We start from the raw sequence: 54,549 nt of genomic DNA on the forward strand, positions 1-54,549 counted from the left end.
ATCGGCATGCGGTTGAAGGCGTCGAGCCCGGCGATGCGGTAGGCCTCGGCGAGCGTCGGGTAGTTGAACGTGTTCTCGACGAAATAATCGACCGTCCCTTTCAGGTTCAGCACCGCCTGCGCGATATGGATCAGTTCCGTCGCGCCCTCACCCACGATCTGCACACCCAGAAGCCGCCGCGTCTTGAGGCTGACCAGCATCTTCAGCATACCGTGTTCCAGCCCCATGATATGGCCGCGCGAGGTTTCGCGGAACCGGGCGATGCCGACCTCGTAGGGGATGCCGCGGCCTTGCGCTTCTTCCTCGGACATGCCGCAGGTGGAGATCTCGGGGACCGAATAGATGCCGTAGGGAAACCACGGGCTTTCCTTCAGCGTCGGCGTGTCGAGCGCGTGGCAGGCGGCGACGCGGCCCTGCTGCAGCGAGGTAGAGGCCAGCGAGGGATGGCCGATCACATCGCCCGCGGCATAGATATGCGGCACAGTGGTTTGGTACGTCTTTCGGTCGACCTCCAGCCGTCCGCGATGGTCGGTTTCCAACCCGACCGCCTTCAGGTTCAGCGCCTCCGTCGCCCCCATTCGCCCGGCGGCGTAAAGCAGCATCTCGGTCCGCACATGTCGGCCGTTTTCCAGCGTCACCTCGACATGGTTTTTGGCGTCCTCGATCTTTTCAATTTTCGATCCCAGCCTGAGGTCGAGCCCGTTTTCCCGCACCTGATGGGTAAACTCGCTGATCGTATATCGGTCGATGAAATCGAGGAAACTGTCGCGTGGCTCAATCAGTGTCACGCGCACGTCGAGCGCGGTGAACATGGTCGCATATTCGACCCCGATGACACCCGCGCCGACAACGCAGAGCGAGCGCGGCAATTGCCCGAGTTCAAGGAATTCGTCGCTGTCCACGACCGTCTTGCCGTTGAAGGGCACGTCCTTGGGCCGGTAGGTCTTGGTCCCCGTGGCGATCAGGAACTTGTCGGCGGACAGCGTCACCGTCTCGCCCGCCTGTGTTGCCACCTCCACCTCGTTCGGGCCGGTGAACCTGGCCGAACCCAGCAGCGTTTCGACATGGTTGCGGTTGAACTGGTGTTCCAGCACGTCGACCTCGTAGTCGAGGGTCTTGTGCAGGCGGTTCTTCAGGTCGTCGGAACTGATATCGTCCTTCACCCGGTAGGACCGGCCATAGAACGACCGTTCGCGCCAGCCGGACAGGTTCAGCACCGTCTCGCGCAGGGTTTTTGACGGGATCGTGCCGGTATGGACAGACACGCCGCCCAGCCGGTCCTTGCGGTCGATGACCAGCACCTTGCGCTTCAGCTTGCCCGCCTGAATGGCGGCTGCCTTGCCCGAGGGGCCGGAGCCGATGATGATCAGGTCATACTGGCTCATGTCTCACCCTGCATAGAGCGCTTCGGCGTGGAAGGCGATGTGGTCGCGCATGAAGCTGGAGACGAAGAAATAGCTGTGGTCATAGCCCGGCTGCATGCGGAACTGGCCGTTCTGGCGACGTTCCATCATTGCCTGTGCCAGCGCCTCGGGCTTCAGGAGATCAAGGAACTGGTCCTTCGACCCCTGATCAATCAGGACCGGCCCGTCGAAGCCGAGCCGCCGCATCAGCAGCGTAGAATCGTGTGGCGCCCAAAGATTTTCATCGGCCCCGAGATAGGCGCCAAGCTGCTTCCGGCCCCAGTCCGACTGTGTCGGATGGGCGATGGGTGCGAAAGCGGACACAGACCGGAACCGCCCCGGCAGTCGCATCGCCATGGTCAAGGCGCCATGCCCGCCCATGGAATGGCCGGTGATCGCCTGCCGGTCCTCGGCGACGGCGAAATTGGCGGTGACGATCGCGGGCAGTTCCTCGGCCACGTAGTCCCACATGCGGAAATGCGGAGCCCAAGGTGCTTCTATCGCGTTGACGTAGAACCCCGCGCCCTGTCCCAGATCGTAGGCCTCGTCATTGGCCACACCCTCACCGCGCGGCGAGGTGTCCGGGAAGACCAGCGCAATGCCTGCCTCGGCCGCCCAGGCCTGCGCCCCGGCCTTCACCATGGCGTTTTCATGGGTGCAGGTCAGGCCCGACAGGTACCACAGTACCGGAACCGGCCCCTCGGCGGCCTCTTCCGGCAGGAAAAGCCCGAAGGTCATATCGCAGCCGCAGGCATCCGAGGCGTGAGAATAGACCCCCTGAATCCCGCCAAAGCATTTGTTTTCTGAAAGCGTCTGCATGGGTCTTCCTTTCTTCAGGCTCCGGTGATCCAGGCGACCACCAGCGATACGGTCACGATGCTGACCATCGTGGAAATCAGGATCGAGGCCGACACCCGCTGTGGTGCCACCCCGTAATTGCGGGCGAGGATATAGACATTCCCCGCCACCGGTAAGGCCGCCGCCGCGATCATCACGCCCGCCGCGTAGGGTTCGACCTTGAAAATCACCAGCGCCGCGATGGCAACCGCCAGGGGATGAAGTGCCAGCTTGGCAAAGGAAAGCCAGAGCGCGACCGACAATCTTTCGGCCGTTTTCGACGCAAGCGACGCGCCGATGGCAAAAAGTGCGCCGGGCGTGGCGGCAGCGCCGAGGATCATCAGGAATTCGTCGACCGGGGCAGGCAGCGTCAGGTTGGCGGAAGAGACCGCAAGGCCAAGCACCATTGCGACGATCATCGGGTTCTTAAGAAGGCCAAGCGCCAGCGTCTTGAAGATGCGGGGGGACAGATGCCCTTCCCGTGCGCCGGTGATGATGAGGGTGATGAGGCTGGAAAAGACGATGAGGTCGATGGCCAGCAGCATCAGGACCGGTCCCGCGGCTTCGGGACCCAGAAGCGCGGTCAACAGCGGAACGCCAAGAAAGCCGGTATTGCCGATCACGGCGCATTGCGCCTCCACCGCCATTTCGGTCGCCGGGATGCCGCGCAGACGCGCAACGAGAGTCGCGAGCAGATAGACGGCAAGGCATCCGGTCAGATAGGCAGCGGCGAAACGCGCGTCAAAGATCTCGGCCAGCGACAGTTTGGCAGCGAAGCGAAAGAGCATCGCCGAGAGTGCGAAATAGAAGACAAAGCGAGTGAGGTATTCGGTCGCGACCTCGGGAAAGAAACGGGTGCGGCCCGCGAACCAGCCAAGGCCGATCAGCGCGAAGAAGGGAAGCGTTTTCAGGAAGATCGCGAGCATCGGTTCCCGTCTAGCACGGTGCCATTGCCGGGACCATCACGTCAGCCCTTCCGAACCGTCAAAATCTCTGCCAGTGGCTTCTTGATCTTCGCCACAGCGGGCACTGTCGCCCCCTCTGCAGCGCGGCCCACGGCGATGATCATCACCGGCTTTTCGCTGTCAGGGCGGTCACAGAGACCGTTTAGGAACTTCATCGGATTGGGCGTGTGGGTCAGCGTCGAAAGCCCGGCATGGTGCAGGGCGGCAATCAGGAAGCCAGTGGCAATGCCGACGCTTTCGGGCACATAGTAGTTCTTGTACCGCTCGCCGTCATGGGTCACGCCATAACGCTGCGCGAAGACGACGATCAGCCAGGGCGCGATATCGAGATGGGGTTTGGAGACACCCGTCCCGATCGGCTCGAGCGCCTTCAGCCACTCCTCGCCTGCACCGCCCGCGTAAAAGGTCTCTTCCTCCTTCTCGGCGGCGGCGCGGATTTCGGCCTTCATCGCAGGATCGGAAATCGCCACGAAATGCCAGGGCTGGTGATTGGCGCCCGAAGGCGCGGTCCCGGCCGCGGCGACACAAGCCGCGATCACCTCCTCCGGCACCGGATCAGCGCTGAAATCGCGCACCGTGTGGCGTTTCTTCATGTAATCGCGGAAAGCCTCGGCCGCTTTCAAAGCCTTGGCATCGCCCAGCGCCACCCGGTCAGGCAGCGGCAAGGGCTGATAGCTGACCTTGTCCTTGAAATACATGGATCGCTCCCCGGCTGTTTGCCGGGAATACTACCCACCCCCGATCAGAACGCCAGCGGCAAAGACCAGCGCGCCGCCCAGAACGACCTGAAAGGTCGCGCGCAGGAACGGGGTCTCCATGTAGCGGTTCTGGATCCAGACGATGGCCCAAAGCTCCACAAAGACGATGGCGATGGCGATGACTGTCGCGGTCCAGAAATCGGGGATCAGGTAAGGCAGCGCGTGGCCGAGCCCGCCTAAGGTCGTCATCACACCGGCCGAAATACCCCGCTTCATGGGTGAGCCGCGGCCCGAGAGCACGCCATCATCCGACGCGACCTCGGTAAAGCCCATCGAAATGCCCGCGCCGACGGCGGCGGCAAGGCCCACGAGGAACGTCGTCCATGTGTCCTGAGTGGCAAAGGCCGTGGCAAAGATCGGCGCCAAGGTCGAAACCGAACCGTCCATCAGCCCGGCCAATCCCGGCTGAACCCAGGTCAGCACGAACTGGCGGTGGGCGGCGCGGTCCTCCTCCCCCTTCGCCTCTTCGTCGAGATGCGCCTCGGCCAGATCGCCGGCTTTCTTCTCGTGCTTCGCCTCAGCGGCGGCGAGATCACCTAGAAGTTTGCGAGTCTCGGCATCCTTGGTCGCGGCGGCTGCCCGTCGGTAAAAGGCCTCAGCCTCGCGCTCCATCGCCTCGGCCTCAGACCGCATCCGGTCGAGCCCGAGATTTTCCACGAGCCATACGGGCCGGCGGGCGTAAAACCCGGCCACATGTTCGCGCCGGATCAACGGTATCACATCCCCGAACCGCGCCTTGTGGCGTTCGATCAGCCAGTGGCGATGGGTGTCCTCTTCCTTTGCCATCGCCTCGAAAACGGCGGCGGATGAGGGAAAGTCGGCGCGCAACCGTTCGGCATAGGTCCGGTAGATGCGGGCGTCATCCTCCTCGGATGAAATCGCTAGCGCGAGCACTTCCTGCTCGCTCAGGTCCGAGAAGCGGCGGCGGCTGGCGAAGCCGGGGATCATGGAAGCCTCCAGTTTGGAACGATTCCAAACTAGGGGGCCGGAGGCGGGGCGGCAAGAGCGGAAAATAGCCAATTCTGAACTAATGGGTTCAGTTTGACCTTGAAATTCCGAACTGATCGGTTTAGTTCTGAATTACTAAACGAAACAGTTCAGAATGGATGTCTCTCATGACACGGATTCGCACCCTTCTCACCGCAATCGCCCTTGGACTGACCGCAGCTCCGGCCCTTGCCGGTGGTGTGACTTTCGATCTTCCGCGCCTTCAGTTCCCGACCGATGACACTGGCGCCACCCGGGGTTGCCACAGCGTGACCACGCCGGTCTGCGCACCGAAAGGTCAGTGACCATCCCCTGCCTCATCCCGGCGGGATCTTCGGGCGGGCCCAGGCCTGCCCGTTTTTTTACGTCCGCGCTTGTCGTCAGCAAGGCAGGCGGTCTATCCTTTCTGCGGGGAGTGACCGCATGACAGCAAACGCCGCCTTGGCAACCATCAAACGTGGCCGCAAGTTCGACCAGGTGCTGGAGGGCGCGCGTACCGTGTTCCTGCGCGACGGGTTTGAGGGCGCAAGTGTCGATGATATCGCCGCCGAGGCCGGCGTGTCGAAAGCGACGCTTTACGCGTATTTCCCCGACAAACGCATGCTCTTCGTCGAGGTCGCCAAGGGCGAATGCCAGCGCCAGGCGGACGAGGCCGAAGCGCTGGTCACGCTCACGGCACCGCCGCAGATGGTTCTTCCCGTAGCGGCCCGCAAGATCGTCGATTTCTTCCTGACCGATTTCGGCCGCTCGACCTTCCGCATCTGCGTGGCTGAGGCCGAGCGGTTCCCCGAACTGGGGCAGGAATTCTATGCGACCGGGCCGGGCCTGCTGAACGAACGCATCTCGGCCTATCTGACCGGCGCGGTGGAACGGGGCGAGTTGGTCATCGAGGATATCCACCTTGCCGCCGCTCAATTCGCGGAGCTTTGCAAGGCCGATATCTTTCCCTGCGTCTGTTTCGGCATCAAACGCGAGTTTTCGGTGGATGACCGGAACCGTGTGGCCATGGGCGCGGTCGAGATGTTTCTGGCGCGCTACGGGGTGAAGTGAGCCTGCAGCGCCACCGAATGCGCGGCTTTCAGATCCCCGAAACCAATCAGTCCACCCTGCGGACAAAGATGTGATTGCCCTCGCGCTTGGTCTCGAACCGCTTGAGGTCACCGACAAGATCGCTCAGCTTGCGCTTGCCATAGGTCCTTGTGTCGAAATCGGGATTGTCGGCCACGATCCGCTGCCCAATGAGGCCGAGCAGATACCAGTCGTCCTCCTGATCAATCTTGGCCATCGCCCGGATGATCAGATCGACGGCTTCCTTCGGCGACCGCTTCGCCCCGGATTTGGCAGCCGCGCCCTTGGCGGGTTCCGGATCCTCGACGATGTTCTCGATAAAGACGAAGCGGTTGCAGACATTGCGCAGCGCTTCGGGTGTCTTCGCCTCGCCGATGCCGATTACCTCCAGCCCTTCCTCGCGGATACGGCTGGCGAGACGGGTGAAGTCGCTGTCGGACGAGACCAGAACAAAACCGTCGAACTTGCCCGCATGCAGGATGTCCATCGCGTCGATCACAAGGCCGATATCGCTGGCATTCTTGCCCTTGGTATTGGCTGATTCCTGATGCGTCACGAGGCCGAGCTGGCGCGCCTTCTCTTTCCAGCCGTTGAGCTGGGGATTGGACCAGTCGCCGTAGACCCGACGCAGGGCGGGTTCGCCGTAGGCCGTGATTTCCTTCAGGATCGCCTCGGCATTACGGGCGACGACATTGTCGGCATCAATCAGTACGGCAAGCAGGGGAACCTCGGCACGGGCCATCAGCGGTGTCTTTCTGTGTGGGGGGGCATGACCGCCACCCTGTCACAGTGCGCGGTACATGACCAGCGCGTCGACGTAGCCCTCTCTTGGATGCAGGAAGGCGCCGGGCAGGCGACCAACCGTCCCGAAGCCATGGCTTTCCCAGATCGCGATGGCCCGTTCATTCGTCGCGACGACGAAATTGAACTGCATCGCGCGGAACCCGGCGGCTTTCGCAGTATCGAGCGCGTGACGCAGCATGTGTCGGGCCACACCCTTGCCCGTCGTCCCGGTGGCGGTGACAAACCCGCAATTGCAGACATGCGCCCCGCCGCCCTTCTGATTGGGAGTCAGGAAATAGGTGCCAAGGGGGGTACCGTTTTCCTCGGCGACATAGACCTGATGGGGTGCGCCCGACCAATAGTCCAGCGCCGCCTCGCGGCTTATGTCGCGTGGAACGCAATAGGTTTCGCCTGCCCGGAAGACGGGCTCAAGCATCCTCCAGATATTGTCGTCATCTGCCGCGGTCGCCGGACGTATCTGCATGTTCGCTCCACCAGGATTTTCGTTTGGGTCAGGCGACCGGACGGACTAAGCGCGTCCCGGGCCCAGATAGGCGAAGCGGTAGGCCAGCGCCACGCCGCCCGCGCCGCCAAGGATATTGCCGAGTGTCACCCAGAAGAGATTGGCCGCTGCGCCCACCAGATTCGGTTCACCTCCCGCAGCCCAACCCTGCGGCAGGAAATACATGTTGGCGACCGAATGTTCGAGGCCGAGCATCACGAAGCCGGTCACCGGCCAGAGGATGGCAAGAATCTTGCCTGCCGCCGTCCGTGCGGCGAAGGTCAGCCAGACGGCAAGGCAGACCAGTGCATTGCACAGCACGCCGCGCACAAGGGCCTCCACCGGTGGCAGGCTGGACTTGGCCAGCGCGATCTGCGCCGCCGTCCCGCCCATTTTCCCGTCGAGCAGGCCGGACAGGCCAAACGCCACGGCAAGCCCGACCGCGCCCACCAGATTGCCGAGATAGACAACGACCCAGTTGCGAAAGAGCTGTTGCCGCGTGATCCGCCTGTCAACGGCCGCCATCACCATCAGGGCATTGCCGGTGAAAAGCTCCGCCCCACCGACAACAACAAGGATAAGCCCGAGCGAGAAGACCAAACCGCCAAGCATCCGCGCCGGGCCATAGCCCATATCGGTCCCGGTCATGACCATCGTATAGGCCGCCGCGCCGAAGCCGATGAAGGCCCCGGCAAGCATGGCAAGCACGAACATCTGTGCCAGCGGCAGCGCGGCCTTGGCCACGCCCGCGCTTTCCATGAGTCGGGCGATCTCGGCCGGTTTGTAGGCGTCGGGATGCGGTGTGTCGTTCATGGGCGGAGAGGATAGCGGATTAGGTTGCGCCGTCCACTCCGTCCGCGAAACACCGTCAGCCTTCAACCCTCAGGATGCTGGTGATCGAGGCGACCCCAGTATCGCCACCCCCGACATAGTCGATCCTGACCATGTCGCCGGCGACCAGATCGGGAGAGGTTTCAGTCGTGTCGGCCAGCGGCCAGATGGTCTTGTCATCAAGCACGATGACATTTGCCACGCGATCGAAGGCAAGAATTCTGCCGGTGGTTTCGTCGGCGATGGCGGGGGTGGAAAGCAGCAGAGGCAGGGCAAGCAAAAGCGCGCGCATGGGCGTCACTCCAAAGGGGTTGCCGGCGCAAGCTATCACCGGAAAAATGAGTCGGGCAGAGGGAATAAATCACCCGGTGCGCGGGTCGGTCTGCCATGATGAGGCCCATTTTGCCAGGTACCGAACGGTATGGCTGAACAACCGCACCTTCGAATGGGCAGGCCGTCGCCGGAGCGCCGACGAAAGCCGGGCATGGCGCGATTCCTGTCGTCTGCAATCCTCAAGATGACGACAATTCCGATCATCGCAGTGGCGACTGCAGTATCGGTCTATGTTCGGACAAGCCCGTATCCGCCTGCCCTGGCGCTGGCTCATCTTGTCGCGCGGGCCGGGTGCCCGGCCGCGGCGGCGATCGGTCTGGCCGGTGCGCGGGCAGGGGCCCCGGGGTATCATGAACGCAATGACCCGGATGGCGACGGCATCGCCTGCGCCCCCGCATCGGCTGATGGCACACCTTACGTGCCAGGGCAGACGACAACGACCCGGGCGGGCGGCGCCAAGTTCGTGCGGCCGAAAGCATTCGATGAGGGCTAGGCACGGGTGGAAAACGCAGTTCCGCCGTTGCGTTCGGCACCAGTATGATCATCGCCAGCGATGCGTGCCGCGGTTGACCTCGGTACGCGCATCTTGACGGGCCTAGTCCTGCCCGGTGCGGTGTCGTCCCTCCGCCTCGTCAATAAGCTGCCGCACCCAGCGCGCGGCGGCCCAGCTGGCCGGGATTCCAAGCGGGATCGAAAGCAACACGCAGAGGATGGGAGACAGCACCGGAATACCCACTACCTGCCACATGAGGCCAAGCAGGAACAGGTTGATCGCCACCGCCGCCGCTGCGAACGGATAAAGCAGGGCGCCGAGCCTCCAGAGCGGCCAGCGCCCGTCAGTGGGACGTTCCCTCTTCGAAATGGATCTTGTTCCACACATTATATTTCCCCGAGGGCTTTTTCATCGGCAGCCGCGTAATCTCCTCCAGCGTCGCCGCGTCATAGACGATGACAGCCCCGTCATCCTCCCAGACGGATACCAGCGCCTTCGACCCGTCGCGGGTGAATTCGACATGCGCCACGGTCTTGCCGGGCGAAGGGTTCAGCGTTTTGACGATCTTCAGCGTCTTCTTGTCGATGACGTGCATCTCGTCCTTGTGGGGCCCGAAGAAGACGTCGGCCCAGACGTAAGGAGAGTTTTCGTGGCTGCGCAGGAAGAAACCCGGACCATTGGTCGGGATCGTCGTGACGACGTTCCAGCTTTGCATGTCGATCACGCTCAGCATCCCCTCGCGCAGGTGCGGCGTGGCCATCACCCGGCGCCCGTCGCGCATCCAACTGATGCCCGACCCCAGATGCGGCATCCCCGGCAGCGGCAGTTCGGCAATCTCGCGCCCGACGATCAGATTGACCACCACACCCTTGTCGCCTTCGCGATTTGTGCCGATCAGGTTCTGGTAGTTCGGGCTGAAGAAGAAGTCGTCGATCGGCGCTTCGACCATGATGCGGCGGCGGGCAAAGAGCCCCTCTTCGGCGGCAAGGCTTTCCTCCATCCCCTTTTCAAAGCTGTGAACGAAACCTTCATGATAGGGGCCGGCCTCGGGGTCGGTTGCAACCTCCCAGACCTCCGGAACGTCCTTCAGCGCGAGGACGAAGCTTTTCCGGTCGGGTGCCTGATAGACGGCTGAAACGCGGCTCGGGCCGCCGTCGCGGCCGATGATGTCGATGACCTTCGCGACGCTCAGGTCCGCGGTGGAAAGGATCGTCAGCGTGTTCGGCAGATAGTTCGCGACCGCCAGCCAGTTGCCGTCATGGCTCATCGCGATGTTGCGGCTGTTGAGGCCCGCGCGGACGCGGCCAACCTCTGCCAGCGACCAGATATCGTATTTCTGCACCCAGCCGTCGCGCGACATGATGAAGACGAAGCGCCCGTCGGGCGAGAACTTCGGCCCGCCATGGACGGCGAAGGGCGTGGCGAAGCGATCGAGCACATCGAATGTGTCGCCGTCGAGCACGCTGACATGATGGTCGCCAGTTTCCACCACCAGAGTGATGTTCATCGGATCGGCGGCAAAAACCGGCTTTTCCGCCGGAATATAGTTTGTTTTCAGATCCCGCGTGGCCTCTATGTCGGCGGTGGTCCATGACGGCGCCTCTGGCAGCGGTTCCGCGATATAGGCGGCGACAGCGGCAATTTCCTCCACCGTCAGGTCCCCGGCAAAGGCGGGCATCTGGGTTGCCACACGACCATTGGCGATGATCCCGGCCAACGCCTCGCCCTTGATCCGGCCCAGCGCCTCAGGGATCAGGGCCGGGCCGGTGCCGCCAAGCCGGGTTTCAGCGTGGCACGAGGAGCAATGGTCAGCGAAAATCGCTGTCCCGTCGGGGCCTGCGAACGCGGGAGTGGCGGCCAGGAGACTAGAAAAAACGATGTGCCGGATCATGGCTCTTGCCCCGGAAGGGGGTCGTCGCAAGACGCTCTGCGTCTTCCACCCCGATTTCTTGGTTGGAAAGATAGCACGCCGGGTCCTCGGCCCAGGGGTCGCCCGTGACCTGAAGCGCGCGAATGCGGGTATTGCCACCGCAGACCGATTGGAACTCGCAGGCCCCGCAACGACCCTTCAAGGGGCGGGGACGCTGGCGCAGGGTGGCCAACATCGGGTCATCGCCGGTCCAGAGGTCCGAAAACAGTGTCTGTTTCACGCTGCCCACGGTGTAGTCGGACCAGTAGGTGTCCGGGTGAACCTTGCCTTGCGGGTCGATATTGGCGACCCCAAGACCCGATGAGTTACCGCCCCAGGCCTCCAGATGATCGCGGACATGCGCCAACTTGACCTCATCGAACCGGCCTGCCGCCCAGCGCAGGAACCAGACCGCGTCCGCATCGTTGTTGCCGGTCACAACCTCCAGCGGACGACCGTTTTCGACCGCATCCCAGGCCCGTTCGATCAGCAGGTCCATCGCCGCGCGGGTTCGCGCGTGGGCGGTATCCTCGCCCCGGTGCTTGTCCCCCCGCCCGGCATAGACGAGGTGCGACAGGTAGAACTTGTCCACCCCCTCCGCCTCGCAGAGGTCGAGCATGTCGGGAAGTGTGTGGGCGTTATCCTCGGTGATGGTGAAGCGCAGTCCAACCTTGATGTCCTTCGCCTTGCAGGCCCGGACGCCCGCAAGCGCATCGGCAAAAGCGCCCTCAACGCCCCGGAACCAGTCGTTGACCGCGCCGATCCCATCGAGCGAGATGCCGACATAGTCGAAGCCAAGATCGGCGATGCGGTCGGCATGCTCCGCCACCTTGGTGCCGTTGGTCGAGAGACTGAGATGGCGGAAGTTCAGCGCCCGCGCCCGTTCGGCAAGCTCGAAGAAGTCAAAGCGCGACAGCGGCTCGCCCCCCGACAGGATCAGCGCCGGGATGCGGAAGGCCGAAAGGTCGTCCAGCACCGCCATGGCCTGTTCGTGGGTCAGTTCGCCCGGAAACGGCACATCGGCCGAGGTCGTGTAGCAATGGCGGCAACGCAGGTTGCAGCGGCGTGTCAGGTTCCAGATCACCACCGGTTTCACCGGGCCGGAGCGGCGGCGGACCGGCGTCGGGTTCACCAGTTCCTGCATGTATTGCGTCAGCCGGAACATCACGCCCCCTCTCTGAGCCGGAGCCCGGTTTTTTTCAGGATTCGGGTGGAATAGAGTATATCGGACGCCCCGCAGGCACCGCCGAGCAGCGCCGCGATCTCTTGCCGCTTGAGCTCGACCTCGGATCTGTCCTGCCCGTGGATCATGGCGAAGAGGTTGTAAGGCCAGTCGGGCAGGACGCGCGGGCGCAGGTAGCAATGGCTGACGAAATCCAGGGCGCCGACTTCTGCGCCAAGCGTTTCGGCGTGGTCGTCCGCGACATCCCAGACGCTCATCCCGTTCGCCGTCACACCCAGGGCATAGTGGTTGGGCGCCAGCGCGATGCGGCGGATCACGCCCTTGTCCTGCATCGCGGCCAAACGCTCGATTACCTCACGCTCGCTCAGCCCCAGCCAGCCGGCCACGACCGCATAGGGCGCGGGCGCCAGCGGCAGGCCGCTTTGCGTGGCGTTGATGATACGGCGGTCGGTGGCGTCGATTGTCATGCCTTCACCCGGAATCCGATGAAGAACTCCTTCAGTTTCGGAAAGCGCAGAACCTTGAGACCGGTTTCCTTCTCGATCGCCCGCGCGGTCTTTTCGATGCCCGCCGGCGTGTCGGTGGCCAGAACGAACCACATGTTCAGCCGGTGGGCACGTTCATAATTGTGCGCGACCTCCGGATGGGCATTGACCAAAGTCACGACCGCGTCGAAGCGGTCCCCGGGCACCGCCATGGCGCAGAGGCAGAAGGCACCGCCCATCGCCTCGGCGTCGAAGAACGGGCCAAAGCGGGTGATGGCGCCTTCCTCGCGCAGGTTCTGGATGCGGGCGATCAGGTCATCTTCGCTGAGGCCCAGCGGCTTGCCGGCATCGGCGAAGGGATGCGGGGTCAGGGGAAATCCCTCTTGCAGCGCGTTCAGAATCGCCCGGTCCGTCGCGTCGAGCGCCTCGGGGGGAAGAACCTCACGCCTCATGCCGCCTCCGCTTTCAAAAGCGCGCCGGTCTGCTTGAAGCAGCGGGTGGAGAACAGGACGCGGTGGGCCGCTCCGGCAAGTTCCGGTAGGGCGGCGGCTTCAGCCAGGATCGACAGGGCTTCGGACCGGCTGCGGGCGTGGATCATGGAATAGAGCGGATAGTCCCAGATGCCGGGCACGGTCAGGCGGCGGTAGCAGAGCGTGACGCCCCGCTGGCGGGCAAGTGCCGGCCCGGCGGCGTCGATCCGGTCCTCGGGCAGATTCCAGACCACCATCGCATTGGCCGACCAGCCGATGGCGCGATGGCGGACGATGACGCCGACGCGGGTCAGGAGGCCCGCGTCCGACAGGGCAGCGATGCGTGCGATTATGTCACATTCGTTGCGTGACAATGATTGAGCAACGGCCCGGAACGGGCGCAGGGTCAGCGGCAGGCCCGCCGTCAGCGCCTGAAGGATCGGGCGGTCGGATTGTTCCAGTACATCCGTATTCACGGCCCGCGATTCGGACATTTCCTGCCGCGCGCCGGGCGCGAGGCGGAAACCGAGGTCGATGTTGAATGGTCGGACCAGCCGAAGGTCGAGAACGCGAAGGCCGGTGCGGCTGCCGATCCGGCCCAGTGCGGCCTCAAGCGCCGTCGCATCGGGCGCGGTGGCAACGAACCAGAGATTCCACGCATCCTCGCGCAGGTAGGAATGGTTGACGCCCGGCTCCGCGCCGACGATTTCGGCGATCTCTTCGATCCGGTCTGAGGGCACCGCCATCGCCGCAAGGGTCGAAGCCCCCGCCGTATTCGGCCTGACCGTCGCACCGACGCGCGAGACCATGCCACGGGCATGGAGGATGTCCAGCCGTTGCAGAACTTCTGCCTCATCCACGCCCAGAACCTCGCCCATCGCGGCGAAGGGGCGCGGGACCAAGGGCAGGTCGCGCTGGAAGTCGTCCAGCAGGCGGCGGTCGATGGGGTCAAGACGGTCGAGCATGGTCAAAGCCCCGTCCGATGCGCGCGCGCGGTGAAGAAGATACCTGAGGGGCTGTCGGCTGCGATCTCGCCCAACCGCTCGAAGGACCGCGTATCGTAGATCGCGACCGTGTTGTCGTCGCGGGCGGAAATCCAGACCTCCGCGCCCCTCGGCGCGAATTCCATGTGCAGGATGGCGGCGCCGGGGGTCAGGGTTCTGACCACTTCATGTGTGCGGCTGTCGATGACCTGCACGGTGTCGTTCAGGGGCGTTGCGAAGTTCACCCAGACGTAAGGAGAGGCGGGTTGGGCGATGATGAAGACAGGCTGGCCATGGGTTAGGGTGCGGGCGACTTCCTGCAAGTTGTTCCGGTCTACCCACAGCAGTTCGTGCTGTCCGACAGCTGGCAGAACGTATTGGCCTTCGGTGAAGGCCCAACCCTGAAGATGCGGCATCTTGTAGACCGGCAGATCCTCCTCGGTCTTGCCGTAATCCTTGAGGAACCGCACCGGTTCGGGCGTCTCGTCCCAAAGGTCGATGGCGGTCACGCCCTTCTCGCCGAAAAGCCCGATCAGATAGGTGCTGGCATCCTCGGTCAGGACCGCGTCGAAAGGATTCGCGCCGACATCGCCGAGCTTGGTCAGTTTCATCTCGGGACCAGAGAAATCGGCCAGGAAGGCCTCGCCCGTCTCCCATGTCGCCCAGGCGAAACGGCGGCCGGGGACATCGACAAGGCCGATGGTCTTGGCGCCTGCCGGGATGTCGGCGATCTGATCGAGTGTTTCGGCGTCGAAGACCTTCACCCCGCCGGGTTCATAGTTCGATACGGCGATCAGCTTGCCATCGTCGGAAATCGCTCCGCCGATGGAATTGCCGCCCTGGACGATGCGCCTGGCGATGGTCCGGGTCAGCATGTCGATCTTGGTCAGCCCGCCATCGCGGCCAAAGACATAGGCGTAACGTTCGTCGGGGCTGTAGGTCAGGGCGGCGTGGCTGAGGTCGCCCAACCCTTCGATCCGGCCAATGGCGGCACGGTCGGAGCGGTCGATGACCAGAACCGAGCCCGTGGCGCGTTCGATGACAAGGCCTAGATCTCCGGTGGCACAGCAGGGTTCCCCGGCCCAGACCGGGCTCGCGACGCTCAGCATCAGGGCAGTGATCAGAGCCTTCATTCGGTGTCTCCCTTCAGATAGCGGGCAATCCACAGCGCCTCGTCCTCGCTCAGCACCGGGCGCCAGCGCGGCATCGCGGTGCCGGGCACGCCATCGAGGATGATCAGCGCCAGCCCCTCCGGCTCGGCATGGGCCAGCACATCGGGTGTGAGCGGCGAACCAAGCCCGCCCTTCATCGTCAGCCCGTGGCACGACCCGCAATCCTGAATGACCATGTGCTCCAGCTTCTCGGCTCGTTCAGGGCTGACCTCTGCCATCGCGGGCAGGCTCAGCATCAGAAGGGCAGCAAGGCTACGCATAGGCCGCCATCCCAGCGCCGTCGCAACTCAGCGCGTCGGCCAAGGCGATGCTGTCGTAGAGCGAGACGACATGGCCGATGACGAACAGGACCGGCGCCTCGGGCTCTGTCGTGGCAATATCGGCGGCAATGCCGCCCAGGGTGGAAAGAATGCGCTGTTCGCGCGGCGTGGTGGCCGAGGCGACGGCCATCACCGGCAGCGCGGCCGGAAGCCCGTGGCGCATCAGTTGAAAGGCGATCTCGGCAATGTTCGCCGTGCCCATATAGATCACCAGCGTGGTGTCCTCGGACGCAAGCGAGGCCCAGTCGAGATCCAGCCGCGCATCCTTGGCCCGATGGCCGGTGACATAGCGCACACCGGTCGCCAACCCGCGATGGGTGAGCGGCACCCCGGTCGAGGAGGCAGCGCCCTGCGCGGCGGTGATGCCTGGCACATAGGTGACGGCGACGCCCGCCGCGCGCAGCACCTCGGCCTCTTCCGAGCCGCGTGCGAAGATCAGGGGGTCGCCGCCCTTCAGTCGCACGACCGTCAGCCCGTCGCGGGCCAGATCGACCAGAATCGCATTGATCCGGTCCTGCGTGACCTTGTGGCAGCCCGGCATCTTGCCGACATCGATCCGGCGGATGCTCTCGGGCACCAGTGCCATGATCTCGTCTGATACCAGCCGGTCAAAGACCACCACATCGGCCGCTTGCATGAGCCTGAGCGCCTTGAGCGTCAGAAGCTCCGGGTCGCCCGGACCCGCGCCGATGAGGAAGACTTTGCCTTGGGGAAGATCTTTCATGGGCCAAACTCGGACTGAAGAGGACGGGCGGGGAGCGAGGGAACGCAAGGGAATCCCCGCCCGTCCAGGTTTGTCAGTAGATGTCGTCGCGGGTGTTCAGGACGTTGAACTTGCCCGTCGGCGTCACCAGACGCGGGTCCTTGATGACCTTCTTCAGTTCAAGCGTCTTGTCGTCGACGACGACGATGGCGCTTTCCTGTTCCTTGCCGTTCCAGACCGAGAACCAGACCTCGGTGCCTTCCTTGTTGAATTCAGGCTGAACGACACGCGGCTGGCCTTCGGCAATGCCCGCCCATTCGCCGATCGGAAGGGTCGTGTATTCCGGATCGACATCGGGATCGCCGCCCATTGTGGAAATGTCGAAGACGGCCACTGACGCCGATACCTCGGCATCCGGGTTCAACGGCGCATCGACATAGAGGTTGGTCGAGTTCGGGTGGGTCTTGATGAACAAGGACCCGCCGCCAAGGGCATAGAAGCTGTCCACAACCTTCCAGGCCTGATCCGGATGGCCTTCCGGGTCGGTCCCGATAAGCGCGACCGTTTCATCGCCAAGGTGCGAGGTCGACCAGACCGGCCCATAGACCGGGTGCGTGAAGTTCGCGCCCCTGCCCGGATGCGGTGTCTGGCCGCCGGTTTCGATCAGCGCGGTCAGCTTGTCTTCCTTGGTGTCGACGACCGCGATCTTGCCGCGCGCATTGGCCGCGACGAGGAAGTAGCGGTGCGTGCTGTCGAAGCCACCGTCATGCAGGAAGCGTTCCGCCTCGATCTCGACCGTCTTGAGGTTTTTCAGGTCGGTATAGTCGACGAAGAGGATCTTGCCGGTTTCCTTCACGTTCACGATGAACTCGGGCTTGTAGTGCGATGACAGGATCGACGCCACGCGGGGTTCCGGGTGGTAGGTCTGCTCGTCGTAGATATTGCCCCTTGTCGAGACGATCTTGAGCGGCTCCAGTGTGTCGCCGTCCATGATCACGTATTGCGGCGGCCAGTAGCTGCCGGCGATGGCGTATTTATCCTCATAGCCCTCGAACTTCGAGGTCTCGACCGATCGCGCCTCGATCCCGATCTTGATCGAGGCGACCGTGGCAGGGGTTTCCATCCAGAGGTCGATCATGTTGACCAGACCGTCGCGGCCGATGACGAAGAGATACCGCCCCGAGGCCGAGATACGGCTGATATGCACCGCATAGCCGGTGTCGATCACCGCCTTGATTTCGTAGCTTGCGCCATCGATCAGGGCAACCTGACCGGCATCGCGCAATGTCACCGACATCAGGTTGTCGATGTCGATATCGTTCATCTTCTCGGTCGGGCGATCCTCAGGCGCGACCACGACGTTCCAGCTGCCCCGCATCTCAGGCATGCCCCATTCCGGCGGCGCCGGGGGTTCAAGCAGGAGGTAGCGGGCCATCAGGTCCACGTCTGCCTCGGTCATCTCGCCCGAGGTGCCCCAGTTCGGCATGCCCGCGGGTGAGCCATAGGTGATGAAGCTCTGCAGGTAGTCGTAGCCGTTTTCCCGCGTGATGTCGGTGGTCAGCGGTTTGCCCGTGGCCCCCTTGCGCAGGACGCCGTGGCAGCCGGCGCAGCGTTCGAAATAGATTTGCGTTCCGCGCTGGAATTCCTCCTGCGTCATAACGGGATCATCCGCCTTGCGGCCCGGAATTTCGACCTGCAACTGGCCGAGCGTCGTCATCGACGGCTCGTAAGAGGCAGCCGGTCCGTCGGCGTGATCCTTTGGCTTTTCCTGAGCAAGCGCGGGGCCTGCTAGCAGGGCAAGCGCCAGTGCGGCGCTGCTCAGCAGCACGCTCCTGACGCGGTTGGCTCGGAATGTCATGGGTGTTCTCCGTTCCGCTGGTGAGGCTGGCCGGAAGATGCGCGATGCGTGAGGGGCGCGCCTTGACTTAGGTTAAGGCGGGCGGGGCAACAGTGACGCAGGGTCCCGGGCCAATGCCCGGACCATGCAAATGCGCTTTCTTGTCACCCTGATCGCCTGTGTCATGACCCTTGCCGCCCCGTGTTCAGGCGCGGGTCTTGGCCTGTCGCCCGATGTGATCGAATCGGCCGCGCCAGATGCGGCACTGGCCGAAGGGATATTCGGCGGCACGGGCCTCAGCGTCGCGCGCGATGAGGCCGGCGTGCCGGGCTGGACCGTGCGCCGCGATGGCGCGGTCATCGGCCATATCGGCTCCACCTGGGAAATCGCCGGGTCCGTCGGTTATTCGGGCCGCCCGCTCGATGTGCTGGTCGCCATCGCGCCGGATGCGCGAATCGCGGGCGCGCGGCTGATGCAGCACAATGAACCGGTGCTGACGCTCGGCATCTCGGACGAGGACATCGCCGCCTATGTGAATGGCTTCGCGGGCTATGACCTGACCGAGCCGCGCGACGTGGCCCTCGCCAATACGCCGGGCCTGCCCGACGTGATCTCGCGCGCGACCGTATCGACCGGCGTGATCCGCGACGGCATCCTGCGCACAGCCCGCACGCTCGCCATCGGGCGCGGCATTCTGGCCGAGGCAGGCGGGATCGACCGGCTGAGCCATGCGCCCGCCGACTGGCAGGCGCTGGTGACGGGCGGGGCGCTCGCCGAATCGCTGACGGGGATGGATGAGGCGGCCGAGAAGCTGACCGGCGCCAAGGTGCCCGTCACTCCGGGCCCGGGCGATTTCCTGCACCTCTGGACCGGACTGATCGACCCGCCGGCGGTCGGGCAGAACCTGCTGGGGCAGCAGGGCTACACCGCCGCGATTGGCGCGCTGGGGCCGGGTGAGACGCTGCTGATCGTCATCTCCTCGGGCCTGCATTCCCATCGCGGCACCGTCTGGCGCAAGACCGGGACATTCGACCGGATCGCGGTGATACAGGGTCAAACCCGCCTCAATCCGACCGAAGCGAGCTACCGGATGGTGAAGAAACTCGCCATCGACGGCGCGCCCAACGCCAAGGAGATCAGCCTGTTCCGCCTGCCACCCGAGATCGACCCGTTGGAGCCCTTCCGGGTGGAAGTCACCGCGGCGCGGCCGACCGAGACCGGCGAGGTGGCGATGACGATGGGCGTGGATTACCGCTTGCCCGACACCTACCGCATCGCGCCGCCGCCCGATCCCGCGCCGCTCTGGCGCGAGATATGGCAGCAAAAGCGGCTGGCGACCGGGATCGTCGCCGCGATGCTGGCCGTCCTGACGCTCATCCTCTTCGCGCAGGAATGGATCATCCGGCGGCCGAAGCTCTGGATGCTCGGCCGGGTCGGGTTCCTCTTGACCACGCTGATCGTGCTCGGCTGGGGGCTGAACGGGCAGCTTTCCGTCGTGCAGGTCGTGGCCTTCGTGCATTCGCTTCTGACCGGTTTCCGGTGGGAGACATTCCTGATCGAACCGGTGATCTTCCTGCTCTGGTCCTTCACCGCGCTTGGCATGCTCTTCTGGGGGCGCGGGGTCTATTGCGGCTGGCTCTGCCCGTTCGGGGCGTTGCAGGAGCTTACGAACCTCGCCGCAAGGCGGCTGGGCGTGAAACAGATCGACGTGCCGCAGGCCGTGCATGAACGGCTTTGGGTGATCAAGTACACGCTCTTCATGGCCATCCTCGCGCTGTCTTTCTACTCAATGCATGACGCGCTGGTGCTCGCCGAGGCGGAGCCGTTCAAGACCGCCATATCACTGCGCATGATCCGGGCCTGGCCCTTCCTGCTCTACGTGGCGGTTCTCCTTGGTGCAGGCCTTTTCATCGAACGCTTTTTTTGCCGCTACCTCTGCCCCTTGGGCGCGGGCATTGCCATTCCGGCCAAGCTGAAGATCTTCGACTGGTTGAAACGTCGCCCGCAATGCGGCCGCGAATGCCGGTTGTGCGAGACGAAATGCACCGTCGGCGCCATCGACCCGCTGGGCCGGATCAACGCCAATGAATGCGTTCTTTGCCTGCGCTGCCAGGTCATCATGAACAACGATGCGGTCTGCCCGGTCCTGAAACGCCGCGCCCGCGCCGCGAGCGAGGCCACCACATGACAACACTGACCCGCCGCCGCTTTGTCACCATAGCCGCCGCCGCTGCCGCCCTGCCCGCACGCGCGGCAGAGCCCGCGATCTGGACCGGGCGCGCACTGGGTGCGGATTCGCGCATCGTGCTTATTGGTGCTGATCCTCACCGTACGCGGCGGCTATTCGCGAAGGTTGAGGCGGAACTCGCGCGTATTGAGTCGCACTTCTCCCTGCATCAGGATTCGGCTCTGATGCGCCTTAATCGCTACGGTCGACTCAGCCATCCCGCCCCGGAAATCGCCGATCTTTTCGCACTGGCCACTGAAATGCACCGCGCCACCGCAGGGGCATTCGATCCGACAATCCAACCGCTCTGGCGGGCGGTCGCGTCAGGCGCGGATGTCGAGGCTGCAAGGGCCCTCGTCGGCTGGCACCGTGTCCGTATCACGCGCGACGATATCCGCATCGATCCCGGCATGGCGCTGACCTTCAACGGCATCGCCCAAGGCCACGCCGCCGATCGGGTGGCAGACCTTCTCCGGCGTGAGGGCTTCACTGACGTATTGGTTGATATGGGCGAGGTCATGGCGCTGGGCCGCAACCACGCCCGCGACTGGCAGGCGGCTGTTGCAACGCCAGAGGGGCGCGAACTCATCCGCCTGGGTCTTTCCGACCGGGCGCTTGCTACTTCCTCGCCCATGGGCACGCGGATCGGCACCGGTACGGCCCATATCCTGCACCCTACGGGTCAGCCGCCCCTCTGGTCGACCGTCGCGGTCTCGGCCGACCGCGCCGCCACGGCTGACGCCCTGTCGACGGCGTTCTGTCTTATGGACGAAGCCGCGATCAGGACAGCCCTCACGTATTTTCCTGATGCGCGGGTTGAGGTGATCGGCTGAGGCGGGGCGCAACGGACGTTCGCCAGGGGCGTCCGTGCCAGGCTTTCAACGACCGCAATGAGCTGCCCCCACGGCGCGCACAGATGCGCAGACCTTTCACCCTTTACCCGATCTTCCGCGCCGTTTGACTTTCGTTAAGGACCGCATCAGCGCGCCGGGGCAAGAGTGACCGCACGATTAACCGCTCCGCGAAGGAGAATGCGCAATGCGCGAAGTCATGACCAAGAGCATGGCCCGCAATATCTTTTATGGCGGCTCACTGTTCTTCATCATCATCTTCGTCGGACTGACGGCGCAAAGCCACCGTTACATCCGCACGACATCGACCGACGCGGCCGGGCTGACCGACAGCGTCGCCGCGGGCAAGCATATCTGGGAAAAGCATGCCTGCATCAACTGTCACACGATCCTTGGCGAAGGCGCCTATTTCGCCCCGGAACTGGCCAATGTGATGACCCGCTGGGATGTCGCAGACGACCCCGAGGCGGCATTCGAGACACTGAAGGGCTGGATGGACGCAATGCCCACCGGCATCGAGGGCCGTCGCCAGATGCCCAATTTCGGCCTGAGCGATCAGGAATACCGCGAGCTGGCCGATTTCCTCCTGTGGACGAACAAGATTCGCGCCCAGGACTGGCCCCCGAATGACGCGGGCTGAGGAGTGAGAGCCATGAAATACCAAACGCAGAAAATCGCCTTTGCCTACTTCGGAGTGGCCATGGCGCTCTTTGCCGTTCAGGTCACGCTGGGGCTCGTCCTCGGCTGGATCTATGTCGACGGCAATTTCCTGTCGGGCCTTCTGCCCTTCAACATCGCGCGGATGCTGCACACCAACAGCCTCATCGTCTGGCTGCTTCTGGGCTTCTTCGGCGCGGCCTATTATCTTTTGCCCGAGGAAAGCGAACGCGAGATTCATTCGCCGACGCTGGCCTATCTGCAGCTGGCCATCTTCGTCCTTGGCACGGCTGGCGTGGTCCTGACCTACATGTTCAACCTTTTCGAGGGCAACTGGCTTCTCGGCAAGGAAGGACGCGAGTTCATCGAACAGCCGAAATGGGTCAAGGCCGGGATCGTCGTGGCGGCTTTGATCTTCCTCTACAACGTCTCGATGACGGTGCTGAAGGGGCGCAAGACCGCGATCACCAATATCCTGCTTCTGGGTCTCTGGGGTCTGGCGCTTCTGTTCCTCTTCTCCTTCTATAACCCGTCGAACCTCGCGCTCGACAAGATGTACTGGTGGTACATCGTGCATCTCTGGGTCGAAGGGACATGGGAACTGGTGATGGCCTCGATCCTCGCCTTCCTGATGCTGAAGCTGACGGGCGTGGACCGCGAAGTGGTGGAGAAATGGCTCTATGTCATCGTCGCCGCCGCGCTCTTCTCGGGTATCCTCGGGACCGGCCACCACTATTACTGGATCGGCACGCCCGGTTACTGGCAGTGGATCGGCTCGATCTTCTCGTCGCTTGAGGTGGTGCCGTTCTTCGCGATGATGGCCTTTGCCTTCATCATGGTCTGGAAGGGCCGCCGGGACCACCCGAACAAGGCCGCCCTGCTGTGGTCGCTGGGTTGCGCCACGCTGGCCTTCTTCGGTGCCGGTGTCTGGGGCTTCCTGCATACGCTGCACGGGGTGAACTATTACAGCCACGGCACGCAGATCACCGCCGCTCACGGCCACCTTGCCTTCTACGGCGCCTATGTCTGCCTCAACCTTGCGATCATCAGCTATGCGATGCCGATCCTGAAGGGACGCGATCCCTACAATCAGGTTCTCAACATGGCTTCGTTCTGGCTGATGTCGGCGGGTGTCGTCTTCATGACCTTCACCCTGACCTTCGCGGGTACGGTGCAAACCCACCTTCAGCGGGTCAACGGCGAGGCCTTCATGGACGTGCAGGATCAGCTCTGGATCTTCTACGCCATGCGCTTCGGCTCTGGCATCGCCGTCGTGCTCGGCGCGGTGCTCTTCATCTACGCGGTCTTCGTCCCGCGTAAGGAGATCATCGAACCCGGTCCGGTCGGACACGCAGCGGAGTGAAACCGATGGACGGATCATATGATCTGAAGGGGGCGGCTGACGCCCCCTTCTACCTCGCCCAGGGCGACGAATGCGACATCTTCGCCGCCGCCTTCAAGAACAACCTGCCCCTCTTGCTGAAAGGCCCGACGGGATGCGGCAAGACCCGCTTCGTGTCGCATATGGCGGCCAAACTTGGGCGTCCTCTTTACACCGTCGCCTGCCATGACGACCTGTCGGCGGCCGACCTGATCGGACGCTATCTGCTGAAGGGCGGCGAAACCGTCTGGGTCGACGGCCCCCTGACCCGCGCGGTACGCGAGGGCGCGATCTGCTACCTTGATGAGGTGGTCGAGGCGCGCAAGGACGTGACCGTGGTTCTCCATCCCCTGACCGACGACCGGCGCATCCTGCCGATCGACCGCACGGGCGAAGAGCTGGAGGCCGCCCCCGGCTTCATGCTGGTCGCCTCCTACAACCCCGGCTACCAGAACATCCTGAAGACGCTGAAACCCTCCACCCGCCAGCGTTTCGTCAGCCTCGATTTCCACTTCCCCAAACCCGAACACGAAATCCCGGTCGTCGCCCGCGAAAGCGGGCTTTCCGAGGATCGCGTGAAACCCCTCGTCCGGCTCGCGAACAAGTATCGCGCGCTCAAAGGGCAGGACCTTGAGGAAGGCACCTCGACCCGCCTCGTCGTCTATGCGGCCACGCTGATCGCCCAGGGCATGGCGCCCGACCGCGCCATCCGCACCGCGATGATTGAACCGCTCACGGACGACGAAGACACCAAACGCGGGCTCCTCGATCTCGTCACGGCCGTTTTCGGGTGAGGCCGGCCGATGTCCGGGATCGAATTCGAGCCATGGGAACCCGAAGAAACCGTCGGGAAACTGTGGCACGCCTATGCCAGCCGTCAGGACGCCCCAAGCGTCCACGACGGAGCCCGTGTCGGCCTTTCCGAGGTCGGCGGACGGCTGGCAGTTCTTTTTCGCGGATTGGGCGGCAGTGCGGCGGTGGAGATCAAGCCGGTTGCGCCGGAACACTCCCGCCACCGCCTCTCCTTCCGCCGCCGCCTCGGGGCGGAAACCGAGGAAACCCCGCGCGCCAGTTTCGATGGCGAGGCCCTGCGCCTGCCGGAATCGCTCGCGATCTTTCCGGGGCGGGAGGCCAATGCCGCTCTCTACATCTGGCTGACCGCCGCCGCCGCCCATGCCGGCGCGCCGCAGGCCGAGGATGATCCCCTGCGCGCCGACCTCGCCGCCCTCATCGCTGCGCGCGCGATGACAGAGGCCGCACTTGCCGACGCGCCGGGCTTCGCGCCCCTCCATGCCGACCTTGCCGCCGCGCATTTGATCCTGCGCCGCGTCCCGCATCTGCCCGAGGCAGAGCGCACGGTCGAGGCGGTTCTGCGCCACCTGCTCGGCGACCCTGCGCCGTTGTCACCGAAGGCCCGGCGTATGCTGAAGGCCGTGGAAACCGGCGACCTCTCCGCCTGGCGCGCCCCGCGCGGTTACCGGCCCTTCCTGCCGGTGCCGCTCTGGCCCGATCTGCGCCCGCTGACCTTTTCCGCCGCCACCGCCGTGGAAAGCCGCGACACCGACGGCGCGCCCGAACAGGGCGAGGGCCGCACCCACCGCGCCCGCCGCCGAAAATCCGACCAGATCGAGCGCAAGGACAGTTTCATCCTGCACAAGTTCGAGGCGATCCTGAGCTTCGCCGAATTCATCAACCTCAACCGCCGGGTGGATGAGGACGACAACGACGACGCCAAGAAAGCCGCCGACGACATGGATGAGATCGGCCTCGGCCAGATCTCCAAGGCCCCGGCGACGCGGCTGAAATTGCATCTCGACCTCGCGCCCGAGGATGTCGACCGCGAGGCTTTGTCGGGCGAGGCCACCTACCCCGAATGGGACGCCCGCGCGGGCGCCTATCTGCCCGCCCATGCCCGCGTCCTGACCTCGGCCGTGGAGGCAAGCGATGAAGAGCCCGCCTTCCGCACCGACCCTCAGGCCACCAAGCGCATCCGCGCCGTAAAGCAGCAGTTCGAGGCGTTGCGCCCTGCCCGCATCCTGACCGCCGGCCATCGCGACGGCGACGAACTGGACACCGACCGCGCGATCCGGTCGCGCGTGGACCTGATGGCCACCGGCGAAGGCGACGACCGCGTCTGGCTGCAAAACCGTACCGAAAAGCGCGACCTTGCCGTCTCGATCCTCCTGGACGTCTCCCGCTCGACCGAGGCCGCCGTGCCCGGTCACGGCCATGACGGCCGCGCGGTGATCGACATCGAACGCGAGGCGCTGGCCGCACTTGCCTGGGGCCTCGATGCCTGCGGCGACGATTTCGCCATCCACGCCTTTTCCTCGCTGAAACGCGACCGTGTCTATGTCCAGACCGCAAAGCGCTTCGGCGAACCGATGAGTGCAACGGTCGAATCCCGCATCGCCGGACTCAAACCCGGCTTCTACACCCGCCTCGGCGCCGCGATCCGCCATGCCTCGGCGGGGCTCGCGCGCGAGGCGCGGCGGCGGCGCCTCCTTCTCGTCATCACCGACGGCAAGCCCAACGATCTCGACCATTACGAAGGCCGCCACGGGATCGAGGACAGCCGCAAGGCCATCGAAGAGGCCCGCCGTCAGGGCCACGCCGTCTTCGGCATCACCGTCGACCGTGACGGCAAGGCATGGTTCCCCCGCCTCTTCGGTCAGGGCGGCTATGCCGTCATCCCGCATCCGGAGAAACTCACCCAAGCCCTGCCGCAGATCTACCGCCAGCTCGTGGGCGCCTGATGTCCGAGGCCGCAAGCCCCTTCGACGAGTTGCCCGGCGACCTGATGATCTGGGTGCTGATCGTCTCCGAACTCCTTGTCTTCGGCGCCGGGCTCGCGGCCTTTCTGGCCGTGCGGCTCACCGATCCGGTGGGCTTTGCCGAAGCGCAGGACCACCTCCACCGCACGGGCGCCGGGATCAACACCATCGTGCTTGTCACCTCGGGCTGGCTTGCCGCTTTGGGCGCGCAGGCGACCGAAACAGGCCGCATCGGGCGCGCCCGTGCCTGCCTTGCCGCCGCCGCAGCGCTGGGCCTTGTCTTCTTGGCCGTCAAATGGGTGGAATATGTCGACAAGGCTGCACAGGGGATCGGGGTCGAAACCCACCCTTTCTTCACCTTCTACTACCTGATCACCGGCTTCCACGCGGCCCATGTCGCCGCCGGCGTGATCGTGCTTGCGCTCGTCGCTGCGCGCGCGCACCCGCGCGAGGTGGAGGCGGGCGCCGCCTTCTGGCACATGGTCGACCTTGTCTGGATACTGGTCTTCCCCGTGATCTACCTGCTCCGATGAGTCTGAACACCGTCACCCGCGCCTGGGCGCTTCTCCTCGCCCTCTCCGCCGCCTCGACCGGCCTCGCCGTCGCCGTGACCGGCGGCCATATCACCGGCGCGGCCCTCAGCGCCACCGGCGTCGCGATCCTGATCCTTGCCTGGGCCAAGGCGCGGCTCATTCTCAACGCCTATCTGCGCCTGACCGAGGCCCCCGCCTTCCGCCGTGGCTTTGGCCTGACGCTCGCGCTCTACGCGGCCCTCCTGCTCGCCCTCTATCTGGCCGCCTGACCCTCAGGCTTCTTCATTGTGAAAATACCCCCGCCGGAGGCAGACCCGAGGGCTTTTCGCGCAAGCGAAAAGCACGAGACAAAAACTTGCGCCCGGAACGGGCGCTCAATCAAAGCGTTTCGGGTTTATGGTGAAATATCAAGAATCTGGATTCGAACGAAAAAGGTTCGAATCCAGATGCAATGAAAACCCGAAACGCTACTGGTCACTGCCCCTTGTTCCAGGCCAAAGCCGGGTCTTCCTCGGCATAGTCTCGCAAGGCGGCGATGTCTTCGATCTGCGCGTGGTTCTGATGCACGCTCACGCCGAATTTTCTCAGCTTGGCAAACGCCCGGCTCAGGCTTTCGGGTTTCATCCCCAGCCGCCCTGCGATTAGTACTTTGTCGTAGGGCAGGGTCACCATGCAGGCCCCGGCCTCGCATTCCGACAGTTCCAGCAGGAATTCCGCCACCCTCTGCGCCCCGGTCTGCGCCTTCAACTGCTCGATCTGTTCGACCAGCCCGTGCAGATGCGCGAACGTCGCCGACAGGATCGCCACCGCGATGCCCGGATTGTCGTGAATCAGCCGCAGGAAGCTGTCCGCCTCGATCCGGATCAATTGGCAATCGGTGACCGCCTCGGCGGCAACCGGATAGATATCGTTGCGGAACGCCACCGCTTCACCGATCGACCGACCCTTTGTGAAGACGCCAACCACTGCTTCCGTCCCATTCGGAGCGATGCGGTAGAGCTTCACCCAGCCGTCTATGACGATATAGATCGCGGTGGCTCTCTCACCCTGAAGGAAAATCGTTGCACCCCGGTCGAATGACCGGAGCCGGGCCGAGGCCAACACCTCGTCGCATACTGCAGCCGGAATGGCTGCCAGCAACGGCGAAGCCCGGGCGACCCTTGCGATTTCTGGCTTCATTGGTGTCCCTCCGTCCTCCGTCTCTACCTGCCATAAACCGGGCCGCGTCACTAGCATTTCTCAATGCGACCGTTAGCTTCTCAGACCGGTTTGCCGCAAAAGACCCAACCGTTTGGCTTCATAATAGTATCCACGCGCGTACCACATGACCGCCTGATCGCGATTTCCCCGGGCGACGATCCAGGCGCCCCGCAGGTATTTGCCCGCGTAGATCAGGTTGGTTTCGGCATCGAGCAGACCTTCCGGCGCGCCGCGATATCCCATGGTCCGTGCGGTTTCGGGCAGTATCTGCATCAACCCGTAATAGGGGCCATTGCGCGCCGCCGGGTTGTAACCGCTTTCCCGTTGCACGACCCGATGGATCAGATCCTCTGGGATGTCGTAAATACGGGCATATTTCGTGATCAGCCGGTTGATCTCGGCGGGTCCGCCGCGCAAACGACGCGGTTCCGGGCGGCTGCACGCGGCAAGGCCGGCGATCAGAAGGGCAAGCGTGGCGCGGCGGGAATGGGTCTTCATGGTGGTCTCCTCTCGGACTTCCCGTCATAACGCGGCCCGCGCCCGCCGCAAGGGTGCCCTTGCCATGACGAGCCCGACAGGCAATGAAGGGCCGGATTTCGGCGGAAAGGTGCATGGCTCAGGCGAACAATATCAAGGGTGCGGTGACCGCGCTCGCTGCGATGGGCATCTTCGCCACGCATGACGTGGTGGTGAAAACGCTCGGCGCCAGCTATTCCGCCTTCCAGATCGTCTTTTTTGCAGCACTTCTGAGCTTTCCCATCGTCACCGTGATCCTTCTCAGCGACGCGCGCGAAGCAAGCCTGATGCCGCGCCATCCATGGTGGATCACATTCCGCACGCTCTGCACGACGGTGACCGGCGTCGCGGCCTTCTACGCCTTTGCGAATCTGCCGCTCGCGCAGGTCTATGTCATTCTCTTCGCGACCCCCCTGATCATCACCGTCCTCTCCATCCCGATGCTAGGCGAGACGGTGCGCCTGCGCCGCTGGGCGGCGGTGATTGCCGGTCTCGTCGGGGTGCTTGTGGTGATGCGGCCAGGCCAGACCGACCTGTCCTTCGGTCATCTCGCGGCGCTGACGGCGGCGGTCTGCGGGGCCATGGCTTCGGTCATCGTGCGCAAGATCGGGCAAGAGGAACGGTCGGTCGTGCTTCTGCTCTTCCCGATGGTTGGCAACGTGATCGCGATGGGGGTCGCATTGCCCTTCGTCTACCGGCCGATGCCGGTCGAGCATCTTGGCCTTCTCACGATCATCGCGGTCTTCGGTCTGGCGGGGTCTTTCCTCGTGATCCTCGCCTATCGTGAGGGAGAGGCGGTGATCGTCGCGCCGATGCAGTATTCGCAGATCCTCTGGGCCACGGCCTACGGCTATTTCCTGTTCTCCGAAACGCCAGACCGGGCGACAGTGATCGGCGCCGGTATCATCATCGCCTCGGGCATCTACATCGTCTTCCGCGAAGGGCGGGCGGGCGCCTCGGCCAACCGCCCGGTGCTGGAGACGCGCAGCCGGTCGGAAACCGTGACCCCGCGCGCCAGCCTTCTGCAACGCGTGATCGCACCGGAGCGGCGCGACGACGGCCAATAAGACCGGGGCAGCCGATATGCCCTTGCCAAAGCCCGGCAGAATCGCTAGTCCCCCGCGCACGGTCGGAGCGTAGCGCAGCCTGGTAGCGCACCTGCTTCGGGAGCAGGGGGTCGGAGGTTCGAATCCTCTCGCTCCGACCAATTTTCCCGAATTCCTGATAGTCGTGCCAACGGACTGTCCGCTTCGGTCAGGCTCTGGCCTTGCCAGCTTGCCCGCCTTGCTGTCACAAAGGATGAAACGGCGGGAGGGTGCATGGACGGCGAACTTGACACGATCGTCACCGGGCTCGACGAGCTCTGGACGGCGCTCAAGCTGCAACTGCGGCTGTTGTCGCTGCCGAACCAGCTTGGCCAACTGGCCGCCATATTGGTCTGTTTCCTTCTCGCATGGCTGCTGGCACGCCGCTTCGGGCCGAAATTCGACGACTGGATCCGGGGACTGGAAGGTCGACCCAAATGGCAGTTGCGCTGGCTGATCGCGCTGCGCAACCGGACGCAGCTTGCCTTCTTCGCAATCCTGACATGGCTTGCGTCCAGCGGATTTGCCTATGCCTATACATTCCCGTCGCGTCGTTATCTGGTGACACTGGCCGCCACCATTGCGACGGCGTGGTTCTTCATCCGCATCGCGGCGCAATTGATCAAGAACCGGTTTCTCAGACGGATCGTGATCTGGGGTCTGACCGTCTATGCCACGCTCTATTATGTCGGCCTGCTGGATGAGGCGACGCGGTTTCTTGATGGCTTGGCCATCGAGTTCGGCGATTTCCGCCTCACGCTGCTGGCCATCCTGAAGGCTGTACTTGTCACCGGGCTTTTGTTCTTCGGCGCGCGGCTGATCGCAGGTACGGCGGCAAAACGGATCAGCAAGAACGAAGATATCAGCCCCTCGATGCGGGTGCTGACGGTGAAATTCCTTCAGGTTGCGCTTTATTCTGCTGCCTTCTTCATCGGCCTGAAGGCGGTCGGTTTCGACCTGACCGGTCTTGCGGTTCTGTCCGGTGCCATCGGCGTTGGCCTCGGCTTCGGTTTGCAAAAGGTCGTCTCGAACCTCGTCTCGGGCGTCATCATCCTTCTCGACAAGTCGGTGAAACCGGGTGATGTGATCTCGCTCGGCGACACGTTCGGCTGGATCGAGGCGCTCGGCGCACGCTATGTCAGCGTTGTCACCCGGGACGGCAAGGAATACCTGATCCCGAACGAAGACCTGATCACCGGGCAGGTGGTAAACTGGTCGCATTCCAACCAGTTCGTGCGTCTCGATATCTTCTTCGGCACCGCCTATTCCGACGATCCGCACAAGGTCCGCAAGATCGCCATCGAGGCGGCGCAGAGTGTCGACCGGGTGCTCAGCTTCAAGCCGCCCGTCTGTCACATCACCGGGTTCGGCGACAGTTCGGTGGATTACATCCTGCGCTTCTGGATCACCGACCCGACCGGCGGGCTGACCAATATCCGTGGCAATGTCTACCTCGCGCTCTGGGATGCGTTCCAGGAGCACGGCATCTCGATTCCTTTCCCGCAGCGCGAAGTCAAGGTGCTGGGCGGCACGATGCCATCCCCGGCAACCGGGGCCGGGAAGGACTGACCACCGCCTGAAACCCGCCACATTGAGATTTTACAATTGCGATGTTACTTTAGATCCATGCCCTGCGCCGGGGCCCGGGATCGGCGCGCAACCCAGGAGGACAATGTCCTGTTTCAGACTGCAAAGGCGGCGCGTTCCGGTGCCGCAGGGCCGGTGCCGATGACGGCGACGCCCGCTGAGGTCCCAAGCGACGAGTTGCTCGCGCGGATCCTTTCCTCACTCGACGACGACAAGGCCGAGGACGTGGTGGTCATTGACCTGCGCGGCCGTTCTTCCGTTGCCGATCACATGGTCATCTGTTCGGGCCGCTCCTCGCGTCAGGTTGGCGCCATCGCTGAAAAGCTGGTGGACCGGCTGAAGCAGGATTATGGCCGGACCTGCAAGATCGAAGGCAAGGAGCAGGGTGACTGGGTGCTGATCGACGCATCCGATGTCGTCGTCCATGTCTTCCGGCCGGAAGTGCGCGAGTTCTACCAGCTTGAAAAGATGTGGATGCCCGCCAGCGGGGCCGAAGCCCGCAAGGTCTGATGCGGGTCCATATCTGTGCTGTGGGCCGGCTCAGGGCCGGGCCCGAACGCGCGCTGATCGACGATTACCTGACACGGTTTGACCGGACGGGCCGGGCCCTTGGCCTCGGCCCGGTTTCCGTTCACGAGGTCGAGGACAAGAAGGGTGGCGGGATGGAGGCCGAGGCGCCGCTCCTCGTGCGCGCGGCCCCTTCGGGCGCGCTTCTCGTCGCTCTGGATGAGCGTGGGAAGATGCTCTCGTCGCCCGACTTCGCCGCACTGCTCGCCCGCTGGCGCGATGCGGGCCGCCAGGACGTGGCCTTTGTCATCGGCGGCGCGGACGGGATCGCGCCGGGACTGCGCGCCGAGGCGGAACAGGCGATTTCCTTCGGTCCGATGGTCTGGCCGCATATGCTGGTGCGGGTGATGCTTTCAGAACAGCTCTACCGCGCCGCCTCTATCCTTGCCGGGGCACCGTATCACCGGGTCTGAATTATCACGTCGCAATCGCCGTCGCCGCACCTGCCATGACGCCCGCACTGGCGCGGTTGGCAAGCCGCACCGCAGGCGGGCTTTTCAAGAGAAGCCGCGCGCGTGCCGCCAGCAGCACCCAAGCGAGGTCCACCGCGATCAGGACGGCGAACATCGTCGCGGTCAGTTCCGCCCAGCCGATCACTGACACCGCCTTCAGATCGACGATTGTCGGCAGCAAGGCGAGGTAGAACACCATGATCTTCGGATTGCCGAGCGTCACTGCAAGGCCTGCGGCGAACATCTTCGCGCCTGACGCGCGTTGCGGAAGCGCATCGGCGGCCACGGCGACCGGGGCATGCCACATCTTCCACGCGAGGAAGAGCAGATACCCCACGCCCACCCATTTCAGCACGATGAAGGCCGCGTGGAAGGTCAGCGCAAGCGAGGCCAGACCCCAGACCGCGAGCGACAGCCAGACCGCCTCGCCCAGCCACATGGCTGCAAGGAAGGGCAAGACATCGCGCGGCCCGCGCGCGATCACCCGGGCGACAAGCGCCGCGATGCTCGGGCCGGGGGAGCCTGCCGCGACGAACAGCGCGCCGGCAAAGATCGCGAGGGCCGTGATATCCATGTGATCCTCAGGCAGCTGTGCCCGCGCATCGTCTCTCATCTCACCCGGCAACACAATGCCGCCGCGGCGGGAGCCGGTTGCTCCTTTCCGGCCATGCGCGTAGAACCGCGCTGAACCGAACAGGGGCCGTGTCATGACCGCATATAAACCCGTCGTCCTCTGCATCCTCGACGGCTGGGGCTTGCGTGCCGAGACCGCCGGAAATGCCGTCGCTCTGGCCGACACGCCCGCCTTCGACCGGATCATGGCAACCTGCCCCCACGCGCAGCTCGTGACCCACGGACCAGATGTCGGCCTGCCCTCGGGCCAGATGGGCAATTCCGAGGTCGGTCATACCAATATCGGCGCAGGCCGGGTCGTCGCCATGGATCTCGGCCAGATCGACCTTGCGATCGAGGACCGGTCGTTCTTTTCCAACGCGGCCATCGCTGCCTTCATCCAGACACTCAAGGCCGATGGCGGCACCGCGCATCTTATGGGCGTGATTTCGGATGGCGGTGTGCATGGTCATATCGACCATGTCATCGCGGCATGTAAGATGATCGCGGGCGCCGGTGTGCCAGTGGCGCTTCATGCCGTCACCGATGGCCGCGACGTGGCGCCGAAATCGGCGGACGGTTTTGTCACCGATCTGCAAGGCCGACTGCCCGTGGGTGCGCGGGTCGCGACCCTGACCGGGCGCTATTTCGCAATGGACCGCGACAATCGCTGGGACCGGGTCGAACGTGCCTATGCGGCGATGGTTCGGGGCGAGGGATTGCCTGCCGGTTCGGCCACGGACGCGGTCGCAGCCGCCTACGGGCGTGGCGAAACGGACGAGTTCATCCAGCCCACCGTCATCGGCGACTATAGGGGCGCGAAGGATGGCGATGGGTTCTTCTGCCTCAACTTCCGCGCCGACCGGGCGCGGGAGATTCTGCTGGCTGTGGGTGAGGACGACTTTACCGGCTTCGACAGGGGCGACCGCCCGCATTGGGCGGCCCTTCTTGGCATGGTCGACTATTCGAAAACCCACGATGCCTTCATGGCCGCCGCCTATCCCAAACGCCCGGTGGTCAACACGCTCGGCGCCTGGGTCGCGAGCCACGGTCTGAAACAGTTCCGCCTCGCCGAGACCGAGAAATACCCCCATGTCACCTTCTTCCTGAACGGTGGCAAGGAAGTGCCGGAAGAGGGCGAGGACCGCTACATGGCCCCCTCGCCGAAGGTCGCGACCTATGACTTGCAACCGGAAATGTCGGCGCCGGAGGTCAGCGACCGGTTCGTAGAGGCCATCGGCAAAGGTTATGACCTGATCGTGGTGAACTACGCCAATCCCGATATGGTCGGTCACACCGGCGATCTGCAGGCAGCGATCCGGGCCGTCGAAGAGGTCGACCGGGGGCTTGGCCGCGTCGTCGAAGCGCTCGGCAAGGCCGGGGGCGCGATGATCGTCACCGCCGATCACGGCAATTGCGAGATGATGATCGACCCTGAAACCGGCGGTCCCCATACCGCGCATACGACCAATCCGGTCCCGGTCGCGCTGGTCGGCGGTCCCTCTGGCGCCACGCTTCGCAATGGCCGCCTCGCCGATCTTGCGCCGACGCTGCTTGACCTCATGGGTCTGCCACTGCCGCCCGAGATGACCGGCGGGACCCTGATCGGACGGGCATGACACTGCGCGCCGCCCTCGTCGCGCTGTGTCTTGGCCTTGCCCCGGCAGCGGCGGCCGAGGACCCCGCCATTGCGGACGCGGGGCAGGCGGCGGCGGCCCTTCGCGATGCCATCGCCACGCTCGATACGGCCGGGGGCGGGCGCGACCGCGTTGCCGCACTGACCCGCACGATCCGCGCCTATGAGACGGGGCTCGCAGGCCTCCGCGACGCCGACCGCCGGACCCGGGCCCGCGAGGAAGAAATTCTGGCCGACATGGCGGCGAACCGGACCCGTATCGGCGGGCTTCTGGCCGCGCTGGCCGAGATTGAGCGGGCGAAGGAACCGCTCCTGCTCGTGCATCCCGACGGCCCGGTGGCGACCGCGCGCGCGGCGATGGTCCTGTCGTCCGTCACCCCCGCGCTTGAGGCCGAGGCAGAGACGCTCGGTGCCCGGCTGGAAGAGCTGCAGCGCCTGCGCGCGCTGGAGGCCAGGACGGCGTCGGTTCTGAGGGAAGGTCTGACGGCGGCGCAAGAGGCCCGCGCCGCCCTGTCGAAGGCCATACAGGACCGCACCGACCTGCCGCAGCGTTTTCTGGAAGACCCCGAGGAACTGACGCTTCTGGTCGCCAGCGCCGAAAGCCTTGATGTCTTCGCCGCCAGCCTGTCGCAGATGGAGACCGATATCGGCGCGCCGATGGAGGATTTCGCGAGTGCGATGGGTACCTTGCCGCTGCCAGTTCAGGGCTGGGTGCTGCGACAGGCGGGTGAGGCCGACGCCGCAGGCATCGTCCGCCCGGGGCTGGTGATCGCGACCGATCCCGCCGCTCTTGTCACCCTTCCCTGGCCCGCGACGATCCGCTACCGGGGGCCGCTTCTTGACTACGGAAATGTGATGATCGTGGAGCCCGCTTCCGGGTATCTTCTGATCCTTGCCGGGCTCGGCACTGTCTTCGGCGAAACCGGGGATGTGCTGGAAGCCGGCGCCCCGGTCGGGTTCATGGGCGACACGTCGACCGGTGCAGCGGCAAATCTTGCCCAAGACCAAGAAGGCGGTGGCGCAGGGCGCGCGGAAACGCTTTATATAGAGTTGAGACAGGGCAAAGAGCCCGTGGACCCGGCCCCGTGGTTCATCGAGACAAGGGAAGACTGACCGATGAAGAAATTCGTGATGGCCGCCGTCGGCGGCACGCTCGCCGGCATTCTGCTGACGACACAGGTGGCCGGACCGCTGGTTGCGCAAGAGGCGCAGAAGCCCACGGTCTATGAGCAGCTCGACCTTTTCGGCGACATCTTCGAACGCATTCGCGGCCAGTACGTGGAAGAGGTCGACGAGGGCAAACTGATCGAAGCGGCGATCAACGGCATGCTGACCTCTCTCGACCCGCATTCCAGCTATCTGCCCCCGGACCAGTTCGACGACATGCGGGTGCAGACCCGTGGTGAATTCGGCGGGCTTGGCATCGAGGTCACGCAGGAAGAGGGCTTCATCAAGGTCGTCTCGCCGATCGACGGCACACCAGCTTATGATGCGGGCATTCAGGCGGGCGATTTCATCACCCATGTCGATGGCGAAAGCGTACTTGGCCTGACGCTTGACGAGGCGGTCGACAAGATGCGCGGGCCGGTCGGGTCCGAGATCATCATCACCGTCGCCCGTCAGGGCACGGACGAGCCGTTCGACGTGTCAATCATCCGCGACACGATCAAGCTGACGGCGGCCCGTGTGCGGACCGAAGGCGACACCGTCGTCTTGCGGGTCACCACCTTCAACGACCAGACCTATGACAATATGGCCGACGGGCTGAAGAAGGCGGTCGAAGAGGCCGGCGGCATCGACAAGGTCAATGGCTTCGTCCTCGACCTGCGCAACAACCCCGGCGGGCTTCTGACCCAGGCGATCCAGGTTTCCGACGCCTTCCTCGACAAGGGAGAGATCGTCTCAACCCGTGGTCGCAATCCGGAAGACAGCGAACGGTTCAATGCCGAACCGGGCGACCTGACCGAAGGCAAGCCGATGGTCGTGCTGATCAATGGTGGTTCGGCCTCGGCCTCCGAGATCGTGACCGGCGCGCTGCAGGATCACCGCCGCGCCATCGTCGTCGGCACCAAGAGCTTCGGCAAGGGTTCGGTCCAGACGGTGATCCCGCTCCGGGGCGAAGGCGCAATGCGACTGACGACGGCGCGCTACTACACGCCGTCGGGCCGCTCGATCCAGGCGCTGGGCATCTCGCCCGACATCGTCGTCGAACAGCCGCAGCCGGCACCCGCCGAAGCGACGGAAGAGGAAGAAAGCTCCGCCGCAAGCCGCAGCCGGTCCGAGGCCGATCTGCGCGGCGCGATCACCAACGACTCGATGACCGAGGATGAGAAGCGGGTACTCGAAGAGGAACAGCTCAAGGCCGAAGAGGCCGCCAAGCTGCGTCAGGAGGATTACCAGCTCGCCTACGCCATCGACATCCTGAAGGGCCTGTCGGCCATCGCCGCGGCCGAATGACCCCGGACGAGGCCGCACGCCTGCCCTACCGGCCTTGCGTCGGCGTCATGCTGATCAATGACGCCGGCCTGATCTTCGCCGGTCAGCGCAAGGATAGCGAGGTCGCGGCCTGGCAGATGCCGCAGGGCGGTATCGATGACGGTGAAAAACCCCGCAAGGCCGCGCTCCGCGAACTGTGGGAGGAAACCGGCGTAACCGGCGACCTTGTCGAGTTCATCGCCAAGTCCCCCGACTGGGTGACCTATGACCTGCCGGCCGAACTTGTCGGCAGGGTCTGGGGTGGCCGCTTTCGCGGACAGAAACAGCGCTGGTTCCTGTTCCGGTTCACGGGACGGGACGAACAGATCGACATCGCGACCGAACATCCTGAGTTTTCGGAATGGAAATGGGTGACCGCGGACGAGATGCTGGCCGCCATCGTCCCCTTCAAACGCGCGGTCTATGAAGAAGTTGTCGCTGCCTTCCGGCCACATCTGGCCTGAGATCGTCACTGGGCAGGCGCGGCCAATAATCCGAACATTTCAACGGATCCGTATCCGAAGCGGTTCATTTTCACGCCTTTAGCCGTCTCGCAATGACGAAAAAGGTGCAAGAAAAGGCGTTTTGTGGTTCAAGATCCCTATGGGTTATGAACGTATTTTTCTTAGATCCGCGCTGATCGCCGGATTCTGCGTCGCGCTCGGGATGCTCGGTTTGACGCTGACATGGGAATACTCCCTCGATACGCCCCTGTTGAATTATACCGGGTTTCTGATGAGCGAATACGGCTTCGTTCCGTATCGAGATTTCTTTGAAACGTCGATGCCAGGCACCTTTGTCATCCACTACCTGATTGCCGCTACTGGCCTGACCGGGAATGTGGCATTCCTCTTGCTGAATGCGGTTGTCCTTGTGCTGGTCGCTGCGACCTCTTGGTGGGCCCTGCATCCGGTTTCCAGATCGGCCGCGCTGCTGGCGGCCCCGATGGTTGTTGTCCTCATCCTTCTGACAGGCCCAAACAACATCATGCAGCGAGACTGGCTGATCGTGCTTCCGGTCACGCTTGCCCTTGCTCTCGTAACCAACGGAAAGCCAGACGGAGCGGGCTTGCGTCTATTCACTGTCGGACTTCTGTTCGGCCTCGTCGCGACGATCAAGCCGCAGCTTGCCGCCGCCGCGCCCATTGTCGTCGTCGCGGATTGGGCCATGACACAGGGCGCGCGAAATTGGCTTCATCGGGGGATCGGCGCGATTTCCATCTCGCTGGCCGGTTTCGCGGTTGTCCCGGCGGCGATCCTGCTATGGCTGTCCCTTTCCGGAGGTCTGACCGATTTCCTGTTCATGCTGCGTGAGTATCTGCCGCTGCACGTTCAGCAGAATTTCAATCATGAATTCCATGCGCCGGGGGAAGGCCAAGCCTGGTCGCTTGGCGACTACGTTCAGTGGCGCTGGCAACGCAGTTTTCTGCTTGCCAGCGGTCTGTCCGCTGCGATCTGCGCCATATTGGCGTGGACATACGCACTCCGGTCGCGGATCGCCATCGCGGCTCTTATCGGCCTTTGGGGGTTCTACCTCTTGGTTCCGGGCCTTGCCGGGCAATACTGGCTCTATCACTCGATGCCATGGCTCCACTTCGGTGGTATGCTCGCCGCACTCGCGATTGCCGAGGCCAGCCGGTTCGGACGGCCGACCCTTGTCTGGGGCGCGCGTTTCGTTCTGTTGCTTGCACTTGCCTTCCACACCAAAGGCATGACCCGAAAGTTTCTTGGCGCCATCGATCGAAAGGCCACAAGCGGGCGCGTGGAGGAGGTTGCCACGGCAATCGACCGCTGGCTCCCGGAAGGGGGGACGGTTCAGCCGATCGACTGGACAGCCGGCGGTACGATCCATGCCATGCTGAGGACAAAGGCAAAACTCGGCACGAGTTTTCTCTACATGTACCATTTCCAGCACCACGTCTCGACCAGTACGAATGCAATGCTTCGTACGAGGTTCCTCGCAGAGCTCGAACATTCCCCCCCCGATCTCGTAGTGGAAGCGGTCCCGCATGAGGAGGTGTCGGGCTGGGACACGGACGTCAATTTTCCCGAATACGATGCATTCATCGCCAGCCACTACCGTGTCGTCGATCAAACCAGCGGTGCGAATATCCTTATGAGGCTTGATCTGGCGCCGTCACCTGACAGCGATCAGCAATGACGACGTCACGATCTACCGACGGGTCGTGCTAAGAGCACGAGACCCGCCGTCTGAAGGGGTCTGCCGTCGTTGGCCCGACCAAGCAGTCCGAAATATTCCGCCTGTGTAATGGTGCTGTGCTCAGTTCTGATAATTGACCTGGTAAAGAAACCCGTTCGGCACGAGCTTCTGGTCGGGGATCAGCTGCACAACCGGCAGGGGGCACTCTGATGCAAAGCGATTTTCGTCGGCCGAAACTGTCCAACAATCCCGCCGGAGAGGCGGCGTTTGAATTTCTCGTTGTCGGCTACATCACGCAGCGCGTGGATACCGGGCGCGGTTCGACGCGCCGCACTGACCGCCTCACCGGCCTCAGATCTGGGATATCCTCTGTGCCTCGCGCAAAAGTGCCGCAAGGACCGGTGTATGCGGTTCCCGGTAAGGTGCGATCAGGCCGACGGCGTGGCGCGTCTTTCCGGTCGTCAGCGGGACGATCCGCACCTCTTTCCCGGCGGCGAGGAATTCAGCCATCTGCACCGGCAGGATCGTCGCCCATCGCCCCGTCGCCACATGCGACATCAGGACCACGGTGGAGTTCGACTCGACCGCCCCGGTGACGCTTCGCCCGGCCTCCTGAAAATGCTGGTTGATGATGCGCCGGTTCTGCATGTCCGGGGTCAGAAGGCATAAAGGCTCATCTGCGATCTCGTCCCAGCCGACCTCCGCCCGCGCCGCGAGGGGCGAGTCCGCCCCACAGACAAACATGTAGCTTTCCCGATAAAGCGGCACGGTCGTCACCCGGCCCAGCGGTTCGTTGTCGAGATAGGAGATGCCCGCATCCACCTCCAGATTCTCGATCATGGCGAGGATCTCGGCCGAGGTCCGCGACAGGATGGTGAAGCGCACATTGGGATGGGCGCGGCCGAACCGCCCGGTCAGGTCCGCGACCGTGGTCAGCGCCGTCGGGATCACCGCCAGCCGAAGATTGCCAGCCAGCCCCTGCCGGACCGCGCGCATCTCTTCGCGCATGGTGCGGGTGTCGGCGACGATCTGGCGGGCCCAGACCAGCACGCGTTGCCCCTCGGGCGTCAGCCCGCCATAGCGCGAGCCGCGCCAGACAAGCTGCACGCCCAACTGCGCTTCCAGCGACTTGATCCCCGCCGACAGCGTCGGCTGGGTCAGCCCGAGGCTTTCGGCCGCGCGACCGAAATGCCCTTCCCGTGCCAGCGCGATGAACATTTCCAGCTTGTCGATCATGCGTGGCCCCTCTGTCCCGGCCCCGAACCTATCGCGGAGCCGGGCGCGGCCACAACCGGATTACGGCGCCCGGCGCAATGCCTGTGCCATGCAGTGGATGCCGCCGCCGGTTTTCGAAATTTCCGCTGTATCGACCGCCGCCACTTCGAAACCGCGCGCCTTCAGCTGACCGATCAGCGTCTGGGACGATGTCGGCGCAATCACCTTGTCATGCCCGAGCGCCATGAAGTTGCAGCCAAGCGCCATCGTATCGGCGAAGGGCACGTCGATGATCTCATGCCCTTTCGCCTTCAGCCAGTCGACGATCTTGGGATCGGTGCAGGTCAGGCAGACCGCGGTCAGCTTTTCGGCGATCGGCACGACCATCAGGTCGATATGGACGTAGTACTCGTCGATGAAGGCGATGCGGGTTTCCCAGCCTTCCTTCTCGAACCAGGACGCCACCTGACGCGCGCCTTCCTCTTGCGTGCGGGCCCCGCCGCAGCCGATCAGCACACAGCCCTCCTCGATCACGTTGAAATCGCCGCCCTCGAACGTGCCTGCCGTCACCATGTCGTAGATCGGGATGCCCATCGCCTCATAGGCGCGCAAAGCGGCATAATTCTCGCCCCGCCGCCACCAGTTGGCCATCGCGGTGATGACGGCGCCGTAGGGCGTCATGAAACTGGAATCGCGGGAATAGACCTGCATGGTCAGTTCGGGTTCCGCCGGCAGCATATGCACCTTCACCCCGAAATGCTCATAGGCCGAGACAAGCTCCGCATGCTGTCCCTGCGCTACCTGAATGTTGCATGGCGCCTCGCGCAGATGCTTGCGCGACAGGCTGGAGGTGGCGCGGTGGAAAAGATGCGCGGGCGAGCCCAATAGCACATCGGTCAGGGGATCGGTTTCGTTCTTCAATCCCCAATAGGCCATCGGCTTCGTGCCGCCCTTTGGGTTGCGGCGCTGCAGGGTGAAGCCTTCGGCATGGGGCAGTCGGTCAAGGGCCATGGGTTGCTCCTTCAGTGTTCAGATGCCGGGCGGATACGGGCCTCGGGTGACTGCAGATGGGTGAACGGCGCGGTTGCCATACGTTTTGCCGACAGAACGCCGACGTTTTGCAGACCGGATCATAGGCCCTTTTCAGCCGGGAGGGTGTGAAACCTTTTCTTGGATTTGACAAATTTCATTCACCTTTTCTCTGGTAAGCTGCCAGCGCCACGATAGACTTTCTGGTCGGAACCGGAGTGAGATATGGCCCGTATCCCCTCGACCCAAGCGCTGCGCGCGCTGGAAAGTTTCGCCCGCCACGGCACTGTCTGGCAGGCGGCGGATGAGCTGAACCTGACCCGCAGCGCGGTCAGTCATCAGTTGCGCCTTTTGGAGCGTGAGATGGGGTTCCGCATGTTCGACCGGGTCGGCACACGGATCGAACTCACGCCGCAGGGCATGGCCTATGCCGCCGATATCCGCCGGGCGCTGTCGGCCATTGCCGGATCTGCGGCCCGGAATGCCGGGCGCGGGGTCACCGGTGCCCTTACGGTAAGCTGCACCCCGGGCTTCGCCGCGACCTGGCTTTGCCCCAAGATCGGCCGCTTTCGCGAAGGCTTCCCCGACGTCTCGCTGTCGATCGTAACACCCCGGCGGCTGGACGACGTGTCGAACCCGGATGTCGATCTTTTCCTGACGTTCGGCACTGGAAACAAGCCCGGCATGCAGGTGGAACTCCTGAAAGAGGTGGAGTTCACGCCGCTTTGCAGCCCCGCGCTCATCAACCGTCTCGGCGGTCTGAACGGCCCGCGCGACGTCTTGCGGGCTGGCCTACTACACCTGCATGAACGTGAAGACTGGCGGAACTGGTTCCGCCTTGCCGGGGTCGGGGAAGAGGCCGCGCAGGAGGGCATTGTTTTTGCCGACATGAACCTTGTCTATGCCGCCGCGATGAACGCACAGGGCATCGCCATGGGGGACGAGTTCATCTGCCACGAGGCGATGGAAGCCGGAACCCTCGTCAGGCCCTTCGACCTCGCGATCCGTTCGCCGCGATCCTATTTCCTCGTTGTGCCGACCGACAAGGCGGACAATCCCGCCGTTGGGGCGTTCCGGTCGTGGCTGCGCGAGGAACTGCCGGACATGCGCGATTGACGGGTTCGTGCAAATCTGTTTGTCGTCATCGGTTCGGCTCGCTGGTATAGAGATTGGTTAACCCGATGCTGATACCGTCGCCGTTACCCGATACAACTTCCGTCTTCGGCACGAAAATATTTCGGGAAGTTTTTCTCAGAGAAGGACGCGGTGTTCGGCCTGTCCGGGCGTGTCCACCCTGACGCGGAAGGTGGCCCCGGCGGGCGCCGTGTCGATCCCGGTTGCTGCCGTGGTGATGTAGAGGGTTTTTAGGTCCGCACCACCAAAAGCCGGGCAGGAGACCTGCGGAGTGGGAACCTCGACCACCGACAAAAGTGTCCCATCCGGCGCATAGCGCGCGACGCGGCCCGCCCCCCATTGCGCGTTCCACAGGCACCCTGCACTGTCCACCACCGATCCGTCGGCCCCGAAAGTGGTACCGCTCAGATCGATGAAAAGGTCGGGTTCACCCACAGGCCAACCCTCCCTTGGGTCCAGCTTCTGCCGCATGATCCGCCCCACGCGCGTATCGGTGTAATAGGCCCAGACGCGGTCAGGGGAAAAGGCGATGGAGTTGGAGATCGTGACATCGGCCACCAGCCGCCGCACCTCGCCCCGGTAATACCGGTAGATGGCCCCAAGGCCCGGTTCAGCCTTCTTTCCCATCGTGCCGATCCAGAACCCGCCCCATGGATCGGCACGCCCGTCATTGGAACGGGTCAAAGGCTGGTCCGCTTCGATTTCGGCCAATCGGGACTGCGCGCCACTTTCGATATCGAAGCGCAGAAGGCCCGCCTCATCGGCGATGACCAGCGTATCGCGGTCGACCCAACCGGCTGCCGAGACATGGGCGTCGAACTGCCAATACCGCTCCTCCCCCGCCTCCGTCCGGGTCAGGAGCTTCTTGGCGAGAATATCGAACCAGAACAGCTGCCCCCTGAGCGGATGCCAGAGCGGCCCCTCGCCAAGCGCGCAGACCGTCGGGCTGAAGATGGTGACGGTCACTTGGCCCAGGCCTTGTCATAGGCCGCGACGATCCCGGCCGCACGCCGCGCGACCTCATCGGGCGGCACGCCCGGACGGTACAGCGCGGTGCCAAGGCCGAAGCCCGCGATCCCGGCCTGCCGCCATTCAGCGAAATCCCCGGCCCCGACACCGCCCACGGCAAAGGTCCGGGTTCCGGCAGGCAGGACCGCGTTGATTGCGGCGAAGCCCTGAACGCCGATCAGGTTCGCCGGAAACAGCTTCAGCCCATCGGCCCCTGCACGCAGGGCCGCGAAACATTCCGTGGGGGTAAAGACCCCGGGATAGGATTGTATCCCCATCCGTTTTGTCGCCGCGATGACCTCGGGATTGCAGTCGGGCGAGACAACCATCCGGGCACCGATACCGGCCAGCCGTTCGACTGACGGCACATCCAGAACCGTTCCGGCCCCGATTTCCGCACGGCCATCCGCCGCCCCGATCATGCGGGCGATGCTGTCATAGGGATCGGGTGAGTTCAGCGGCACCTCGATCCGGGTGATGCCTGCGCCGATCAGCGCCTCGGTCACCGCGACGGCCTCGTCGGGCGTGATGCCCCGCAGGATGGCGATGATGGCCCGGTTCATGCCCGCCCCCCCGCGATGTTGGCGGCAGCCGCTGCGAGCCCCGCAAAAACCGCGTCGCGGCCCGCCACGACCTCGGCAGGAAGTCCCTGCGCGGCGAGCGCCGTTTGATAAGCCGCCGCGACGGTTTCTGCCCCGATGATTGCCACCTGCCGTCCCAGCCAGTAGGGCCGCGCGGCGGCAAGTTCCGCCCCGATCAGAAGACCCGAAAGACGCGCCCGCGCGGCGTGTCCGTCGAGCCCCTCAAGAATGCCCGCCGCCCGCAGACGGAAAAGATGGGCGGCCAGACGTTCCGGCCGCGCCAGCGCATCGTCGAGGCCCCCGGCAAAGGCCGCCTCGTCCCAGCCGTCCGTGGCGACCGTGTGGCGCAGAACGGACTGACCGCCGATCAGGGCGAAGAGCTCACCCGTCATGAAGGTCTGGAACGACACCACCTCGCCCGCGCTCACCTCCACCCATTTGCTATGGGTGCCGGGCAGGCACAGGATACCGTCCCAGCCGGGATGGGTCGCAAGGAACCCGGCAATCTGTGTCTCCTCACCGCGCATCACATCCGGCGGGTTGGACTGGCTCAGGCCCGGAAGGATTTTCAGGCTGAGACGCGGATCGTTCACCGGTATACCGACGGTCGTGCCGGGGTCGAGCGGCGCGCAAGGCACGGCGCGATAGGGGGCCTCGCGCCAGCCGATGCTGCTGCCGACCATGCCGCAGGCGATCACGGCCACACTGCCGGAGGGCGGAAGGTGGGCGCCGATCAGCGCCAGAAGCGCAGGCTCGAATCCGTCGGGGCCAAGGGTCACGACACCGTCGGCAGATGTAAGTTCATGCAGGATACCTCCGTCCCTGCCGACCAGCATGGCCCTCAGATGCGTCGTGCCCCAGTCAAGGCCGATCCATGCGATATCCCCGCTCATCCCGTCACCACCACGCCGCCGTCGATCACCAACGCCTGCCCGGTCATCATCCGCGATGCCGACGACGCTAGAAACAGCGCGCCGCCAACGATGTCCTCGGGCGCAAGCGTCGCTTTCAGGCATTGCCGGTCGAGATGGGCGGCGAGCCCTTCGGGTGTCACCCACATCTCTTTCTGCTTGTCCGTCATCACCCAACCCGGCGCGAGCGCATTGACCCGGATGCCGTCGGGCCCGAATTCCCGGGCGAGCGAACGGGTCAGCCCGTTCAGGCCAGAATTTGCGGTTGTGTAGATCGGGTAGCCCGCATTGCCCATCATGTAGCTGATCGAGGTCATGTTGATGATCGCCCCACCACCCGCCGCGCGCATACCCGGCAGAACCGCCTGTGCGGCAAAGAAACAGGCCTTGAGATTGATGGCGATGGCGCGGTCCCAGTAATCCTCGCTGACATCCTCGGTCGCGTGGCGTTGATCGTTGGCGGCGTTATTGACCAGAACCGTCACCGGCCCATGCGCATCACTCGCCTCGGCGACGGCCGCTTTTAGCGCCCCGATATCGGTTATGTCACACGGGATGAAAAGCGGGCGGATGCCGGTTTCGGCCTCCATCTGCCCGGCAAATTCCGCACCGTCCGACCGCTGGACAAAGGCAACCCGCGCGCCTTGGCGCAGAAAACCCTCTGTCAGGGCCGCGCCAACCCCAGACCCGCCGCCGGTGATGAAGACCGATGCATCTTTCAGATCAGGATAGATCGCCGAAGGTTTCATGCGTCACTTCCGTCCGCTGTCGAGAGCTTTTGCGCCGTATCCCACATCAGTGGCTTTCCCTCGTGACCGGTCTTGTATCCTTGCCGACGAGGAAATCGAGATCAGCCCCTTCATGGGCCTGCATGACACTGTCGGTGTAAAGCTTTGCGTAGCCGCGTGTGTAATGCGGGGGCGCGGGGGTCCATGCCGCCTGCCGCCGCTTCAGCTCATCCTCATCCACCAGATGCGTCAGCTCCTCCCGGCTGGCCGAGATGCGAATCCGGTCGCCGGTTTTCACCAGTGCGAGCGGCCCGCCCGCCTGCGTCTCGGGGCTGACATGCAGGATCACGGTGCCGAAGGCGGTGCCGGACATGCGCGCATCCGATATCCGCACCATGTCGCGCACGCCCTGTTTCACAAGCGCAGCGGGGATCGGCATATTGCCGACCTCCGGCATTCCCGGATAGCCTTTCGGGCCGCAGCCCTTCAGCACCAGGATCGTATCGGCCGTCACCGGCAGGTCGTCGCGGTCGATATTGGCTTTCATCTCCTCGATCGACTCGAAGACATAAGCGGGCCCTTCGTGTTCCAGTAGCGCAGGCGTCGCGGCAGAGGGTTTCACGATCGCGCCTTTCGGGGCGAGGTTTCCGCGCAATACTCTTATCCCCGCCGCAGGTTTCACAGGGTCGGCCATGGGGTGGATCACGTCACGGTTCCAGCACTCCGCCCCCTCGGCATAGGCCGAGATATCGCCACCCAGAACGGTCTTGGCGGGGCGCAGTTTTGCGCCGAGTTCACGCAGCACCACCGGCATCCCGCCTGCGTAGCAGAAATCCTCCATCAGGTATGTGCCCGACGGCATGCAATTGACCAGAAGCGGGATGTCCGAGCCAATTTCGAAATCGTCGAGCGTGAGCGGCACGCCGACCCGCCCGGCCAGCGCCAACAGGTGAATGACCGCATTGGTGGACCCGCCCACGGCGGCATTGGCGAGGATTGCATTCTCGAAACTTTCGCGGGTCAGGACCTTTGACAGGACCAGATTCTCCTCGACCATTTCGACGATCCGCCGCCCGGTCATATGGGCCAGTGCCATGCGCCGCGCATCCACAGCCGGAAGGGCGGCATTCGTCGGCAGGCTCATCCCCATCGCCTCGACAAGCGACGCCATGGTGGAGGCCGTGCCCATCGTCATGCAGACGCCTTTTGACCGGCTCATACCGGATTCGGCGGCCATGAAGTCCTTCAGCGTCATCTCGCCCGCGCGCACCGCCTCGGAAAACTTCCACACATCGGTGCCCGAACCGATGTCCTGCCCCTGCCACTTGCCGTTCAGCATCGGGCCGGACGACACCACGATCGTTGGCAGGTCAACCGAGGCCGCCCCCATGAGTTGCCCCGGCGTAGTCTTGTCGCAGCCGCCCAGAAGGACGACGCCGTCCATGCCATAGGCGCGGATCGATTCCTCGACATCCATCGACAGAAGATTGCGAAAGAGCATTGCCGTCGGCTTCATCTGGGTCTCGCCCAGCGACATGACCGGGAATTCCACCGGAAAGCCGCCGGCCTCCCACACGCCGCGTTTCACGCCTTCGGCGAGCTCGCGAAGACCGGAATTGCAGGGGGTCAGTTCCGACCATGTGTTGCAGACACCGATGACCGGTCGACCGTCGAAGACATGATCGGGAAAGCCCTGGTTCTTCATCCACGACCGGTGGATGAACCCATCCTTGTCATGCTTGCCATACCAGGCCCGGTTGCGGCGGTCTTTGGTCATGATGCCTGCCTCGGTTGCGCGAACGGGAAAGCCCTTGGCAGGAGTATTTGGGTCGCGGCGAAAGGGCAAGGCTCACGCCGCTTTGATCGCGTGTCGGGTCTATGTTCGGGTGTAGGGATCTTTCAGCGCGGGCAGGAGCTGACCTTCGCAGCGACCGAAACCGATGCGGTAGCCATCGTCTTGCGCGTGACCGGTCAGGGTCAGCGTATCGCCGTCTTCGATGAAGCACCGCGTGCCACCGGTATCGAGAGAAACTGGCTCCTTCCCGCCCCAACTCAGCTCCAGCAGGCTGCCGCGGCTTTCTTTCGTTGGGCCCGAAATGGTGCCAGAGCCCAGAAGGTCGCCGGTGTTCATCGGGCAGCCGGAGGTGGTGTGATGCGCCAGTTGCTGGGCGGCCGAGTAATACATTTCCCGATAGTTGGTCCGCGCGATCGTGGTGGCGGCCTTGCCCTCGGGGGCCAGTGTCACGGCAAGGTCGATGTCATAAAGCATTGGCCCGGGCTCAGTCAGGTAGGGCAGAAGCGGGCGGGCGCGGTCGGGGGTGGTCACTCGGAACGGCTCCAAGGCCGCTCGGGTCACGATCCACGCGGAGATCGTCGTGGCCGTCGCCTTGGCCTGAAACGGGCCGAGTGGCTGGTACTCCCAGGCCTGAATGTCGCGGGCCGACCAGTCGTTCAGTAGAACATAACCGAAGATCATCCGGTCGGCCTCAGCCACTGTCACCGGCCCTTCGGACGGCATTCCCACGACTGCGCCGAGTTCCAGTTCGATATCGAAGCGGGCCGAGGGCGCGAAGCGGGGCAGGTCGTCATCCGGGCCTTTCACCTGCCCCCAAGGCCGCCGGACCGGTGTGCCCGAGACGACGACGGAAGAGGCGCGGCCATTGTAGCCGATCGGGATCGACAGCCAGTTTGGCGGCAATGCGTTGTCCTTGCCCCGAAACATGGTCCCGACATTCTCGGCGTGGTGCCGCCCGGCATAGAAATCGGTGTATTCCGAGATGAGGAAGGGCAGGTGCATCTGCGCCGCTTCCATTGGCACAAGATATGGTTCCACCACCCGGTCGGCGTCCTCGGCCAGCAAGGCCTGCAACTTGGCCCGGTAGGCATTCCAGACCTCCGGCCCCAGTTCCATGAAGTCATTCCAGAAGGGCACGTCCAGCACCGGGTCATCGGTCGCTGTCAGGATGCCCTCTTCCTCCATTGCGGTGAGATCGACGATCATGTCGCCGATGGCGGCTCCGCAGCGGGGCTCGGTTCCATTCGTTGAAAACACGCCATAGGGCAGATTGTTCCGCGGAAACTGTCCGTCGGGGGCGTTGGCGCTTTCGATCCAGGATTTCATCAGTGTCATGTCGGTCCTCAGGTCTGGATGGCGTCAGGTTGCGCCTCGGGCGCGGCCTTGGCGAAGGCGGGTGGGATTGTGGCCGCCGCGTCGATCTCGGTCAGGCGGGGCCATGGTTCGAGGTTCAGCCCCCAGCGCCGCGCATTGTAGATCTGCGCGACGAGGCAAATATCGGCAAGTGTCGGGGCATCGGTGAAGGCGAAAGGCGTTATGGGATCGACCATCTGTTCCAAGGCGTCGAAACCAAGCGCCATCCAGTAGCGCATCCATGCGGCCTTGTCCTCGGCCGTCGCATCGAAGGTTGCGCCCAGATGCTGGACGACCCGCAGGTTGTTGACCGGATGGATGTCCATGGCGATGAGATGTGCCGCCGCCATGACTCGCGCCCGCAATTTGGGATCGGTAGGCAGGAGGGGCGGTTCGGGATAGGTCGCGTCCAGCCAGTCGATGATCGCCAGCGACTGGGTCAGGACCGTGCCGTCCGCCAGTTCCAGCGCGGGGACGAGCCCGGCGGGGTTCCGCGTGGCATATTCCGCGCTGCGTTGTTCCCCGGCGACGAGGTTCACTGGAACGGTGTCGAAAACCACGCCCTTGAGGTTCAGCGCGATCCGCACGCGGTAGGATGCGGTGGATCGCCAGTAGGAATAGAGCCTCATTTCCGGCCCGGCGTGCCGTCGAACTTCTTCTCAAGCGAGGTCCAGCAGTCGATGTAGTCGTCCTGCAGCGGCGCTTCATTCGCGGCAAACTCGGTCAGGTGCTGAGGGAACCGTGTCTCGAACATGAAGGACATGGTGTTGTCGAGCTTGTCCGGGCCAAGGTTCGCGTTAGACGCCTTCTCAAACGCCTCGCGGTCGGGCCCGTGCGGCAGCATCATGTTGTGCAGGCTCATGCCGCCCGGAACGAAGCCCTGCGGCTTTGCGTCGTACTGGCCGTAGATATTGCCCATCAGTTCCGACATGACGTTCTTGTGGTACCAGGGCGGGCGGAACGTATCCTCCATCACCATCCAGCGTTCGCGGAAAAGGACGAAGTCGATATTTGCGGTGCCCGGCACGCCCGAGGGCGCCGTGAGTACCGTGAAAATCGACGGGTCGGGGTGGTCGAAAAGGATCGATCCGACCGGGCAATAGGTCCGCAGGTCGTATTTCACCGGGGCATAGTTGCCGTGCCATGCCACGACATCGAGCGGCGAATGCCCGATCCTCGTCTCATGGAACTGACCGCACCACTTTATGGTGACGGTCGAAGGCACCTCGCGGTCCTCAAAGGCCGCAACGGGCGTCTTGAAGTCACGCCGGTTGGCCATGCAGTTCGCGCCGATGGGGCCACGGCCGGGCAGTTCGAACTTCTGGCCGTAGTTCTCGCAGACGAAACCGCGCGCGGGGCCGTCGATCAGTTCCAAGCGATAAAGAAGCCCGCGCGGCAGGATCGCAATTTCCTTCGGCTCCAGATCGATGATGCCAAGTTCAGTGCAGAAGCGCAGGCGACCCTCCTGCGGCACGACCAGAAGTTCGCTGTCGGCGGAATAGAAATAGGCGTCCTCCATAGAGGCGGTCACAAGGTAGATGTGGCTGGCCATTCCGACCTGCGTGTTCACGTCGCCTGCCGTCGTCATCGTCCGCATCCCCGTCAGCCATGTCAAAGGCTGGTCCGAATGCGCGACGGGGTCCCAGCGGTACTGGCCGAGCGAGATCACATCCTCCACGACATGCGGCGCGGTCTTCCAATATGGCAGCGCGATCTTCTCGTATCTCGCGGAATGTTTGACCGAGGGGCGGATGCGGTAGCACCAGGTCCGTTCGTTCTGGTGGCTGGGCGCGGTGAAGGCGGTGCCGGACAGTTGTTCGCCGTAAAGCCCGTAATTGCACTTCTGGGGGCTGTTCATGCCCTGCGGCAACGCGCCCGACAGCGCCTCCGTCTCAAAATCATTGCCGAAGCCCGGCATGTAGCCTGCGGTCGTGCCGCACGGCGTTGCAGCTTGGCGGAATCCGGTTTGGGGGTGGTCGGTCATGGCAAGGCCCTCCAGATAATGGTTGCATTCGTAATAGTTGATTTTGTAACTAACAACAGGAGAATTGCCCATGACGCCAGACACCGACTTCGACCTGCAGAGTTTCCTGCCCTACCTCCTGAACCGCGCGGCGGAGGAAACGGGCCTGAAATTCCAGAAGATATATAAGGACCGTTACGGCATGCTGCGGACCGAATGGCGGGTGCTGGCGCATCTCGGCGGGTACGGAACGATGACCGCAACCGAGATCGGCGCGCGGGCCGGGGTGCACAAGACCAAGATCTCCCGCGCCGTGGCGCGTCTGGAACTACTCGGATTTCTCGCCCGATCCGGCAACCAAACCGACCGTCGGCAGGAATTCCTCGGGCTGACGAAGAAAGGGCAGGCGGCCTATGCCGATCTTTCCCTTTCGGCGCAAAGGTTCAACGCCGAACTGACGCGCTCGCTTTCAGAGCATGATCAGGCGGTTCTTACCCGCTGCCTGACGTCCCTCGCGGCAGGCTGACGGGCCATTCGGGTCACAACAATCCGGCTCGGAAGGGTCTCAATCCGGCTCCGAAGTCAGGATCGTCATGGCCCGCCGGTCGAGTTGCGGCGAGCCGACGTCATAGCGCCCGACCTTTTTCATTGCTGCCCGCAGGTCGATATTCGTGCCGAGATACCGCCAGACAATGGGACCGGTGAATGGTGTGCGTTGTCGGCTGGTGATGCCGAAGGTCTTACCGCGCAGGTAAGACAACTGACCGCGTCCGACCGGATACAACACTGTCTCCACCAGAGCGTCGCGGGCGAGTTCCTGGAATTCCATCACGAAGATGCGGTTACCCAGAAGTGCGACCCGGCCATCGTATTTCGACAGGTACAGCGCCCCGTCCTTGTCATCGACGGACCGCTCAAGCGATTTGCAATGCACGATGCCGTCTTTCACGCTCAGCCTGACGAGCGCGCAGATGATCGAGTTCGCCCAACTCTCGGTTTCGAAATAGCTGTGATAGTAGCCAAGATACCGGCGAAGGCCGAGTGTCTGACCGGCAAAGGCACTGTCGAAACCCCGCATATGCACGTCGGGTGGCACGGTTTTCAGCCGCGGCTGGACAAGTGGATGCACCTCGAACTCATCCGGCGGCAACAGAAATTCAGCCGGGCGGACACCAAAGTAGGTCGAAATGCGCCGGAGATTGGCTGCCGAGGGTTGCGACGAACCGTTCAGGTACTTGTTGAATTGCTGCCGGTTGATGCCAATGCGCCGACAAATCTCGGATATCGACGATTCGGTGGAGCACAGCAGGCGCAGATTGGCTGCCAGCACAGATTCCATCGCCACGTCTCCCATCATCCTAACAAGGTCACTTTAGTTCGCGACTTTAAGCTATAAAAGCGCAAAGTCGCGTCATATCGCGTAGTGGCGCGAAATTGTTCCGACCGTCCTTCCCGGATTTAGATTCGTGACGAAAGTTGGCGCGCTCTGGGCCCGTCAACCGAACCCAGGGAGGACGACATGACGAAACAGAATATCTCCTGGAGCCGCGTGGGCCTGCCCCGCCGCGCGTTCCTGAAAGGCGCGACCGCGCTTGGCGCGATGGCCGCCACCGGGCTTGCCCTGCCGCGTCCGGCATTCGCCGCCGGCGGCACGCTGAAGACCCGCACCTATGCCGACATCCGCTCCATGGACCCGGCCTTCAGCCAGGGCGTCGTTGACGAAGAAATCCACGCCGCGATCTACAACAAGCTGATCCAGTACAAGCCGGGCCGCGAATGGGGCTGGCAACTGGACGCCGCCGATATGGTCGAACAGGTGGATGCGACCCACATCAACTTCGCGCTGAAGGACAATATTGGTTTCACGAACGGTTTCGGCGCAATGACTGCCGAAGACGTGAAATTCTCGTTCGAGCGCATCATCGATGACGCGCTGGAATCGACCAACAAGCCTGATTGGGGTCCCTTGGACCATGTCGAAGTCACCGGCGAGCGTACCGGCACGATCGTGCTGAAGAACGCGTTCCAGCCGCTCTGGTCGATCACGCTTCCCTATATTGCGGGCAACATTGTCTCGAAGGCTGCTTTTGAGCAGGCTGGCGGCAAGATCGACACCCAGCCGGTCGCGACCTCGGGCCCCTACCTGCATACGTCGTGGGAGCCGAAGCAGAAGACCACGCTGACCCGCAACCCCGACTGGAAGGGCGAAGCGCCCGTCTATGACGAGATCCAGATCTATCATATCGACGATGAAAAGGCCGCCGAGATTGCATTCGAGGCCGGTGAGATCGACTTCACCCGCGTCAGCCTCGACTCGGTCGAACGCCTGAAATCCTCGCCCATCGACGGTGCCACGCTCGATGAATATCCGTCGCTCTACTATGTCTGGGTCGGCATGAACCTCGACAATCCGAAGATGGCGAACCTGAAACTCCGTCAGGCGATCCAGTATGCCATCGACGTGCCCTCGATCATGGCGGGCGCCTATTTCGGCGCGGCCGAGCCGTCGACCGGGATCATCGCACCGGGCTTGCCGGGCCACCGCGAAGCCTCGCTGACGGGCACCGCTGCTGATCTGGAGAAGGCGCAGGCTCTGATGGCGGAATCGGGCGAAACCAACGTCTCGCTGACCATCAGCGTCCTGAACAAATCCGCGAACGTCACGGCGGCGCAGATCATTCAGGCCAACCTCGCCGCTATCGGCATCACCCTGGACATCAGCCTGCACGAAGGCGCGACGTTCTGGGAACTGGGCAACGACGAGAATGTCGAACTGGTGCTGAACCGCTATTCGATGACGCCGGACCCGTACTACGCGACCTCGTGGTTCATCACTGAACAGGCAGGCATCTGGAACTGGGAGCGGTTCAAGAACGAAGAGTTCGACGAACTGCACCTTGCCGCCCAGTCGGAAGGCGATCAGGCCAAGCGCGCGGCGATGTATGCCCGCGCCCAAGACCTGATGGAAGAAAGCGGCGCCTACAAGTTCATCACGCATGAATCGACGCCTGTGATCTATCGCAATACCGTCGTTCCGGCGCTGCGGCCGGACGGATTGCCGCTCTACCGCTACTTCGGCGCGGTATAAGACCTCCCTGCGGACGGAGGGGGCGCGGGTTCGCCTGCGCCCCTTCCACCGTTCAGGGATCAGCCGTCTTGCGGGGAGGAGACCATGCTGACCTATATTCTACGACGCCTTGGATTGGCGGCGGTAATCACGGTACTTGCCGTAACGCTTCTGTTCCTGATCATCCACATGATCCCGGGCGATCCGATCTCGACCATGCTGGGGCCCAAGGCCTCGCCCGAGATGCGGGCAGCGCTTGAGGCGCGGATGGGGTTGGATAAACCGCTGATCGCGCAGATCGGGCTTTTCTTCGCCAACATGCTGCGCGGCGATCTTGGGATGGATGTGTTTTCGAACCGTCCGGTCACGACAATCGTCCTGGGCCAGATTCCCTACACGCTGACGCTGATCCTCGTTTCGATCCTGTGGTCGGCGGTGCTGGGGATCGCGCTTGGCTGCTATTCCGCCGTGAACCGCAATTCGCTGGGCGACCGGCTGACCGGTGTGCTGTCGGTGTCGGTCATCGCCGTGCCCGCGTTTGTCGTCTCGCTCTATTCGCTCCTTTTGTTCGCGGTGAAGCTGCAATGGTTCCCGGCCATCGGCGCGGGCGAACCGGGCGACTGGGGCGATCAGCTTCATCACCTTGTTCTGCCCAGCCTTGCCATCGGCCTCAGCTGGGTTGGCTATATCGCGCGACTTGTCCGCGCCTCGATGCTGGAAGTGATGGGTGAGGGCCATGTCCGCACCGCCCGCGCCTTTGGACTGCCTGAACGCCGGATCACCTTCGGTTACGCTTTGCGTCTGGCAATCCTGCCCACCGTCACGGTGATCGGCGTCGGCATGGGCTTTCTGCTGTCGGCGGCCGTCTTTACCGAGATCGTCTTTTCCCGCCCGGGCCTTGGCAAGCTGGTGATCGACTCGATCACCACCCGCAACTACCCGGTGGTCATGGGGTCGGTCCTGTTCTCGACCCTGATCTTCGTGGCCTCCACCACGCTCGCCGACATCATCAACGCCATTCTCGACCCGC

Annotated in this window: 57 protein-coding genes and 1 tRNA gene (2 of these 58 only partly in view); 25 read left to right on the top strand and 33 right to left on the bottom strand. The window is 63.7% G+C overall.

Annotation, left to right across the window (positions count from 1 at the left end; genetic code table 11):
• The 5 genes in view from sthA to mbfA are tightly spaced (at most 41 nt apart) and all read right to left on the bottom strand, a layout consistent with a single transcriptional unit that may run on beyond the window.
• A protein-coding gene (sthA, locus tag QKW60_RS14350; RefSeq protein ID WP_282369648.1) for a Si-specific NAD(P)(+) transhydrogenase crosses the window boundary here: on the bottom strand, positions 1–1,385 show its 5' portion. It extends 40 nt beyond the left edge of the window; 1,385 of the gene's 1,425 nt are visible here — the first part of the coding sequence; its start codon is at positions 1,383–1,385; its stop codon lies beyond the left edge, outside the window.
• Between the two features lie 3 nt (positions 1,386–1,388).
• Positions 1,389–2,222 (bottom strand): S-formylglutathione hydrolase, encoded by an 834-nt coding sequence (gene fghA / locus QKW60_RS14355; RefSeq protein WP_282369650.1) that lies wholly within the window; start codon positions 2,220–2,222, stop codon positions 1,389–1,391.
• A 14-nt stretch (positions 2,223–2,236) separates the two neighbouring features.
• A complete protein-coding gene (locus QKW60_RS14360; RefSeq protein WP_282369653.1) occupies positions 2,237–3,166 on the bottom strand; it encodes an AEC family transporter in 930 nt (309 codons plus the stop codon).
• 41 nt (positions 3,167–3,207) lie between these two features.
• Positions 3,208–3,903: a nitroreductase family protein gene (locus tag QKW60_RS14365; RefSeq protein WP_282369654.1), complete on the bottom strand. Its 696-nt coding sequence runs from the start codon at positions 3,901–3,903 to the stop codon at positions 3,208–3,210.
• Between the two features lie 30 nt (positions 3,904–3,933).
• On the bottom strand, positions 3,934–4,911 hold the full coding sequence (mbfA, locus tag QKW60_RS14370; RefSeq protein WP_282369655.1) for an iron exporter MbfA: 978 nt from the start codon (positions 4,909–4,911) through the stop codon (positions 3,934–3,936).
• Between the two features lie 167 nt (positions 4,912–5,078).
• On the opposite strand from mbfA, the gene QKW60_RS14375 reads away from it, so the two are divergent.
• Together QKW60_RS14375 and QKW60_RS14380 are read left to right on the top strand one after the other, a co-directional pair.
• Complete coding sequence (locus QKW60_RS14375) at positions 5,079–5,255, top strand: hypothetical protein (protein WP_282369656.1); 177 nt, start codon at positions 5,079–5,081, stop codon at positions 5,253–5,255.
• A 118-nt stretch (positions 5,256–5,373) separates the two neighbouring features.
• A complete protein-coding gene (locus QKW60_RS14380; RefSeq protein WP_282369658.1) occupies positions 5,374–6,000 on the top strand; it encodes a TetR/AcrR family transcriptional regulator in 627 nt (208 codons plus the stop codon).
• A 46-nt stretch (positions 6,001–6,046) separates the two neighbouring features.
• Here the strand turns inward: QKW60_RS14380 and QKW60_RS14385 are convergent, their stop codons facing one another.
• Genes QKW60_RS14385 through QKW60_RS14400 form a run of 4 tightly spaced genes read right to left on the bottom strand, consistent with a single transcriptional unit; the run spans position 6,047 to position 8,426 of the window.
• A complete protein-coding gene (locus QKW60_RS14385) occupies positions 6,047–6,760 on the bottom strand; it encodes an NYN domain-containing protein (RefSeq protein WP_282369659.1) in 714 nt (237 codons plus the stop codon).
• A 42-nt stretch (positions 6,761–6,802) separates the two neighbouring features.
• A complete protein-coding gene (locus QKW60_RS14390) occupies positions 6,803–7,285 on the bottom strand; it encodes a GNAT family N-acetyltransferase (protein ID WP_282369663.1) in 483 nt (160 codons plus the stop codon).
• Between the two features lie 45 nt (positions 7,286–7,330).
• Complete coding sequence (locus QKW60_RS14395) at positions 7,331–8,116, bottom strand: formate/nitrite transporter family protein (protein WP_282369665.1); 786 nt, start codon at positions 8,114–8,116, stop codon at positions 7,331–7,333.
• 55 nt (positions 8,117–8,171) lie between these two features.
• The gene (locus QKW60_RS14400; RefSeq protein WP_282369666.1) at positions 8,172–8,426 is read right to left on the bottom strand and encodes a hypothetical protein; all 255 of its coding nucleotides are present in this window, start codon (positions 8,424–8,426) and stop codon (positions 8,172–8,174) included.
• Positions 8,427–8,618: 192 nt separating this feature from the next.
• Between QKW60_RS14400 and QKW60_RS14405 the strand changes: the two genes are divergently transcribed.
• Positions 8,619–8,960 carry an excalibur calcium-binding domain-containing protein gene (locus QKW60_RS14405; RefSeq protein WP_282369670.1) on the top strand — a complete coding sequence of 114 codons (342 nt, stop codon included), beginning with the start codon at positions 8,619–8,621 and terminating at the stop codon, positions 8,958–8,960.
• A 102-nt stretch (positions 8,961–9,062) separates the two neighbouring features.
• On the opposite strand, the gene QKW60_RS14410 is transcribed toward QKW60_RS14405, so the two are convergent.
• The 10 genes from QKW60_RS14410 to QKW60_RS14455 form a co-directional block, all read right to left on the bottom strand.
• Positions 9,063–9,347, bottom strand: a complete 285-nt coding sequence (locus QKW60_RS14410; RefSeq protein ID WP_282369672.1) for a hypothetical protein — start codon at positions 9,345–9,347, stop codon at positions 9,063–9,065.
• Positions 9,304–10,851, bottom strand: a complete 1,548-nt coding sequence (locus QKW60_RS14415; protein WP_282369673.1) for a nitrite reductase — start codon at positions 10,849–10,851, stop codon at positions 9,304–9,306. Before QKW60_RS14415 ends, QKW60_RS14410 begins: the two co-directional genes overlap by 44 nt.
• Positions 10,826–12,034, bottom strand: coding sequence for a heme d1 biosynthesis radical SAM protein NirJ (gene nirJ, locus QKW60_RS14420; protein WP_282369674.1), 1,209 nt, complete (start codon positions 12,032–12,034; stop codon positions 10,826–10,828). Before nirJ ends, QKW60_RS14415 begins: the two co-directional genes overlap by 26 nt.
• The gene (ahbB, locus tag QKW60_RS14425; RefSeq protein WP_282369676.1) at positions 12,034–12,519 is read right to left on the bottom strand and encodes a siroheme decarboxylase subunit beta; all 486 of its coding nucleotides are present in this window, start codon (positions 12,517–12,519) and stop codon (positions 12,034–12,036) included. The genes nirJ and ahbB (QKW60_RS14425) overlap by 1 nt, the downstream gene beginning before the upstream one ends.
• Positions 12,516–12,989, bottom strand: coding sequence for an Lrp/AsnC family transcriptional regulator (locus QKW60_RS14430; RefSeq protein WP_282369677.1), 474 nt, complete (start codon positions 12,987–12,989; stop codon positions 12,516–12,518). The genes ahbB (QKW60_RS14425) and QKW60_RS14430 overlap by 4 nt, the downstream gene beginning before the upstream one ends.
• Positions 12,986–13,972 (bottom strand): siroheme decarboxylase subunit beta, encoded by a 987-nt coding sequence (gene ahbB / locus QKW60_RS14435; RefSeq protein WP_282369679.1) that lies wholly within the window; start codon positions 13,970–13,972, stop codon positions 12,986–12,988. Before ahbB (QKW60_RS14435) ends, QKW60_RS14430 begins: the two co-directional genes overlap by 4 nt.
• 2 nt (positions 13,973–13,974) lie before the next feature.
• A complete protein-coding gene (locus QKW60_RS14440) occupies positions 13,975–15,123 on the bottom strand; it encodes a cytochrome D1 domain-containing protein (RefSeq protein WP_282369680.1) in 1,149 nt (382 codons plus the stop codon).
• Positions 15,120–15,422: a c-type cytochrome gene (locus QKW60_RS14445; RefSeq protein WP_282369682.1), complete on the bottom strand. Its 303-nt coding sequence runs from the start codon at positions 15,420–15,422 to the stop codon at positions 15,120–15,122. The genes QKW60_RS14440 and QKW60_RS14445 overlap by 4 nt, the downstream gene beginning before the upstream one ends.
• Positions 15,415–16,206 carry a uroporphyrinogen-III C-methyltransferase gene (cobA, locus tag QKW60_RS14450; RefSeq protein ID WP_282369683.1) on the bottom strand — a complete coding sequence of 264 codons (792 nt, stop codon included), beginning with the start codon at positions 16,204–16,206 and terminating at the stop codon, positions 15,415–15,417. The genes QKW60_RS14445 and cobA overlap by 8 nt, the downstream gene beginning before the upstream one ends.
• Before the next feature lie 73 nt (positions 16,207–16,279).
• Positions 16,280–18,043, bottom strand: coding sequence for a nitrite reductase (locus QKW60_RS14455; RefSeq protein ID WP_282369684.1), 1,764 nt, complete (start codon positions 18,041–18,043; stop codon positions 16,280–16,282).
• 130 nt (positions 18,044–18,173) lie between these two features.
• Here QKW60_RS14455 and QKW60_RS14460 point away from each other — a divergent pair, with 130 nt between their 5' ends.
• The 8 genes from QKW60_RS14460 (at position 18,174) to QKW60_RS14495 (ending at position 26,714) form a co-directional block, all read left to right on the top strand.
• Positions 18,174–20,210 (top strand): NosR/NirI family protein, encoded by a 2,037-nt coding sequence (locus tag QKW60_RS14460; RefSeq protein WP_282369685.1) that lies wholly within the window; start codon positions 18,174–18,176, stop codon positions 20,208–20,210.
• Positions 20,207–21,082 carry an FAD:protein FMN transferase gene (locus QKW60_RS14465; RefSeq protein WP_282369686.1) on the top strand — a complete coding sequence of 292 codons (876 nt, stop codon included), beginning with the start codon at positions 20,207–20,209 and terminating at the stop codon, positions 21,080–21,082. The genes QKW60_RS14460 and QKW60_RS14465 overlap by 4 nt, the downstream gene beginning before the upstream one ends.
• Positions 21,083–21,287: 205 nt before the next feature.
• Complete coding sequence (locus QKW60_RS14470; RefSeq protein WP_282369688.1) at positions 21,288–21,740, top strand: c-type cytochrome; 453 nt, start codon at positions 21,288–21,290, stop codon at positions 21,738–21,740.
• Between the two features lie 12 nt (positions 21,741–21,752).
• Positions 21,753–23,120 carry a cbb3-type cytochrome c oxidase subunit I gene (locus QKW60_RS14475; protein WP_282369689.1) on the top strand — a complete coding sequence of 456 codons (1,368 nt, stop codon included), beginning with the start codon at positions 21,753–21,755 and terminating at the stop codon, positions 23,118–23,120.
• A 5-nt stretch (positions 23,121–23,125) separates the two neighbouring features.
• Positions 23,126–23,932, top strand: a complete 807-nt coding sequence (locus QKW60_RS14480; RefSeq protein ID WP_282369690.1) for a CbbQ/NirQ/NorQ/GpvN family protein — start codon at positions 23,126–23,128, stop codon at positions 23,930–23,932.
• 9 nt (positions 23,933–23,941) lie between these two features.
• The gene (locus QKW60_RS14485; RefSeq protein ID WP_282369691.1) at positions 23,942–25,894 is read left to right on the top strand and encodes a nitric oxide reductase activation protein NorD; all 1,953 of its coding nucleotides are present in this window, start codon (positions 23,942–23,944) and stop codon (positions 25,892–25,894) included.
• Entirely contained in the window at positions 25,894–26,445 is a 552-nt protein-coding gene (locus QKW60_RS14490) for a cytochrome c oxidase subunit 3 (RefSeq protein WP_282369692.1), read from the top strand. The genes QKW60_RS14485 and QKW60_RS14490 overlap by 1 nt, the downstream gene beginning before the upstream one ends.
• A complete protein-coding gene (locus tag QKW60_RS14495; protein ID WP_282369693.1) occupies positions 26,442–26,714 on the top strand; it encodes a hypothetical protein in 273 nt (90 codons plus the stop codon). Before QKW60_RS14490 ends, QKW60_RS14495 begins: the two co-directional genes overlap by 4 nt.
• Positions 26,715–26,919: 205 nt before the next feature.
• Here QKW60_RS14495 and QKW60_RS14500 read toward each other — a convergent pair whose 3' ends face one another.
• Both QKW60_RS14500 and QKW60_RS14505 read right to left on the bottom strand, forming a co-directional pair.
• Positions 26,920–27,624 (bottom strand): Crp/Fnr family transcriptional regulator, encoded by a 705-nt coding sequence (locus QKW60_RS14500; protein WP_282369694.1) that lies wholly within the window; start codon positions 27,622–27,624, stop codon positions 26,920–26,922.
• A gap of 72 nt (positions 27,625–27,696) precedes the next feature.
• Complete coding sequence (locus QKW60_RS14505; RefSeq protein ID WP_282369695.1) at positions 27,697–28,143, bottom strand: lytic transglycosylase domain-containing protein; 447 nt, start codon at positions 28,141–28,143, stop codon at positions 27,697–27,699.
• Between the two features lie 113 nt (positions 28,144–28,256).
• Between QKW60_RS14505 and QKW60_RS14510 the strand changes: the two genes are divergently transcribed.
• From QKW60_RS14510 to rlmH, 5 genes are all read left to right on the top strand, one after another.
• Positions 28,257–29,228 carry a DMT family transporter gene (locus tag QKW60_RS14510; RefSeq protein ID WP_282369697.1) on the top strand — a complete coding sequence of 324 codons (972 nt, stop codon included), beginning with the start codon at positions 28,257–28,259 and terminating at the stop codon, positions 29,226–29,228.
• A 63-nt stretch (positions 29,229–29,291) separates the two neighbouring features.
• Positions 29,292–29,368 (top strand) — tRNA-Pro (locus tag QKW60_RS14515).
• A 112-nt stretch (positions 29,369–29,480) separates the two neighbouring features.
• Positions 29,481–30,815 (top strand): mechanosensitive ion channel family protein, encoded by a 1,335-nt coding sequence (locus QKW60_RS14520; RefSeq protein ID WP_282369699.1) that lies wholly within the window; start codon positions 29,481–29,483, stop codon positions 30,813–30,815.
• 159 nt (positions 30,816–30,974) lie between these two features.
• The gene (gene rsfS, locus QKW60_RS14525; protein ID WP_282369701.1) at positions 30,975–31,343 is read left to right on the top strand and encodes a ribosome silencing factor; all 369 of its coding nucleotides are present in this window, start codon (positions 30,975–30,977) and stop codon (positions 31,341–31,343) included.
• Positions 31,343–31,813: a 23S rRNA (pseudouridine(1915)-N(3))-methyltransferase RlmH gene (rlmH, locus tag QKW60_RS14530; protein WP_282369703.1), complete on the top strand. Its 471-nt coding sequence runs from the start codon at positions 31,343–31,345 to the stop codon at positions 31,811–31,813. The genes rsfS and rlmH overlap by 1 nt, the downstream gene beginning before the upstream one ends.
• A gap of 4 nt (positions 31,814–31,817) precedes the next feature.
• Here rlmH and QKW60_RS14535 read toward each other — a convergent pair whose 3' ends face one another.
• Positions 31,818–32,426: a LysE family translocator gene (locus QKW60_RS14535; RefSeq protein WP_282369705.1), complete on the bottom strand. Its 609-nt coding sequence runs from the start codon at positions 32,424–32,426 to the stop codon at positions 31,818–31,820.
• 133 nt (positions 32,427–32,559) lie between these two features.
• Between QKW60_RS14535 and gpmI the strand changes: the two genes are divergently transcribed.
• From gpmI to QKW60_RS14560, 5 genes are all read left to right on the top strand, one after another.
• Positions 32,560–34,083, top strand: a complete 1,524-nt coding sequence (gpmI, locus tag QKW60_RS14540; protein ID WP_282369707.1) for a 2,3-bisphosphoglycerate-independent phosphoglycerate mutase — start codon at positions 32,560–32,562, stop codon at positions 34,081–34,083.
• Complete coding sequence (locus QKW60_RS14545; RefSeq protein ID WP_282369709.1) at positions 34,080–35,213, top strand: murein hydrolase activator EnvC family protein; 1,134 nt, start codon at positions 34,080–34,082, stop codon at positions 35,211–35,213. The genes gpmI and QKW60_RS14545 overlap by 4 nt, the downstream gene beginning before the upstream one ends.
• 3 nt (positions 35,214–35,216) lie before the next feature.
• Complete coding sequence (locus tag QKW60_RS14550; protein WP_282369710.1) at positions 35,217–36,557, top strand: S41 family peptidase; 1,341 nt, start codon at positions 35,217–35,219, stop codon at positions 36,555–36,557.
• A complete protein-coding gene (locus QKW60_RS14555) occupies positions 36,554–37,039 on the top strand; it encodes an RNA pyrophosphohydrolase (RefSeq protein WP_282369712.1) in 486 nt (161 codons plus the stop codon). Before QKW60_RS14550 ends, QKW60_RS14555 begins: the two co-directional genes overlap by 4 nt.
• Before the next feature lie 121 nt (positions 37,040–37,160).
• Entirely contained in the window at positions 37,161–38,735 is a 1,575-nt protein-coding gene (locus QKW60_RS14560; protein ID WP_282369713.1) for a hypothetical protein, read from the top strand.
• Between the two features lie 351 nt (positions 38,736–39,086).
• Here QKW60_RS14560 and QKW60_RS14565 read toward each other — a convergent pair whose 3' ends face one another.
• Together QKW60_RS14565 and QKW60_RS14570 are read right to left on the bottom strand one after the other, a co-directional pair.
• Complete coding sequence (locus QKW60_RS14565) at positions 39,087–39,971, bottom strand: LysR family transcriptional regulator (protein ID WP_282369714.1); 885 nt, start codon at positions 39,969–39,971, stop codon at positions 39,087–39,089.
• Between the two features lie 60 nt (positions 39,972–40,031).
• Positions 40,032–40,961: a dimethylarginine dimethylaminohydrolase family protein gene (locus QKW60_RS14570; RefSeq protein WP_282369715.1), complete on the bottom strand. Its 930-nt coding sequence runs from the start codon at positions 40,959–40,961 to the stop codon at positions 40,032–40,034.
• 243 nt (positions 40,962–41,204) lie between these two features.
• Between QKW60_RS14570 and QKW60_RS14575 the strand changes: the two genes are divergently transcribed.
• Positions 41,205–42,095: a LysR substrate-binding domain-containing protein gene (locus QKW60_RS14575; protein ID WP_282369717.1), complete on the top strand. Its 891-nt coding sequence runs from the start codon at positions 41,205–41,207 to the stop codon at positions 42,093–42,095.
• Between the two features lie 135 nt (positions 42,096–42,230).
• Here QKW60_RS14575 and QKW60_RS14580 read toward each other — a convergent pair whose 3' ends face one another.
• From QKW60_RS14580 to hmgA, 8 genes are all read right to left on the bottom strand, one after another.
• Positions 42,231–43,079: an SMP-30/gluconolactonase/LRE family protein gene (locus tag QKW60_RS14580; RefSeq protein ID WP_282369719.1), complete on the bottom strand. Its 849-nt coding sequence runs from the start codon at positions 43,077–43,079 to the stop codon at positions 42,231–42,233.
• Complete coding sequence (locus QKW60_RS14585) at positions 43,076–43,684, bottom strand: 2-dehydro-3-deoxy-6-phosphogalactonate aldolase (protein WP_282369721.1); 609 nt, start codon at positions 43,682–43,684, stop codon at positions 43,076–43,078. The genes QKW60_RS14580 and QKW60_RS14585 overlap by 4 nt, the downstream gene beginning before the upstream one ends.
• Positions 43,681–44,595, bottom strand: coding sequence for a 2-dehydro-3-deoxygalactonokinase (locus QKW60_RS14590; protein WP_282369723.1), 915 nt, complete (start codon positions 44,593–44,595; stop codon positions 43,681–43,683). The genes QKW60_RS14585 and QKW60_RS14590 overlap by 4 nt, the downstream gene beginning before the upstream one ends.
• On the bottom strand, positions 44,592–45,362 hold the full coding sequence (locus tag QKW60_RS14595; RefSeq protein ID WP_282369725.1) for an SDR family NAD(P)-dependent oxidoreductase: 771 nt from the start codon (positions 45,360–45,362) through the stop codon (positions 44,592–44,594). The genes QKW60_RS14590 and QKW60_RS14595 overlap by 4 nt, the downstream gene beginning before the upstream one ends.
• A gap of 46 nt (positions 45,363–45,408) precedes the next feature.
• Positions 45,409–47,118, bottom strand: coding sequence for an IlvD/Edd family dehydratase (locus tag QKW60_RS14600; RefSeq protein ID WP_282369726.1), 1,710 nt, complete (start codon positions 47,116–47,118; stop codon positions 45,409–45,411).
• A 99-nt stretch (positions 47,119–47,217) separates the two neighbouring features.
• Positions 47,218–48,471: a fumarylacetoacetase gene (gene fahA / locus QKW60_RS14605; RefSeq protein ID WP_282369728.1), complete on the bottom strand. Its 1,254-nt coding sequence runs from the start codon at positions 48,469–48,471 to the stop codon at positions 47,218–47,220.
• 8 nt (positions 48,472–48,479) lie between these two features.
• Complete coding sequence (gene maiA, locus QKW60_RS14610; protein ID WP_282369730.1) at positions 48,480–49,118, bottom strand: maleylacetoacetate isomerase; 639 nt, start codon at positions 49,116–49,118, stop codon at positions 48,480–48,482.
• The gene (gene hmgA, locus QKW60_RS14615; protein WP_282369732.1) at positions 49,115–50,473 is read right to left on the bottom strand and encodes a homogentisate 1,2-dioxygenase; all 1,359 of its coding nucleotides are present in this window, start codon (positions 50,471–50,473) and stop codon (positions 49,115–49,117) included. The genes maiA and hmgA overlap by 4 nt, the downstream gene beginning before the upstream one ends.
• 70 nt (positions 50,474–50,543) lie before the next feature.
• Here hmgA and QKW60_RS14620 point away from each other — a divergent pair, with 70 nt between their 5' ends.
• Positions 50,544–50,978, top strand: coding sequence for a MarR family winged helix-turn-helix transcriptional regulator (locus QKW60_RS14620; protein ID WP_282369734.1), 435 nt, complete (start codon positions 50,544–50,546; stop codon positions 50,976–50,978).
• Positions 50,979–51,017: 39 nt separating this feature from the next.
• Here QKW60_RS14620 and QKW60_RS14625 read toward each other — a convergent pair whose 3' ends face one another.
• Positions 51,018–51,791 carry a helix-turn-helix domain-containing protein gene (locus QKW60_RS14625; protein ID WP_282369736.1) on the bottom strand — a complete coding sequence of 258 codons (774 nt, stop codon included), beginning with the start codon at positions 51,789–51,791 and terminating at the stop codon, positions 51,018–51,020.
• Between the two features lie 180 nt (positions 51,792–51,971).
• On the opposite strand from QKW60_RS14625, the gene QKW60_RS14630 reads away from it, so the two are divergent.
• Both QKW60_RS14630 and QKW60_RS14635 read left to right on the top strand, forming a co-directional pair.
• On the top strand, positions 51,972–53,540 hold the full coding sequence (locus QKW60_RS14630; RefSeq protein WP_282369738.1) for an ABC transporter substrate-binding protein: 1,569 nt from the start codon (positions 51,972–51,974) through the stop codon (positions 53,538–53,540).
• Between the two features lie 84 nt (positions 53,541–53,624).
• Positions 53,625–54,549: the 5' portion of an ABC transporter permease gene (locus QKW60_RS14635; protein ID WP_282369740.1), read on the top strand. It continues 20 nt past the right edge of the window; 925 of the gene's 945 nt are visible here — the first part of the coding sequence; its start codon is at positions 53,625–53,627; its stop codon lies off the right edge, out of view.

Origin of the sequence: Albidovulum aestuarii, assembly GCF_029961185.1 — a bacterium.
Lineage (GTDB): Bacteria > Pseudomonadota > Alphaproteobacteria > Rhodobacterales > Rhodobacteraceae > Albidovulum > Albidovulum aestuarii.

Excerpts from the sequence above, each read along its gene's own strand:
- fghA (WP_282369650.1), bottom strand. The coding sequence starts at position 2,222 with ATGCAGACGCTTTCAGAAAACAAATGCTTTGGCGGGATTCAGGGGGTC.
- QKW60_RS14360 (WP_282369653.1), bottom strand. The coding sequence starts at position 3,166 with ATGCTCGCGATCTTCCTGAAAACGCTTCCCTTCTTCGCGCTGATCGGC.
- QKW60_RS14365 (WP_282369654.1), bottom strand. The coding sequence starts at position 3,903 with ATGTATTTCAAGGACAAGGTCAGCTATCAGCCCTTGCCGCTGCCTGAC.
- mbfA (WP_282369655.1), bottom strand. The coding sequence starts at position 4,911 with ATGATCCCCGGCTTCGCCAGCCGCCGCCGCTTCTCGGACCTGAGCGAG.
- QKW60_RS14375 (WP_282369656.1), top strand. The coding sequence starts at position 5,079 with ATGACACGGATTCGCACCCTTCTCACCGCAATCGCCCTTGGACTGACC.
- QKW60_RS14380 (WP_282369658.1), top strand. The coding sequence starts at position 5,374 with ATGACAGCAAACGCCGCCTTGGCAACCATCAAACGTGGCCGCAAGTTC.
- QKW60_RS14385 (WP_282369659.1), bottom strand. The coding sequence starts at position 6,760 with ATGGCCCGTGCCGAGGTTCCCCTGCTTGCCGTACTGATTGATGCCGAC.
- QKW60_RS14390 (WP_282369663.1), bottom strand. The coding sequence starts at position 7,285 with ATGCAGATACGTCCGGCGACCGCGGCAGATGACGACAATATCTGGAGG.
- QKW60_RS14395 (WP_282369665.1), bottom strand. The coding sequence starts at position 8,116 with ATGAACGACACACCGCATCCCGACGCCTACAAACCGGCCGAGATCGCC.
- QKW60_RS14400 (WP_282369666.1), bottom strand. The coding sequence starts at position 8,426 with ATGCGCGCGCTTTTGCTTGCCCTGCCTCTGCTGCTTTCCACCCCCGCC.
- QKW60_RS14405 (WP_282369670.1), top strand. The coding sequence starts at position 8,619 with ATGGCGCGATTCCTGTCGTCTGCAATCCTCAAGATGACGACAATTCCG.
- QKW60_RS14410 (WP_282369672.1), bottom strand. The coding sequence starts at position 9,347 with ATGTGTGGAACAAGATCCATTTCGAAGAGGGAACGTCCCACTGACGGG.
- QKW60_RS14415 (WP_282369673.1), bottom strand. The coding sequence starts at position 10,851 with ATGATCCGGCACATCGTTTTTTCTAGTCTCCTGGCCGCCACTCCCGCG.
- nirJ (WP_282369674.1), bottom strand. The coding sequence starts at position 12,034 with ATGTTCCGGCTGACGCAATACATGCAGGAACTGGTGAACCCGACGCCG.
- ahbB (WP_282369676.1), bottom strand. The coding sequence starts at position 12,519 with ATGACAATCGACGCCACCGACCGCCGTATCATCAACGCCACGCAAAGC.
- QKW60_RS14430 (WP_282369677.1), bottom strand. The coding sequence starts at position 12,989 with ATGAGGCGTGAGGTTCTTCCCCCCGAGGCGCTCGACGCGACGGACCGG.
- ahbB (WP_282369679.1), bottom strand. The coding sequence starts at position 13,972 with ATGCTCGACCGTCTTGACCCCATCGACCGCCGCCTGCTGGACGACTTC.
- QKW60_RS14440 (WP_282369680.1), bottom strand. The coding sequence starts at position 15,123 with ATGAAGGCTCTGATCACTGCCCTGATGCTGAGCGTCGCGAGCCCGGTC.
- QKW60_RS14445 (WP_282369682.1), bottom strand. The coding sequence starts at position 15,422 with ATGCGTAGCCTTGCTGCCCTTCTGATGCTGAGCCTGCCCGCGATGGCA.
- cobA (WP_282369683.1), bottom strand. The coding sequence starts at position 16,206 with ATGAAAGATCTTCCCCAAGGCAAAGTCTTCCTCATCGGCGCGGGTCCG.
- QKW60_RS14455 (WP_282369684.1), bottom strand. The coding sequence starts at position 18,043 with ATGACATTCCGAGCCAACCGCGTCAGGAGCGTGCTGCTGAGCAGCGCC.
- QKW60_RS14460 (WP_282369685.1), top strand. The coding sequence starts at position 18,174 with ATGCGCTTTCTTGTCACCCTGATCGCCTGTGTCATGACCCTTGCCGCC.
- QKW60_RS14465 (WP_282369686.1), top strand. The coding sequence starts at position 20,207 with ATGACAACACTGACCCGCCGCCGCTTTGTCACCATAGCCGCCGCCGCT.
- QKW60_RS14470 (WP_282369688.1), top strand. The coding sequence starts at position 21,288 with ATGCGCGAAGTCATGACCAAGAGCATGGCCCGCAATATCTTTTATGGC.
- QKW60_RS14475 (WP_282369689.1), top strand. The coding sequence starts at position 21,753 with ATGAAATACCAAACGCAGAAAATCGCCTTTGCCTACTTCGGAGTGGCC.
- QKW60_RS14480 (WP_282369690.1), top strand. The coding sequence starts at position 23,126 with ATGGACGGATCATATGATCTGAAGGGGGCGGCTGACGCCCCCTTCTAC.
- QKW60_RS14485 (WP_282369691.1), top strand. The coding sequence starts at position 23,942 with ATGTCCGGGATCGAATTCGAGCCATGGGAACCCGAAGAAACCGTCGGG.
- QKW60_RS14490 (WP_282369692.1), top strand. The coding sequence starts at position 25,894 with ATGTCCGAGGCCGCAAGCCCCTTCGACGAGTTGCCCGGCGACCTGATG.
- QKW60_RS14495 (WP_282369693.1), top strand. The coding sequence starts at position 26,442 with ATGAGTCTGAACACCGTCACCCGCGCCTGGGCGCTTCTCCTCGCCCTC.
- QKW60_RS14500 (WP_282369694.1), bottom strand. The coding sequence starts at position 27,624 with ATGAAGCCAGAAATCGCAAGGGTCGCCCGGGCTTCGCCGTTGCTGGCA.
- QKW60_RS14505 (WP_282369695.1), bottom strand. The coding sequence starts at position 28,143 with ATGAAGACCCATTCCCGCCGCGCCACGCTTGCCCTTCTGATCGCCGGC.
- QKW60_RS14510 (WP_282369697.1), top strand. The coding sequence starts at position 28,257 with ATGGCTCAGGCGAACAATATCAAGGGTGCGGTGACCGCGCTCGCTGCG.
- QKW60_RS14520 (WP_282369699.1), top strand. The coding sequence starts at position 29,481 with ATGGACGGCGAACTTGACACGATCGTCACCGGGCTCGACGAGCTCTGG.
- rsfS (WP_282369701.1), top strand. The coding sequence starts at position 30,975 with ATGACGGCGACGCCCGCTGAGGTCCCAAGCGACGAGTTGCTCGCGCGG.
- rlmH (WP_282369703.1), top strand. The coding sequence starts at position 31,343 with ATGCGGGTCCATATCTGTGCTGTGGGCCGGCTCAGGGCCGGGCCCGAA.
- QKW60_RS14535 (WP_282369705.1), bottom strand. The coding sequence starts at position 32,426 with ATGGATATCACGGCCCTCGCGATCTTTGCCGGCGCGCTGTTCGTCGCG.
- gpmI (WP_282369707.1), top strand. The coding sequence starts at position 32,560 with ATGACCGCATATAAACCCGTCGTCCTCTGCATCCTCGACGGCTGGGGC.
- QKW60_RS14545 (WP_282369709.1), top strand. The coding sequence starts at position 34,080 with ATGACACTGCGCGCCGCCCTCGTCGCGCTGTGTCTTGGCCTTGCCCCG.
- QKW60_RS14550 (WP_282369710.1), top strand. The coding sequence starts at position 35,217 with ATGAAGAAATTCGTGATGGCCGCCGTCGGCGGCACGCTCGCCGGCATT.
- QKW60_RS14555 (WP_282369712.1), top strand. The coding sequence starts at position 36,554 with ATGACCCCGGACGAGGCCGCACGCCTGCCCTACCGGCCTTGCGTCGGC.
- QKW60_RS14565 (WP_282369714.1), bottom strand. The coding sequence starts at position 39,971 with ATGATCGACAAGCTGGAAATGTTCATCGCGCTGGCACGGGAAGGGCAT.
- QKW60_RS14570 (WP_282369715.1), bottom strand. The coding sequence starts at position 40,961 with ATGGCCCTTGACCGACTGCCCCATGCCGAAGGCTTCACCCTGCAGCGC.
- QKW60_RS14575 (WP_282369717.1), top strand. The coding sequence starts at position 41,205 with ATGGCCCGTATCCCCTCGACCCAAGCGCTGCGCGCGCTGGAAAGTTTC.
- QKW60_RS14585 (WP_282369721.1), bottom strand. The coding sequence starts at position 43,684 with ATGAACCGGGCCATCATCGCCATCCTGCGGGGCATCACGCCCGACGAG.
- QKW60_RS14590 (WP_282369723.1), bottom strand. The coding sequence starts at position 44,595 with ATGAGCGGGGATATCGCATGGATCGGCCTTGACTGGGGCACGACGCAT.
- QKW60_RS14595 (WP_282369725.1), bottom strand. The coding sequence starts at position 45,362 with ATGAAACCTTCGGCGATCTATCCTGATCTGAAAGATGCATCGGTCTTC.
- QKW60_RS14600 (WP_282369726.1), bottom strand. The coding sequence starts at position 47,118 with ATGACCAAAGACCGCCGCAACCGGGCCTGGTATGGCAAGCATGACAAG.
- fahA (WP_282369728.1), bottom strand. The coding sequence starts at position 48,471 with ATGACACTGATGAAATCCTGGATCGAAAGCGCCAACGCCCCCGACGGA.
- maiA (WP_282369730.1), bottom strand. The coding sequence starts at position 49,118 with ATGAGGCTCTATTCCTACTGGCGATCCACCGCATCCTACCGCGTGCGG.
- hmgA (WP_282369732.1), bottom strand. The coding sequence starts at position 50,473 with ATGACCGACCACCCCCAAACCGGATTCCGCCAAGCTGCAACGCCGTGC.
- QKW60_RS14620 (WP_282369734.1), top strand. The coding sequence starts at position 50,544 with ATGACGCCAGACACCGACTTCGACCTGCAGAGTTTCCTGCCCTACCTC.
- QKW60_RS14625 (WP_282369736.1), bottom strand. The coding sequence starts at position 51,791 with ATGGAATCTGTGCTGGCAGCCAATCTGCGCCTGCTGTGCTCCACCGAA.
- QKW60_RS14630 (WP_282369738.1), top strand. The coding sequence starts at position 51,972 with ATGACGAAACAGAATATCTCCTGGAGCCGCGTGGGCCTGCCCCGCCGC.